Here is a 55,451-nt window from a genome sequence, read left to right as displayed (position 1 = left end):
CACGCGACGCCGGCCGCGACGACGGGCGGTCGGGCGCAGGCGCTGGCAAGAGCGATGCCCAGGCCCGTATCGAGTGGCCCGAGGCCCGCGATCAACTCGACTATCTTCGCCGCCTGGCCCAGCAGCTCCAGCGCAGCGAGGCCAAGGTCGGCGCCGTGCCTATTGGCGCCATCGGCCTGATGGCTAGCGATGTGCATGACAAGCTGCTCCTCTTGCAGGCCTTGCATGAGAGCTTTGCCGACAAGGTGTTCTTCACCACCGATATGGACGCGCGTTTTCTGCATCCGCGCACCCAGACCTTCACCCGCAATCTGCTGGTCGCTTCCAGCCTGCCCTTGGAGTTCCCGCGCCTGCCTTCAGCGCACTGTCAGGCGGTGGCGAATCGGGTCGGCTTGCCTGCGCCCGATCTGGCCGCCGGCAACCCGCCCTGGCGTGATGTCTACCAATCCTCGGCTTACCTGGCAGCGCGGCATGCCGGCTGCCGAAGCAAGGCTTGCCGGGCGGTCGAAGACTGCGCGGCCGAGGAAGCGCTGGATCGCCCTTCGCTCTATGAGGTGGGCCGAAGCGCTGCCGTTGCCCTGAGCGGTTACGCCTTCGAGCGCCGGCCGGCGAGCAAGCCCTATGCCGTGCGCTTGGTGGCGGTGGCCCTGCCGGTGCTGATGCTGCTGGGCTTGCTGGTCTGGCCCGGCACGCCGGTGCTGCGCTGCATCAAGCGACGTTGGGCGGAGGCTGCGCAGGATCCGGCTGGGGGCGTGCTTGCGCCCAGCATTTCCCTGCCCGAGCTGGGCTTTGTGTCGCTCTACGCCTGGCTGTTCTTCTTCACTTTGGTCAGCTTGAGCGAGATGCTCTGGCCCGGCCGCCTGAGTTTCGCGCCCGGCATGCTGGGCTTGAGCCTGGGAAGTACCTTGCTGTTGCTGCTGTCACTGGCGCCCGAGCATCGTTTCGGGTTCCGCACCGGGCTGGCGATGGCACCGGGCGCACACCGGGTTCTTCGGGGTCTGTGCTGGTTGAGCCTGCTGCTGCTGTGGGGGCTGATGCTGCGCCAAGCCGCCCCCACGCCTTGCCAGAACTGCGAGCCCTTGGCCTGGCTGGAGGGCATCAGCGCCTGGCCCTCGCACCTGATCCATTTGCTGGCCTTGCTGGCCATCGTCGACACCCTGGATGCCACCTGGTCGCGCAGCGTGCATGGCATGGCCGAGGAAAGCGCTTGGTTGCGCCTGCCCGAGCAAGCGCCCAAGCGCGCCGGGGTGGCGGCGCGTGAAGGCGGGCTGCGTTTCATGCGCCGGATCTGGTCGCGGCATCTGAGCGTGGCAGGCTGGCATGCGCCGGCCGGCGGCAGCGTGGACTTCCGCATCCTCTGGCATCAGTACGGCCGGCGCGGCAGCCGCGTGCCGCGGGCCTTGCGCATCCTGCTGGGCTTTGTGCTGACCCTGGCTGTGGTGCTGGGCCTGTTTTTTGGTTTCAGCGATGGGGCCGGTCCGGCTGTGCCGGTGCGCGGCGACGACCACCGGGCACTGATCCGCTTCACGCTCGATGCCATCCTGGTGCTGTTGCCGCTGCTGGTGGTGGCGGTCGGTGATGCGACCATGCTGGCTTGCCGCTTCATCCGCCTGCTCACCGCGGCTCGCACGGTCTACCCCGGCTCCACGTTGGCGTATTTCGCGGCCAGCCTGGGCAGCGCGCATGAGCAGCTGTGGCTGCGCCCCATCGCCGCCGACCCCGCGCTGCGTGCCGACGCGCCGCTCTCGCTGCGCCGCCACAGCCTGCTCGATGACTGGATCGATGTGCAGGTCGTGGTGCGCCGCAGTGCCCGCATCGGTCCTTTGGTGATGGGGCCTTTTGTGGTGCTGACCTTGTTGATCGTTGGGCGCAGCCGCTTGTTCGACAACTGGTCCTTGACCCTGCCCGTGGCCATGGCCGCGAGCGCCTATCTGCTGGGGCTGCTGGCTCTGGCGGTCTTGCTCAAGCAGGCGGCCGAACAGGCGCGCAGCCGGGCGCTGCGCCGCATGGAGGCCGATCTGCGCTGGCTGATGGGCGGCGATGAGGATCAACGCAAGCTGATCGAGCCCTTCAAACGCTTGATGAGTTCGGTGCAAGAGGAGCGCGGCGGCGCCCTGGCGCCGATCTTTGAGCAACCCCTGGTCAAGGCCTTGCTCGTGCCCCTGGGAGGCGCCGGCGGGGCGCAGCTGTTTGAGTATTTCCTGCTGGCACGCTGACCCATAATCGCCGCTGCCACTGCAGCAACGACAACAACAGCGGGCCCAGCATGCACATAGCCATCCTCACCGGCGGCGGCGATTGCCCCGGTCTCAATGCCGTGATCCGGGCCGTCAGCCTGGCCCTGATCCAGCAGTGTGGCGCGCGCGTCAGCGGCGTCGAGCGCGGCTTTCTTGGCCTGATCGAGCAGCGCCTGCGGCCCCTGGCCTTGGCCGATGTGCAAGACATCCTGGCGCAAGGCGGCACCATTCTCGGTACGCACAATCGCTGCGACCCTTTCCATCACTTCGCCGAGGGTGGCGCCGATGTCTCGGCGCGCGTGCTGGACTTCGTTCGGACCCAGGGCATCGATGCCCTGGTTGCCATTGGCGGCGATGGCACCATGGCGATTGCCGAGCAATTCAGCCGTTTGGGCCTGCCGGTGGTGGGCGTGCCCAAGACCATCGACAACGACCTGTTCCTGACCGAGCGCAGTTTCGGTTTCGACAGCGCCGTGGCGGTGGTGTCAGAAGCACTGGACCGGCTGGAGACGACAGCGCGCAGCCACGGCCGGGTCATGATTGCCGAGACCATGGGGCGCAATGCTGGCTGGATTGCGCTGGAAGGCGGTCTGGCGGGCGGGGCCGACGCCATCCTGCTGCCCGAGCTGCCTTACCGGCTGGAGGCGGTGATCGAGCATTGCAGGCGCCGCACGGCCGGTGGCGGCCATGCCTTGATCTGCGTGGCCGAAGGGGCGCACGCCCAGGCGCAAAGCCAGGTGGTGCGGGCACTGTTGAGCGATAGCCCTGACCCGGTGCGCCTGGGCGGCATCGGTGCGGTGCTGGCGCAGCAACTGCAGCAGGCCTTGGGGGAAGACGGCGAGGTCGAAGTTCGCTCCACCTTGCTGGGCCATGTGCAGCGTGGCGGCACACCCACGGCTTTTGATCGCGTGCTGGCCACGCAGTTCGGATGGGCTGCGGCCCAGCTGGTGCGCGAGCGGCGCTTTGGCCGCATGGTGGCCTTGCAGGGGGCCGAGTTCACCAGCGTGCCCCTGACCGATGTGGCGGGGCGCAACCGGCTGGTGCCGCTGGATCACCCCTTGCTGCAAGCGGCTCAAGGCCTGGGGCTCTGTCTCGGTCAGTGAAGCGGCGGAGCTGCTTTCAGCGGCGCCGGTTCAAAAGGTGCTCGCATTCGGGTACATCGCAGTTGTCGCAGGCCCAGCGCCATTCGGGCAAGGCGTCCTGGCGTGCTTGCAGGCGGCTGAACAAGCCCGTGGCCGGTAAGGGGGGAGCCCGCTTGGCCAGCAGCAAGGGTGTGATGGCATTGAGCGCGGCGTCCAAACGCCGTTCGCCGCTGCCGGCCACCACCGACCAGCCCAGGCCGGCGCTCATCAAGGCACGACGCACGGCGGCGTCCACCGGCGCGCGCACATGGGCACCGTCGCGCTGCAGGCCATCGGCCACCCAAGGCAGGTCTAGCGCGGTCAGCAGGGTCAGGGCGCAGCGGCGATGAAAGGCCAGGCCAGCGTCGAGCAAGGATCGGTCGGCAAACAGCAGCTCGCTGTAGACGGCCGTCATCAAGGGCGTGGTGTCGCAGAGCACCAGATCGGCCGTCAGGGCCAGGGCCTCGCAGCGTGCGGCCTGAGCCTCGGCAATAGCGGCCTGTTCCTCGGGCCGCGGCGTGCGGCCGGCCGCTTCGCACCATTCACGCAAGACCTCGGGTGCGAGCGCACAGCGCAGGCCGGTGGCCGCGTTCAGCGCCGCTTGGAGGGCCTGAGCGAGGCTCGACTTGCCGGTGCTTTCCGCACCGACGATGGCGATCAGCAGGCCGGGCACAGTCTGCTGAGTTTCAGGCCAGAGCCTGGCGCGAAGCCGGCGACGTGCCTTGTTGCAGCTGCTGCGCCCAGGCGCGCCAGCCGGCCACCGACATGGGGATGAAGACGGCGTACAGCAGCACCGTCAACCAGTAGCCTTTGTAAGCAAACAAGGCCACGCTGACGCCATTGACCAGCACCCACACGCCCCAGTTCTCCTGGTACTTGCGTGCCAGCAGCCATTGGCCCAGCAAGCTGGCGACGGTGGGGAAGGCGTCCCAGTAGGGCAGCTGGGAGTCGGTCTGGTGCTGGAGAAACAGGCCCAGCAGCGGCCAAGCCAGCAAGGTGGCGAGCACCGACAGGGCCAGGCCTGGTCGGCTCAGCCGCTGTACACGCAAGGCCTGGCCGTCCTCCCCCTTGCCGCGCAGCCACTGCCACCAGCCCCAGAGCGACACGCTGACGAAGACCAACTGCAGGCTGGCTTCGCCGTAGAGCTTGCCGCTCCAGAACAGCAAGAAATACAGCAGGGAGCTGATGATGGCCAAGGGCCAGGCCAGGGCGTGGACGCGCATATTGCAGACCACCATCCACAGGGCCAGCACAAAGGCGATCAACTCGGTCCAGCTGATGGGGCTGCCCAGCAGCTCGAAAGCAGGGGCGAACAGGGGTTGCAGCAGGTGCAGCAAGGCGTCCATGCGGAACGGCGTCTCCTCGAATGGGGTGTGTGGCGGCGCCGCAGCGTGTGAGCGCGTCGGCTCAGCGGCGCACTTGCACGTAGATCTCGTCGGGCTTGATCATGCCCAGCTCGAAGCGCGCTTTTTCTTCGACCATCTCCAGGCCCTCACGCAGATCGCGCAGCTCGGCTTCGAGCTGGGCATTGCGGACGCGGGCCTGTTCATTGGCGGCCTGGACGCTCGCCAGCTCGGCGCGCAGTTGCACGCCGCGAGGCAGGCTGCCCTTGCCCATCCAAAGCTGGTACTGGATCAGCATGAGAAAGGCCGCGAGGATGACGCCGAGTGTTTTCACGCGCGCAGTTTAGCCGAGGCGCGAGAAGATGAAAAAACGCCGCGAGACCGGGCGGTCTGGCGGCGTTCGCGGCACACAGCCACTCGCTGCGGAGTGGCGGGCAGGATCACTTCAGGTTGTAGAAGGCAGCGCGACCGGGGTACACGGCCACATCACCCAGGTCTTCTTCGATGCGCAGCAGCTGGTTGTACTTGGCCATGCGGTCCGAGCGCGACAGCGAGCCGGTCTTGATTTGGCCGGCGTTCAAGCCGACGGCGATGTCAGAGATGGTCGAGTCTTCGGTTTCGCCCGAGCGGTGCGAGATCACGGCGGTGTAGCCGGCGCGCTTGGCCATCTCAATGGCGGCGAAGGTTTCGGTCAGAGTGCCGATCTGGTTGATCTTGATCAGGATCGAGTTGGCAATGCCCTTCTCGATGCCTTCTTTCAGGATCTTGGTGTTGGTGACGAAGAGGTCGTCGCCAACGATCTGCACATTCTTGCCCAGACGATCGGTCAGCAGCTTCCAGCCGTCCCAGTCGCCTTCGGCCATGCCGTCTTCGATCGAGATGATGGGGTACTTGTCGACCCAGGTCGCCAGCATATCGGTCCATTCCTGGGCCGTCAGCTGGATGCCACCTTCGCCTTCGAGCACGTACTTGCCGTCCTTGTAGAACTCGCTGGCGGCGCAGTCCAGGCCGATGGCGATCTGCTCGCCGGCGGTGTAGCCAGCCTTGTCGATCGCGTCCAGGATCAGCTGGATGGCGGCTTCATGGCTTTCCACGCTGGGCGCGAAACCACCTTCGTCACCCACGGCGGTGGAGATGCCCTTGTCGTGCAGGATCTTCTTCAGCGCGTGGAAGACCTCGGCGCCCCAGCGCAGGGCTTCACGGAAGCTCGGTGCGCCCACGGGGATGATCATCAGCTCTTGCAGATCGAGGCTGTTGTTGGCGTGCGCGCCGCCGTTGATGACGTTCATCATCGGCACGGGCAGCTGGTTGCCGTTCATGCCGCCGAAGTAACGGTACAGGGGCAGACCCGACTCTTCGGCCGCAGCGCGGGCCACGGCCATGGACACGGCCAGCATGGCGTTGGCGCCCAGGCGGCTCTTGTTCTCGGTGCCGTCCAGGTCGATCAGGGTGCGGTCCAGGAAGGCTTGCTCGGAGGCATCCAGGCCCAGCACGGCCTCGGAGATTTCGGTGTTGATGTGTTCGACGGCTTTGAGCACGCCCTTGCCCAGATAACGGCTCTTGTCACCGTCACGCAGTTCGATCGCTTCGCGCGAGCCGGTCGAGGCGCCCGAGGGCACGGCGGCACGGCCCATCACGCCGGATTCCAGCAAGACATCGCATTCGACGGTCGGGTTGCCGCGGCTGTCCAGAATTTCGCGGCCGACGATATCAACAATGGCACTCATTCAAGCTCTCCAAAAGGTCAAAAATTCGGGTTCGGCGCGCATCTTGCCAGCTGGCAGTTACCGGCGCTGAACAATCTTGCACAGGGTCCGCCCGTCAAGGCGGGCGATCCAATTCAGGCCGAGAAGTCGTTCTCGAGCAAAGGCTGGCTCTTGACCACGCGGTCCAAGGCCACCAGCTGTTCGAGCAGGGCGCGCATGCGCTGCAGCGGCACGGCATTGGGGCCGTCGGACCAGGCCTCGGCCGGGCGCGGGTGGGTTTCCATGAAAAGGCCCGCCACGCCTGCGGCCACGCCGGCGCGGGCCAGCACCGGCACCATCTCGCGGGCGCCGCCGCTGCTGGTGCCTTGGCCACCGGGCTTCTGCACCGAGTGGGTCACATCGAACACCACCGGCGCGCCGGTCTTGCGCATCTCGGCCAGGCTGCTCATGTCGGCCACCAGATTGTTGTAGCCGAAGCTCACGCCGCGCTCACAGGCCAGGAAGCGGTCTTCCGACAGGCCGGCTTCGCGTGCCGCGTCGCGGGCCTTGTCGATGACATTCTTCATGTCCCAAGGGGCCAGGAATTGGCCCTTCTTGATATTGACCGGCTTGCCCGACTTGGCGACTGCACGGATGAAATCCGTTTGGCGGCAGAGGAAGGCCGGAGTCTGCAGCACGTCCACGACGCTGGCGACTTCCGCCACCTGGGCCTCATCGTGCACGTCCGTGATGATGGGTAGCTGCAGCTGGCGGCGCACTTCATCGAGGATCTTCAGGCCAGCATCGATACCGACGCCGCGCTTGGTCGAGCCCGAGGAGCGGTTGGCCTTGTCGAAGGAACCTTTGTAAATCAGCGGAATGCCCAGAGCCGTGCAGGCTTCCTTGAGTTGCCCCGCCACTTCGAGAGACATTTCCAGGCCCTCGATCGAGCAGGTACCGGCGATCAGGAAGAAAGGTCGGTCAATGCCGACCTCAAAACCGCAAAGCTTCATGGGCAGGTTTCCTTCAGGCCTGTTTGTGGTTCAGTGCCGCCTTGATGAAGGCGATGAACAGCGGGTGGCCGTCCCAGGGGGTGGACTTGAATTCGGGGTGGAATTGCACGCCGACATACCAGGGGTGCACCTCGCGCGGCAGCTCCACCATCTCGGTCAGCTTCTCACGCTGGGTGATGGCCGAGATCACCAGGCCAGCCTTTTGCAGCTTGTCCAGGTAATGGGTGTTGGCTTCGAAGCGATGGCGGTGACGTTCGCTGACCACGGGGCCGTAGATGTCAAAGGCCAAGGTGCCGGGCGCCACGTCTGAGCTTTGAGCGCCCAGGCGCATGGTGCCGCCGAGGTCGCTCTTTTCGTCGCGCTTCTGGATCGAACCGTCGGCGTCCTGCCATTCGTCGATCAGGGCGATCACGGGGTGCGGGGTTTCGGGTTCGAACTCGGTCGAGTTGGCGCCGCTGAGGCCGGCCATATTGCGGGCGTACTCGATGGTAGCAACCTGCATGCCCAGGCAGATGCCTAGATATGGCACCTTGTGTTCACGGGCGTACTGGGCCGCCAGGATCTTGCCTTCCACGCCGCGCTTGCCGAAGCCGCCGGGCACCAAGATGGCGTCGAACTGCTTCAGCTGCGAGATGTTCTCGGCGCTGAGCATTTCTGAGTCCACGTACTCGATGTTGACGCGCGAGTGGTTGTGGATGCCAGCGTGGCGCAGGGCCTCGTTCAGCGACTTGTAGGAATCGCTCAAGTCGGTGTACTTGCCGCACATGGCAATGGTCACGTCCTTGGCGGGGTTCTCGACCTCGCTGACCAGGGTGTCCCAACGCTTCAGGTCAGCCGACTTGGTGTTCAGTTGCAGCTTGGTGCAGATCAGCTGGTCCAGGCCCTGCTCGTGCAGCATGCGCGGCACTTTGTAGATGGTGTTGACGTCCCACATGGAGATCACACCGTACTCGGGCACATTGGTGAAGAGCGAGATCTTTTCGCGCTCGTCATCGGGGATGCGGCGGTCGGCGCGGCACAGCAGGGCATCCGGTTGAATGCCGATCTCGCGCAGCTTCTGCACCGTGTGCTGGGTCGGCTTGGTCTTCAGTTCGCCAGCCGCAGCAATCCAAGGCACATAGGTCAGGTGCACGAAGGCGACATTGTTCGGGCCGGCCTTCAAGCTCATCTGGCGCGCCGCTTCGAGGAAGGGCAGGGATTCAATGTCGCCGACCGTGCCGCCGATTTCCACAATCGCCACATCAACCGCATCTGGGGTGCCGGCACCGGCGCCGCGACGGACGAAGTCCTGGATCTCGTTGGTGATGTGCGGAATCACCTGCACCGTCTTGCCGAGGTAGTCACCGCGGCGTTCCTTCTCCAGCACGGACATGTAGATCTGTCCGGTGGTGAAGTTGTTGGCGCGCTTCATGCGCGTGGTGATGAAGCGCTCGTAGTGACCCAGATCCAAGTCCGTTTCGGCGCCGTCTTCGGTCACAAAGACTTCGCCATGCTGGAACGGGGACATCGTGCCCGGATCAACATTGATGTACGGATCCAGTTTGATGAGGGTGACCTTGAGGCCGCGCGATTCGAGGATGGCAGCCAGTGAGGCTGATGCGATGCCCTTGCCGAGTGAGGACACCACACCGCCTGTGACGTAGACGTACTTGGTCATGTCGTGCAGCGTTCTCGTGAAAAACGCTGTGGTGGTAAAGCGCGATTATAGCGAGGCCCGGCGAGTCGCTCGAGCGCGGGCCTGCGATTCAGGCTTGGCCTGGCGTGGCAGGCTGCATGGAATCCAGCAGTTGAAGCACCTGGGCGGCGGTGTCGTCGGGCCGCTCGAAGGGGAACAGATGGCTGCCTTCCAGCCAGCGAAAATGCTGGCGGGCCAAGGCCTTGCTGGCTGCCACGCCGCCCTGGCGCATTTCATCCGACTGGGTGCCTGCAATGATGCCGATCGGGCAGCGCGGAGCTTGTTTGCGCAGCAGGCTTCCCAAATGATGGGGCAGGGTGTTGTAAATGCGGGTCTCGATCTCGCGGTGGAAACGCAGACGGGTCAGGCCCTCACGGTCCTCGAAGCCGCCGTCGATATAGTCCTTTAGCACGCGTGGGTCCCAGCGGGCGAACTTGTGCTTGGACGAGAAGTGCTCTTGCACCGCCGCCCGGTTGGGCCACTCGTGGCGGCGCTGGCGGGCCACCTTGCCCGGCGACACCCGCTGGATCAGCCCGGTCGCCTTGGCCATGTGCACGCTGTGGGCGCGCCAGCCGCTGATCACCGGCGAGTCCAACATCACCAGGCTCTGCACCAAGTCCGGCCGTTTGCAGGCCACCATCAAGCTCATCAGGCCCCCCAAGGAATGGCCGACCAGGCTGACCGGCCCGCTGGGTTTGACCTCGTCGGTGATGAAGGCGATCAACTCGTCGCGCAGATGCGGCCAGTTGCTGCTGACCGGATAGGCCGGGTTGTGGCCGATCTGGGGCAGGGCGTGCACGGTCCAGCCGGCGCGGCGCCAGGCCTCGAAGTGCAGGCGGTAGCAGGCGGCACCGAAGCCGTTGGCGTGGGAGAAGACGAGGGTGCGGTTCATTCCTGTGGGCGTTTGGCTTGCGTGGCTACTCGGTCTGGCTCAGCTTCTTGAGCCGGTAGACCAGGTCCAGCGCTTCGCGCGGTGTCAGCGTGTCGGGGTCCACATCATTGATGGCCAGGCTCAAAGCGCTTGTCGCTTGCGAGACAGGCAGTGGCTCGGGCGCGGCCGGCGGCGGCGCGAACAGATCGATCTGGGCCTGGCCTTCTCCGGCCTTGGCCTCCAAGGCTTCCAGCGTGGCGCGTGCCTGGCGCACCAAGGAGGCCGGCATGCCGGCCAGACGCGCCACCTGCACGCCATAGCTGCGGCTGGCCGGGCCGGGCTGGATCTCGTGCAGGAAGACGATGCTGTCGCCGCTTTCGACCGCGCCGACATGGCAGTTGATCGCTTGCGGGTGCTTGCTCGGGAACTCGGTCAGCTCGAAATAATGGGTGGCGAACAGCGTGAAGGCGCGGCTCTTGTCGTGCAGATGGCTGGCGATGGCGCCGGCCAGGGCCAGGCCATCGAAGGTAGAGGTGCCGCGGCCGATCTCGTCCATCAACACCAGAGACTGTTCTGTGGCGCTGTGCAGAATCGCCGCGCCCTCGGTCATCTCCAGCATGAAGGTGGACTGGGCATTGGCCAGGTCGTCGGCCGCGCCGATGCGGGTGTGGATGGCATCCATGGGCCCCAGCCGGCAGGCGCTGGCCGGCACATAACTGCCGATCGCGGCCAGCAGGCTGATCAGGGCCACCTGGCGCATGAAGGTGCTCTTACCGCCCATATTCGGGCCGGTGATGATGGCCATGCGGGTGCGCGCATCGAGCCGGCAGTCATTGGCCATGAACTCGCCCGCGCCGGTCTCGCGCAGCCGCGATTCCACCACCGGATGACGGCCCTGGATGATGTCGATGCAGGGTTGGTTGACGAACTCGGGGCGGCACCAGTTCAGGGTCGAGGCTCGCTCGGCCAGGGCGGCCAGGGCATCGAGGCTGGCCAGGGCCCGGCCCAGGGCGGACAGCGGCTTCAGCTCTTCGACCAACTGGTCCAGCACCAGCTCGTAGAGCAGCTTTTCTCGGGTCAGCGAACGTTCTTGGGCCGACAGCGCCTTGTCTTCGAAGGTCTTGAGCTCGGGCGTGATGTAGCGCTCGGCGTTCTTCAAGGTTTGGCGACGCTGGTAGTCCAACGGCACCTTGTCGACCTGGCCTTGCGTCACCTCGATGTAGAAGCCGTGCACCTTGTTGTACTGCACACGCAGATTCGGAATGCCGGTGCGGGCGCGCTCACGAGTTTCCAGGTCGAGCAGGAAGGCATCGCAGTTGTTCTGGATGGCGCGCAACTCGTCGAGCTCGGCATCGAAGCCGCCGGCGATCACGCCGCCATCGCGCACCAGCACGGCGGGTTCTTCGGCGATGGCACGGCTCAGCAGCTCCTCAATATGGGGCGAGGCCAAGAGGCCTTGCGCCAGCTGGTCCAGCAAGGCGCTGCCCCCGGCCGGCACGGTTTGCTGAAGCTCGGGCAGGATGCGCAAGGTGGCGCGCAAGCCGGTCAGCTCTCGCGGCCGCACCTGGCGCAGGGCCACGCGGGCGGCGATGCGCTCGACATCGGAGACATGGCGCAGGGCATCCCGCAGCTTGCCGAATGCGGGCTCAGGACTGGCTTGCAGAAGGGCGGCGATGGCCTCGTGCCGACCCAGAGCTTCGGCGCGCTCGCGCTTGGGGTGCAGCAACCAGTGGCGCAGGGCGCGGCTGCCCATGCCGCTGCGGCAGCTGTCCAGCAGCGAGAGCAGGGTGGGGCTGGTTTCGCCGCGCAGGGTCAGGGTCAGTTCCAGATTTCGCTGGGTGGCCGGTGGCAGGTCCAGCAAGTCGCCGCTGCGCTGCACGCTGAGCGCACGTACATGGGCCAGGGCCCGGCCCTGGGTGTGCTCGGCATAGCTGAGCAGGGCGGCCGCGGCCGCTTGCGCCGCTGTCATCTGCTGGGCGTTGTAGCCGGCCAGGCTGGCCACGCCGAGTTGCTCGCAGAGCTTGCGCGCACCCAAGGCGGTGTCGAACTGCCAGCTCGGGCGGTTGGTGATGGGCGCTCGGGCGGCCAGCACCGCGGCGGGCTGGCGTTCCCGGTCCACCAGCACCTCGGCAGGGCTCAGGCGAGCCAGCCAGGACGGCAGCTCACGCTCCGTGCACTCGGCCAAGCCCAGCTGGCCCTGGGTGATGGACAACCAGGCCAGGCCATGGGTCTTGCCCTGTTGCACCACGGAGAGCAGCACCGAATCCTGCTTGTCGGCCAGCAACTCGCTGTCGGTGACCGTACCCGGCGTGACCACGCGCACCACCTTGCGCTCGACCGGACCTTTGGAGGTGGCTACATCACCGACCTGCTCGGCAATCGCCACCGCCTCGCCCAGCTTGATCAGCTTGGCCAGGTAGCTCTCTAGCGCATTGACCGGCACGCCGGCCATCACCACCGGCTCGCCGGCGCTCTGGCCGCGGGTGGTCAGTGTGATGTCGAGCAGCTGGTTGCACTTGCGCGCGTCGTCGAAAAAGACCTCGTAAAAGTCGCCCATGCGGAAAAACACCAGCTCCTCGGGGTGCTCGTGCTTGATGCGCAGGTACTGCGCCATCACCGGCGTGTGGGCAGAAAAATCCGGGGCGTGGCTCATGGTCGTGATGCGGGCGGCAGTGATGCGGGCGTCAGAAATGAACAAAGCCCTCGGACGGAGGGCTTTGTCGGTCAGGGGTGCTGAGACAGCTCAGCGCGCAGTTTAAGCGCCTTCGCCGCCCAACTCGTCCTTGCGGATGCGCACAGCGGCGCGCTTCTTCGGCGCGGCCGCAGCCAGAGCAGCAGCAGGCGAGAGCTCTTCGCCGGCGTCTGCGGCTGGCTTGGCTTCGCTGCCAGCCTCTTCGGCTGCGATCACACGGGTGTAGGGTGCGAGGATCTGCACCAGCTGGCCGTAGATCTTGGGGCTGCCGGCCACCACTTCGCGCTGGTGCAGGAAGTCGGACTCACCGGTGAAGTTGCCGATCAGGCCACCGGCTTCGGTGATGATCAGCGAACCAGCGGCCACATCCCAGGGCTGCAGGCCGGTCTCAAAGAAGGCGTCGTAGTAGCCAGCAGCGACATAGCAGAGGTCCAGCGCGGCCGCGCCCGGGCGGCGCAGGCCGGCGCATTCGACCATCACCGCTTCGAACATCTTCATATAGCGCTTGAAGTTGTCGCCGCGGCGGAAGGGGAAGCCGGTGCCGATCAGAGCGTCGCTCAAGCGGGTGCGCTTGGACACGCGCAGGCGGCGGTCGTTCAGGAAAGCGCCGCGGCCCTTGGTGGCGTAGAACAGGTCGTTGCGGGTCGGATCGTAGACGACGGCCTGCTGCACCACGCCGCGATGTGCCAGCGCGATCGACACGCAGTACATGGGCAGGCCGTGGATGAAGTTGGTGGTGCCGTCCAGGGGATCGATGATCCAGACGAATTCGGAATGCTTGGCACCGTGCTCACGGCCGGACTCTTCGGCGAGGATGCCGTGGTCGGGGTAGGCCTGGAGCAGGGTTTCGATGATGATCTTTTCCGCCGCTTGGTCCACCTCGGTCACGAAGTCATTGGGCGACTTGGTGTTGATCTTCAGGATATCGAGGTCCATCGAAGCGCGGTTGATGATGGCGCCTGCTGCACGTGCAGCCTTGATGGCGACATTGAGCATGGGATGGAGTGAAGCTTGCTGCGTCATGCGTGAAACCTTGCCTGAAGAAGGAGTGAGGTGGACTGGCGAAGAAAAAGAGCGGTTCCTGAAAGCGCAGCGGCACCGCTGGAGGGCTGCTGGCCTAGGATAATCCCGCATTTTAACCGAGGCGGGCGGTTTGCCTAGTGTTTCCTCGGTTTACTCTTGATTGACCGAAGCGGCCCGCGTTGATATGACACGTTTTGTCCTGATCCAGACCAGCCACCCCGGCAATGTCGGTGCCACGGCGCGAGCCATGAAGGTGATGGGTTTTTCCGAGCTGGTCTTGGTGCGGCCTCGCTTTGCCGATGTACTGAGCCAGGAGGACACCGTGGCCATGGCCAGCGGCGCGGCCGACATCCTGGCGCGGGCCCGCATCGTCGACAGCCTGGACGAGGCTCTGGACGGCGTGACCTTCGCCTGCGCCACCGCCATGACGCCGCGCGACTTCGGGCCGCCGGTGCGCGAGCCCCGTTCCTTGTTTGCCGAGCTGGCAGCCTCCGAACACAAGCTGGGCCTGGTCTTCGGTTCCGAGCGATACGGCATGAGCAACGAGGACGTTTACCGCTGCCATGCGGTGCTGTCGATCCCGACCCACCCCGACTACGGCTCGCTGAACTTGGCACAGGCGGTGCAATTGCTGGCCTACGACTGGCGCCAGGCCTTGGGTGGCTTTGCGGTGGCCGCTCGCACGCCGGACCCGAATTTGGCCGATGCCCGGGCGGTCCAAGGCTTGCTGACGCATCTGCAGGCTTCGCTGGAGCAGATCGGCTTTCTCGACCCGGCAGCGCCGCGCAAGCTGATGCCACGCCTGAACCAGCTGTTCAACCGCGCGCAGCTGACGGCGGAGGAGGTGCACATCCTGCGCGGCATTGCCCGCGCCATGGTGGAGCCGCCGCGTGCCAAGGGCTGAGTACGTCCATTCGAAGTCGCCGCTAAACTGGCCGACCCTTGTTTCTTTCGAGTCACAGCCCTTCATGTTTCAGCGCCTACGCGAAGACATCGCCTGCATTCTTGAGCGCGATCCCGCCGCCCGTTCGACTTGGGAGGTGCTGACCTGTTACCCGGGCCTGCATGCCTTGTGGATGCACCGCCGTGCCAACTGGTGCTGGCGCCACGGCCTGCGCTGGACCGGGCGCTTCATCTCGCATCTGGGGCGATTCTTGACCGGCATCGAAATCCATCCAGGCGCCACCATTGCCCGGCGTGTCTTCATCGACCACGGCATGGGCATCGTCATCGGCGAGATGGCCGAGATTGGCGAAGGCTGCACCATCTATCAAGGTGTGACTCTGGGCGGGACCTCTCTGGTCAAGGGCGCCAAACGCCATCCGACCCTGGAGGCCGGTGTCATCGTCGGTGCCCATGCCTGCGTGCTGGGTGGGTTCACCGTCGGGGCCGGTGCGCGCATCGGTTCGGGCGCGGTGGTCACACGTCCGGTGCCGGCCAATGCCACAGCGGTCGGCAACCCGGCTCGCATCATTGAGGCACAGGCCGATGTCAAGCGTGAGGAGCAAGCCGCCAAGATGGGTTTCTCTGCCTATGGCATCAGCCAGGGTGATGACCCGGTGACCCAGGCCATGCGCGGCTTGATCGACAACGCGGCCAGTCACGATCATCAGATCGCGTTGCTGTGGCAGGCGGTCTGCAAGCTCTCGGCGGCGTCCAAAACCCAGGTGGGGGACTGCGTGCCGGCCGATGCCCAGCAATGCGAGGCCTTCGATGCGGCCTCGCTCAATCAGCTGGTGAAGTGAGGCCTCAGGCTCGCGTTCGTACGGCGGTCTTGGGCCGGAATCCCTTGCAGATCTCGTCGCGGGTTTCCAGATAAGGCCCGCCGATCAAGTCCAGGCAATAGGGCACGGCGGCAAAGATGCCAGGCACGAGGGCACGGCCTTCGGCATCCTTCAAGCCTTCCAATGTCTCGGCAATCGCCTTGGGCTGGCCCGGCAAATTGATGATCAGGGCGCGGCCCCGAATCACCGCGACCTGGCGCGAGAGAATGGCCGTGGGCACAAAGCGCAGCGAGATCTGGCGCATCTGTTCGCCGAAACCGGGCATTTCCTTGTCGGCCACATCCAGCGTCGCTTCCGGCGTGACATCGCGCAGCGCCGGGCCGGTGCCGCCGGTCGTCAGCACCAGCTCGCAGCGCGCCTCGTCCACCAGCTCACGCAGGGTCTGGGCAATCAGCGGGCGCTCATCGGGGATCAGGCGTGCGACGAACTCGATCGGGTTGTGCAGCGCCGCGCTCAGCCAGCTTTGCAGTGCCGGCAAGCCCTTGTCTTCATACACACCGCTGGAGGCGCGGTCGCTGATCGAGACGATGCCGATGCGAACTGGCTCAGGCGTGGGTGGCAGCGGCAGAGGAAGGGGCAAGCCTACGCTCATTCCTCCTCGTCCTCCGCAGCCTCGCCTTCAGCGGCCGGGTTGACGCGCAGGCGCTCGGTCTTGATGAACTGGAAGAGGTCGCGGAAGGCGCGACCGCTGCGCTGCTCGGGCGCGGCTGCGGCGTCCTTGCGGGCCGCCCGCACCAGGCTGCGCAGCTGCTGCACGTCAATGCCTGCATGCTCGGCGATGAAGCTCTGCAGTGCCGCGTCGTCGGCCAACAGGCGCTCGCGCCAGGCTTCGCTCTCGTGCAGGGCCAGGCTGTCCTTGGCATGGCCGAGCTTGTAAGCTGCCACCGCCTCGCGCAGCGGCGCCGGGTCGACCCGGCGCATCAGCTTGCCGATGTACTGCATCTGCCGGCGCCGCCCTTCGTGGGCCGTGATTTTCTTGGCCATGCGCAGGGCGTCCAGCAGGATCTCGGGCAGGTTCAGCGGCTCCAGGCGGCTGGCGGGCAAGGTCATCAAGTCTTCACCCAGGCCTTGCAGATCATGGCTCTCACGCTTCAGCTGGCTTTTGCTGGGGCGGTCGAAGTCGTCGTCGTCTTCGGGCAGATCTTCTTGTGTTCTCATGGTCGTTCTTGGGCGGAAAGAGTTGGGGCAAGGCCTGTCGGGAGATGCCGGGCAGCAAGGCGCTGCGACTCGTATGATTGTCCCCCAGTTCTGAACCCCCGGTTTGAGCGCCCCCTTGTCAGTTGCATGGGCTCGCGAGGGCCGGGCTCCATCTCTTGTTTTAATGCGATCCATGACCCAATCTGCACCGTACTCTTCCGCCCCTGCCCAAGCCGCCCTGAGCTCCAGCAGCGGCTTCGCATACCGGGTCGACCAGTTCGAGCAGCTGATCGAAGACGTGCTTGCGGAAGCCAAACGCCTGGGTGCCAGCGATGCCGGTGCCGAGGTCTCGGAAGGCTGCGGCCTTTCGGTCTCCACCCGCATGGGGCAGTTGGAGAACGTGGAGCGCAATCGCGACAAGTCGCTCGGCATTTCGGTGTATCTGGGGCAGCGCCGCGGCAATGCCAGCACCTCGGATTTCTCGCCCAAGGCCCTGCAGGACACGGTGCGAGCCGCCTTCGACATTGCCCGCTTCACAGCCGAGGATCCGGTGGCCGGTCTGCCTGACGCGCAAGACCTGTCGCTCGATGCCGGTCAGCGGCCGGATCTGGATCTGTTCCACCCCTGGGCCATTGACGCGCAGGCCGCAGCGGCCATCGCCCTGCGTTGCGAGGACGCGGCGTTTGCGACCGACAAGCGCATCGCCAACAGCGAGGGCGCGGCCGTGTCCGCCCAGCAGTCGCATTTCTTCATGGGCAACAGCCGTGGTTTCCGCGGCGGCTATGCCAGCTCGCGCCATTCGATCTCGGTGGCGCCAATTGCCGGCCGTGGCGCGCAGATGCAGCGTGATGCCTGGTACAGCTCCATGCGCGATGCCCAGGACCTGGCCTCGCCCGAGGCGATTGGTCGTTATGCGGCCGAGCGTGCCTTGTCGCGCTTGAAGGCCCGCAAGGTCGGTACCGCTGAGGTTCCGGTGCTGTTTGAAAGCACGGTGGCGGCCGGTCTGCTTGGCGCTCTAGTTCAGGCCGTCAGCGGCGGTGCGCTCTACCGCCGCGCCAGCTTTTTGCTCGACAGCCTCGGCCAGAGTGTGCTGGCTTCGCACATCGACATCAGCGAGGACCCGCATCAGGTCAAGGGCAAAGGCAGCTCGCCCTTTGATGACGAAGGCGTGGCGACGCGCGCGCGCTCGGTGGTGGAGGCTGGTGTGCTGCAGGGCTACTTCTTGTCGACCTATTCGGCCCGCAAGCTCGGCATGCGAACCACAGGCCATGCCGGCGGTTCGCACAATCTGCTGATGAGCAGCCGTCTGACAGCGCCTGGCGATGATCTTCGCACCATGTTACGCCGGCTCGGTACGGGCCTGTTCGTGACCGAGTTGATGGGGCAGGGCGTGAACTCGGTCACCGGCGACTATTCGCGCGGCGCCAGCGGCTATTGGGTCGAGAACGGTGAGCTGGCCTTCCCAGTCCATGAAGTGACGATTGCCGGCAACCTCAAGACCATGTTTCAGGACATCATCGGCATTGGCACCGACCGCTACACCATGGGTGGCAAGACCCTGGGTTCGGTGCTGATTTCGCGCATGAAACTGGCCGGTAGCTGAGCTTGGCCGTACCTGCTTTGCGCTGGGGTTAGCCCCCGGTTTCCGGCTGTGTCTGCACCCTAGAATGGGTCGGCATTTCACAGTGCTGAGAGCACAACAGGAGACATCAATGCAGCGTCGTTCCTTCGTTCGGCAGGCAGGTTTGGCCGGTGTTCTGGCGGCGGGTGTGGCACCCGCCGTCGTGCATGCCCAGGCTCAAATCCGCTGGCGCCTGGCCTCTAGTTTCCCAAAGCCGCTGGACACCATCTTCGGTGCGGCCGACACTTTCGCCAAGAAGGTCAGCGAGATGACCGGGGGCAAGTTTCAGGTGTCCGTGCATGCCGCCGGCGAACTGATGCCGGCATTTGGTGTGGTCGACGGGGTGCAGAACGGCACCGTCGAGATGGCGCACACGGCGCCCTATTACTTTTTCGGCAAGGACGAGACCTTCGCGCTCGGCTGCGCCATACCCTTCGGGTTGAACAGCCGGCAGATGACCGCTTGGATGGTGGAAGGCAATGGCCTGAAGCTGATGCGTGAGTTCTACCGCAACTACAACATCATCAATTTCATGGGTGGCAACACCGGTGCTCAGATGGGTGGTTGGTATCGCAAGGAGATCAAGTCGACCGCCGACATCAAGGGTCTGAAAATGCGCATCGGCGGTTTTGCCGGCCGCGTGCTGGAGCGCATGGGCGGCGTGCCTCAGAACATCCCGGGCGGGGAAATCTATTCGGCGCTCGAGAAGGGCACCATCGACGCGGCCGAATGGGTCGGTCCCTACGATGACCAGAAGCTGAGCTTCAACAAGGTTGCGCCGAACTACTACTACCCCGGTTGGTGGGAAGGCGGCCCGCAGCTCGATTTCTATATCAACACCAAGGCTTTTGATTCTCTGACGCCCGAGTACAAGGCCATCGTCGAGGCGGCTGCTGCCATTGCACACATCGACATGCAGGCACGCTACGACGCCAAGAATCCGGTGGCACTGAAGCAGCTGGTGGGCTCGGGAACCAAGCTGCTCAAGTTTCCCAAGGAGGTGCTCGATTCGGCCTTCAAGGAATCTATGGGCATCTACGCGGAACTGTCGGCCAAGAATTCCAATTGGAAGAAGGTCTATGAAGACTATTCCAATTTCCGGCGTGATCAGAACCTCTGGTTCCGCTTTGCCGAGGCTGGATTTGACGATTTCATGCAGTCTCAACGGCTCTGATTCAAGCGGGCGTCGGCGCGGCTTGATGCGACGCGCCTGAGTCGAATCGCTAACGAAAGCCCCGACTTGCTTTTGAAGCAAGTCGGGGCTTTGTTTTGTTGAAGGCCCTTGCGGTAGCCCTTGCAGCCCAGCGTTACTTCTTGCCGGATGCGTCTTGCTGCAAGCTTCGTTTGACGGCGTCCATCGGGTCCTCGCCACTTTCGATCGAGGCTGCTGCTGACGATGCGGCTGACGCCGCCGCGGACGCTGCCTCAGGTGCGAACAAGCGTGCTGCCTCATCTGCATTGGTGTCGGGCTTGGCATCGTTGGCATCGCTGGCTCGGCCCAGGTCTTGCAGCATTTCGGTGGCCTGGTTCATGTCAATGGTCTTTTCTTTGTCCAGGAAGGCGGTCACCGTCTGCGGGAAAAAGATCACCACGGCCACCAGGACCAGCTGCATCAATACCCAGGGAATGGCGCCGAGATAGATGTCTCGGGAAGCGACCGGCCGCGGGATGGAGCCGCTCTTGAACAGGCTGTCCGAGATGCCGCGCAAGTAGAACAAGGCGAAGCCAAAGGGTGGATGCATGAAGCTGGTCTGCATGTTCACGCACAGCATGACGCCGAACCAGATCAGATCGATCCCCATCTTCTCGGCCACCGGTGCCAGCAAGGGCAGGATGATGAAGGCAATCTCGAAGAAATCGAGGAAGAAGGCCAGGATGAAGATGAAGATGTTGACGGCAATAAGGAAGCCCAGTTGACCTCCAGGCAAGCCGGACAACATGTGCTCGATCCAGACGCCGCCCTCAACGCCTTGAAAGACCAGGGAGAAGGTTCGCGAGCCGATCAGGATGAACACCACCATGGCGGTGATGCGCATGGTGCCGGCCATGGCTTCGCGCACCAAGGGCCAACTCAGTCGGCCGTGCAAGGCCGCCAGAATGAAGGCGCCCACGGCACCCATGGCACCCGCCTCTGTGGGCGTACAGACGGCGGTGTTGATGCCGGGCAAGCCGCCCATGCTGCCCAGCACGGCAAAGATCAGGATGGCCGAGGGAATGATGCCGCGCAGGCACTTGACCCACAGTGCCATCCCTTGCAGGGTGCGTGCGGACTTGGGGACGCCGGGCACATGGTCCGGCTTCACTCGGCTCAGCACAAAGGTGTAGAGCGCGAAGATCAGCACCTGCAGAATCGCCGGTCCCCAGGCGCCCTTGTACATGTCACCGACGGACTTGCCCAGTTGGTCGGCCAGCACCACCAGGACCAAGGAGGGTGGCACCAGCTGAGTGATGGTGCCTGAGGCCGAAAGCACGCCGGTGGCATAGCGCATGTTGTAGCCGTAGCGCATCATGACCGGCAGGGAAATCATGGCCATGGCAATCACTTGGCCTGCCACCGTGCCTGTGATGGCGCCGAGGATGAAGCCGACGATGATGACCGAATAGCCCAGCCCCCCGCGGATGGGGCCGAAGAGCTGACCCATGGAGTCCAGCATGTCCTCGGCCAAGCCGCATTTCTCCAGCAGCGAGCCCATCATGGTGAAGAAGGGGATGGCCAACAGCAGGTCGTTGGACAGGATGCCGAACACATTCTGCGGCAATGCGGCCATGAAGGCGGGCGGGAACCAGCCCTGAGAGACGGCAAAGAAACCGCAGGCCAGGCCCAAGGCCGCCAGGGAAAATGCGACCGGAAAGCCGATCAGCATGACCGCGATCAGGCCCGCGAACATCAGCGGCGGGAAACTCTCCATGGCCATCATTGCAGCGGTCTTTCGTAGTGGATGTCCATGTCGTAGCCATGCCCCAGCCAGGCAATGCGCTTGATCAGTTCTGCAAGGCCTTGCAGCCAGACCAGGGCGAAGCCCAGGGGCAGCATGAGCATGGCGGGCCAGCGAATCAGGCCGCCTGAGTTGTTGGATACCTCGCCGCTGCTCAGCAGCTTCCAGATATAGGGCAGGGCGCCCAGGCTGGCCATGCTGTCTTCCGGGCGCATGCCGGTGCTGAGCTTGACCATGAAAAGGTCCCAGGACAGCAGGCAGAGGTAGGCGATCACAGGCAGCAAGAAGACCAGCAGGCCACCGAGGTCAAGCCAGACCTTGCCGCGCCCCGACAAGCGACTGTAGAACAGGTCAACCCGGACATGCTCGTTGACCTTGAGGACCTGGGCTGCGCCCAGCATGACGCAGGCAGCAAACAGGTACCACTGGATCTCCAAAAACGAGTTGGAGCTGTAGTCGAAGGTGTAGCGCACCACAGCGTTGCTGGCACTGACCAGGCAGGACAAAAAGACGGCCCACTGGGCAATGGTGCCGAAGCGGGCCGTCAGGGCGTCGATGGCGCCGGCGAGCGCAAGCAGTGCTTTCATGTCCGAGGTCCTGGTCGCAGGGCTGACCGAGTCGGTCAGCCGGGTTCACTAGCCCGGCACTGTAGCGACTCTGTCCCTGCCTTCGCCGCATTCTTGGGTGGCTTCAGGGAAAGCACCGAGCCATTTGCAGGGCTTAGAGCAGGGACGCGGCGTTGAACAAGCGGGTCGAACGTGCGCCGGAACGGCAGAACGCCAGGATGGGCTTGGGCAGTTGGTCCAGCAGTTGCCGAAACTGTGCGATCTCTTCCGGCGACTGGTAGCTGCCGTTGACCGGCAGGTGCTGATAAGCCAGGCCTGCGGCCTGAGCGGCGGCCGCCATGTCGGCACTGCTGGGTTGATCGGGGCCGCCTTCGAAATCCGGGCGGTTGTTGATCACGCTGCGAAAGCCGGCTGCTGCTGCCTGCGCCATGGCTTCAGGCAGCAGCTGCGGTGCCACGCAAAAGTCGGCACTGATGGTTTGCACGGGCAGACTCATGACAGCTCCTATCAGGGATTCAATGCGCGTTTGACGGCGCTTGAAACCAGGCCCATATCAGCCTTGCCGGCCAGCTGGGCCTTGACGGCGGCCATCACCCGGCCCATATCGCCGGGTCCGGCGGCGCCCAGTTCGCTGACGATGGCCGAGACGGCGGCTTGCACGTCTTCGGCCGACATGCGCTGCGGCAGATACGGTTCCAGGATCTGCAGCTCCAGTTGCTCCTTCTCAGCCAGATCGGGGCGGCCGCCGGCGTTGAACTGGCTGATGGAGTCCTTGCGTTGCTTGATCAGCTTGTCGACGATGGCGACGACGCCGACGTCATCGACCACCACACGTTCGTCCACCTCTTTTTGCTTGATGGCGGCGAGCAGGCCACGGATGGTGGTCAGGCGCTCACTGTCCTTGGCGCGCATGGCGGCTTTCATGTCGTCGGTGATGCGGTCTTTCAAGCTCATGGCAAATCCTGGCTGATTTGGGGTGAAGGAATTGAGTGGCAGCGAGGGCGCGGTACTTGCCTGGCTTGGCGCTTGGAGCGCCCTCGCAAAATCAAAAAAAACCCGCTACAGCGTCCTGTGCGGGTTTTTTCGGCCGAGCGGCTGTTCTGGAAGAACTGCCGTGGCGATCAGGCGATCAGTACAGCTTCTTCGGCAGCTGCATGCTGCGAACGCGCTTGTAATGACGCTTGACGGCAGCTGCCTTCTTGCGCTTACGTTCAGCCGTGGGCTTCTCGTAGAACTCGCGGGCGCGCAGATCAGTCAGCAAGCCCAATTTTTCGATAGTGCGCTTGAAACGGCGCAGGGCCACATCAAACGGCTCGTTCTCTTTGACGCGAATCGTGGTCATGAAAAGGTAGTTCCTTCAATATGCGCTCGGTGTTCGCCAAGTACTTCGTCCAAGACATTTGGAACTCAGTGTCTGAAACGGCTTATCCGGATTCCGCTTCAGAAAGCGTTGCGAATCGACGCGCAGGGTTTGCCAGCAAAGACGAAGATTATAGCCTGATTTTCAAGCTGTGGAATCATCCCTGTTCAAAGAACGTGCGCAAGCGACGGCACTGGACCAAGCCCATTGGAAGTTGTAGCCGCCCAGCCATCCGGTGACGTCCACCACCTCGCCGATAAAGTGCAGCCCGGGCACGCGTTTGCTCTCCATATTCTGCGAGTTGAGCTCACGGGTATCGACGCCGCCGCGCATCACCTCGGCCTTGCGCCAGCCTTCGCTGCCATTCGGGCTGAGCTGCCAGCCTTGCAACTGCTGCGCTAGGGTCTGCAGGTCCCGGTCCTTGCATTCGGGCATGGGGCGTTGCGCCGGCAAAGCCAGGCGTTCCAGCCAGGCCAGGGCCAAGCGCTGTGGAAACAGGCTGGAGAGTTCGTTACCCAGCTGACGCTTGGATTCGTTCTTAGCGGCCTGCAGCAGCGCCAGCAGCTTGTGCTCGGGTGCCAGATCGATTTGCAGGGGCTGACCTTCGACCCAAAAGCTGGAAATCTGAAGAATGGCGGGCCCGCTCAGGCCACGGTGGGTGAACAGCAGGTCCTCGAGGAAACGAGCTTTGTTCTTGCCCTGCCCAGTGCTGACCGCGACTGGCAGGGACAGGCCGGCCAGTGCGGAAAATGGCGCCCAGACTTGCTCGTCAAAGGTCAATGGCACCAGCGCGGCACGCGGCTCGACGATGGCGTGACCCAGTCGTTTGGCCAGGCGCAGGCCCCAGTCGGTGGCGCCGATCTTCGGGATGGGCAGGCCACCGGTGGCGACCACCACCGAGCGCGCGGTGACGGTGCCTCTCGAGGTATGCAGTTCAAACCGCGCATTGGATTCAGGGATGTTCTTGAGCTGCAGGTCCTGCACGCTGCAAGGCTGCCAGTGGGTGACGCCGCCGACGGCGCATTCCTTCAGCAGCATCTGGATGATCTGATCGCTGGATTCATCGCAGAACAGTTGCCCCTTGTGCTTCTCGTGAAAGGCGATGCCGTGTTTTTGCACCAGCGCGATGAAGTCCTGACTGCTGTAGCGGGCCAGGGCCGAGCGACAAAAAGCCGGGTTGTCCGACAGGAAGTTACCCGGCCCGACATCACGGTTGGTGAAGTTGCAGCGACCGCCGCCCGAAATGCGAATCTTCTCGGCCACCTTCTCGGCGTGATCGATGAGCAGCACGCGCAGGCCGGCTTGACCGGCCTGGCCGGCGCAGAACAGCCCGGCTGCGCCGGCACCGATGATGATCAGATCGAAATGCATGAAATGAAATGGAAGGGAGAGGATGGCCCGCACGGTGCTGTGCGCGCAGGCATTGTCCCGCAGTCATTCGTCGCTGCCCTTGAGAAGCCGCCGGCGCGTGTCGATATGGAGTTGAAGTGCGCCAAACGTGAAGAATTTCCCGTCTCCGGCCTCGGCCAGCTCGCCATGACTTCGCTACCATGCAGCTTGTTGCCAAGTTAGGGGGAAGGCCCCTGCCGAGCCGCGACTCGCTTGATTCGCTGACTCGAAGCCATCTACAGTGCCTGAACGTTTGCGCAAAAGCCCGAGGACGGAGCCAGGCTTTGCGTGGAGACCCCGAATGATTGAGAACGCATGAACAATTCAGCCGCTCAGAAAGACGCGCCGCCGGCAGCTCCGGGTAGCTTGAGCCATTGGCTGGCGGGGCATGCCGATCTGGCGAGCGAGATGGGCGGCACCTTGCTTGGCTTGGTGGAGCCGCTCAGTTTGCTTGCAGCGATCAAGTCGTTGGCCACCGGTCGCTATGTATTTGCCAGCGCCGGGCTTGATCGTCTGTTTGAGCGCAGCGAAAGCTCGGTGGTCGGCAGCGTCGACAACGACTTGATGCGTGCCGAGGAAGTGGTGGCCATGCGCCGTGTTGAGCAGGCCGTGATGGCCCAGCGCACCATCACCGTCAGCGAGCATCGTCTGGAGCTGGGTGGGCGACGTCGCGAGTTCACCGTCACGCGTGCAGCGCTGGGTAGCGAGTTTGTCTTGTCCGTGTGGCAGGAGCGAACCGAGGAGCGGCATCGCGAGAGCCATTTGCAGCGCGCCTTGCAGCAGCTGGAGCAGCAGCAAAAAGCGCTGGAACAGATCCGCCGCGAGCTGCAGCAGGGCAGTGGACGTGATGAGGTCTCCGGCCTGTATCTGCAGGCGCAGTTCGACGATCAGCTTCTGCGCGAGATCGATCTGTCCACGCGCGAGCACCGTGAGTTCGCCTTGGTCATCATTGCTCTCGATCCGGCGCCAGCTGCCGTGCAGGCCCAGGGCGAAGAGGCCAATCAACGCCTGCTCGAAGGCATGGGTCGTATGCTGCGCGCCAACACGCGCGCCATGGATGCCGCATGCCGGGTTGGGCATAGCCGCTTTGCCGTGCTGCTTTCAGGCGTGGGTCTTGCCACTGCACATGCCCGGATGGAGCAGCTGCGCCGCCAATGCATGGCTCAGATCATCGTGCTCAATGGGCAGGACATGGGTCTTTCCTTGTCCATGGGGGTGAGCAGCTTCCCGCACACAGCATCCAAGCATGAAGAACTCTGGTCGGCCAGCGAGGCCGCTGTGCATGAGGCTCAGCGTCGTGGCGGCAATCAGGTGGTGCTGGCTTCGATTCCTTTCGGAGGCTGAGTCGGTCTAAGCCTGCCGCTGTAGCGCTCAGCCCAGCAGCTCAATGATCAGAGCCCATTCCTCGGCGCTGACCGGCGTGATGGAGAGTCGGCTTCCTGCCTGCAGCAAGCGCATACCGGCCAGGTCCGGTTGCATCCGCAACTCGGCCAGGCTTAACAGCCGGGTCTTGCGCTCGAAGCGCACGTCGACGTTCAGCCAGCGCGCGGCCTCTGGTTTGGATTTGGCGTCAAAGTAGGGGCTGCTCGGATCAAACTGCGTGGCGTCCGGGTACGCCAGGCTGGCCACCCGGGCCAAGCCGGCGATGCCAATCTGTTCGGGCTTGGGGCAGGACGAGTGGTAGAACAGCACGCCGTCCCCGGGCGCCATGTCGTCACGCATGAAATTGCGCGCCTGGTAGTTGCGCACGCCGACCCAGGGCAAAGTTTGGTCTTGCGCGCGCGCAAGGTCATCGATCGAGCATTCCGAGGGCTCGGACTTCATCAACCAATGCTTCATGGTCTGCGGTGTCTCGACAGGGGCGGCAATGAAAATCGGCCCGCAAGGGGCCGATTGGAAGAAAGAGGTGTCCACCGCGAGCCGTGAGCCGCATTCCTGAACCCAGGGGATTCAGGTGGGCAAGGTCAGCCAAACTTCGGGTTCATCTGACGCGAGACGATCACACCAGTCGGGCGATGTTCCAAGCCCAAGCTCTAAGAGCATCGGTTCAAGGAAATATAGAACTCACGCGAATGCGATGGACGATGTCATTCTACGGCGACCGAGGCCTGCCGAGGATGAAATCAGAGCAATTGCCCGTCGTGACCCAGGGCTTCATCGAGGCGGCGGATCAGGCCGTCGAGGTCAGGAAGCTCAGCGCCGATGGCACCGGAGGCCTTGCCGCGAACCCCGGGCACAGGCTTGTCTTCTGCCAGTTGGTAAGCCAGGTTTAGTGCTGCCAGCACGGCGATGCGCTCACGCGCCTTGACGCGGCCGGCGTCACGAATGGCGCTCATTTCTTTGTCGACCTGGCTGACGGCCTTGCTCAGCGCCGCTTCGCCACCTTCAGGGCAGCCCAGCAGATAACTCTGCCCCATGATGGTCACTTCCATCTGCTTCATGGATGATTCTTTCCGGATTCACTTTCGACGGGCAGGCGTTCCAGCAAGGCATCGATGCGCGCGCGAGCGGCATTCAGGCGCGAGCGCTGGCTGTCACGCTCTTGGCTCAGCGCTTGAACTTGCTCCTGAAGCAGCGCATTGGTGCGCTTCAACTCTTCATGGCGCAAGAGCAATCTCTCGACGCGGTCGATCAAGTCGTTGAGGCTTGGCATGGTTTCCCGTGGCTCCCTAGGGCTTTTTCGGAACAGTTCCTACTTTGGCAAGCCGGGATTGTAGGCGGCGGCCTTCGTCGCAGAACGAAGCCACGCTGCAGCTTTCACACAGCGGCGCCCGCGCCTTGCAGACATAGCGGCCATGCAAGATCAACCAATGGTGTGCATCGACCAGAAACTCGGCTGGAATTCGCTTGAGCAGGCCGAGCTCGACGGCCAATGGCGTCTTGCCTGGCGCCAAACCGGTGCGGTTGCCGAGACGGAATAGATGGGTGTCTACCGCCATGGTCGGCTCGCCAAAGGCGACGTTGAGCACCACATTGGCGGTCTTGCGCCCGACACCGGGCAGGGCCTCCAGCGCCTCGCGGGTGCGTGGAACCTGGCCACCATGTTGCTCGACCAGGATCTGGCAGGTGGCGATCAGGTGCCGCGCCTTGCTGCGATAGAGGCCGATGGTGCGGATGTACTCGCTCAGGCCTTCTTCGCCCAGCGACAAGATCTTCTGTGGCGTGTTGGCGACCGGGAACAAGCGCCGAGTGGCCTTGTTGACGCCGACATCGGTGGCCTGGGCCGAGAGCAGCACGGCCGCCAGCAGCTCGAACACGCTGCTGTACTCCAGCTCGGTCTGCGGGCTGGGGTTGGCAGCGCGCAGGGTGGTGAAAAAGCCGTGGATCTGTTGCGCGTTCATGGGCGCGATTGTGCATGGGCCGTTGAGGCCTGAATCAAGCTTCGCGCTGCGCTCGTGCCCGTGCCAAGGCCGCCTGGATCACGGCCCGCTTGCGCTCCAGATCGTCCGGAGCCGTCAGCTTGGACGCGGCAGCCAGGTCAGCCAGCTTGGCTTCAGCCTTGGCTTGCAAGCGGGCGGCGTTGTCGCGCAGCTCACGCTCGACCTTGAACTGGTGAAAGCCATATCGCGCGCGCGCCGCTTCGGCCTGCAAGGGGCTCCATGCCTGCCAGCCGGTTTGTTCGCCACTGACCGGGCTCATGGAGATGCAGTCCACCGGGCAGGCCGGCACGCAGAGCTCGCAGCCCGTGCATTGCTCGGTCACGATCAGGTGCATTTGCTTGGGTGCGCCGACGATGCAGTCGACCGGGCAGGCCTTGATGCACAGGGTGCAGCCGATGCACCAAGCTTCGTCGATGACAGCCAGCGCTCGTGGCCCTTCCTGGCCATGGTCTGCGCTCAGGGGCAGGACTGATCGGCCCGTCAGCGCAGCCAGACGGGCCACGCCTTCGCTACCACCGGGCGGGCATTGATTGATGTCGGCCTCGCCGCTGGCCACGGCTTGTGCGTAGGCGCGGCAGTCCACATAGCCGCAGCGAGTGCACTGCGTCTGCGGCAAGGCGGCATCGATTCGATCTGCCAGCGTCAGGCCGACGACCGGCATGGCTTCAGTCGAGCGCTTCAAGTCTTGGCGCGGCCTTTGCGTGCCTTGCTGACGGTTGCCTGAGCTTCGGCCTCGGCAGCGGTTTCGCCGTGGTCGTATTTGGCAATGAAGTCGCGCACTTCCGGGTAGACCTTCTCACGCCAGCGGCGGCCGGAGAAGATGCCGTAATGCCCGGCGCCGACGGCGTCGTAGTGGTACTGATGCTCAGGCGCGATGCCGGAGCACAGCGCATGGGCGGCACGGGTCTGGCCGGCTCCAGAGATGTCGTCCAACTCGCCTTCCACGGTCAACAAGGCTGTGCCTTGGATGTCCTGTGGGCGAACCAGCTGACCTTTGACGTTCCAGCTTCCGTTGACCAGCGCAAAGTCCTGGAACACGGTCTTGATGGTGTCCAAGTAATACTCTGCTGGCATGTCCAGGACGGCGTTGTACTCGTCGTAGAACTGGCGGTGCGAATCAGCGCCGTCGTCGTCGCCACGCACCAGGTCGAGGAAGTAGTCGTAGTGCGAGCTCAGGTGGCGGTCCGGGTTCATGGCCACGAAACCGGTGTGCTGCAAGAAGCCGGGGTAGACCGCGCGGCCAGCACCGGGGAAATTGGTCGGCACGCGGTAGATCACATTCGACTCGAACCAGTTGAAGCTGCGGTTCATGGCCAGGTTGTTGACCGCAGTCGGACTCTTGCGAGCGTCGATGGGGCCGCCCATCATGGTCATGCTGCGCGGTGTGGTCTCGCCAAGGCTTGCCATCAAGGAGATCGCAGCCAGCACCGGCACTGTGGGCTGGCAGACCGAGATCACATGGCAGTCCGGGCCCAAGTGACGGATGAACTCCTGCACATAGGCGATGTAGTCGTCGAGGTGGAAGGGGCCGACTTCCAGCGGCACCATGCGGGCGTCCGTCCAGTCCGTGATGTAGACCTTGTGGTCCTTGAGCAGTTGCTTGACGGTGTCGCGCAGCAGGGTGCTGTGGTGACCCGACAAAGGCGCCACGACCAGCACCGTCGGCTGGTCCTTCATCTTGCTCAGCACCGCCAGATCATCGGTGTAGCGCTTGAAGCGCAAGAGGCGGCAAAAGGGCTTGTTGATGGGCACCAGTTCCTGCACGGCCACTTCCACGCCGTCCACTTCGACTCCGCGGATGCCGAATTCCGGCTTTTCGTAGTCCTTGGCCAAACGATGCATCAGGTCCAGCCCGGCCGAGACGCGTTGGGCCATAGGGGCATGGGAAAACGGCGACAGCGGATGGCTGTAGAGCTTGGCAGAGGCTGCCGCGAACTCCGAAAACGGGCTCATCAGGGCGCGTTGGGTTTCAAAAAGCTGGTACAGCATGGGTAGGCCTCGGGGTCATGGCGCGCCGAACCGCGGAGAGGGCGGTGCTGCGCTGGGTTGCTGAAGCTCGATCTTGCCTGAAATCAATGGTGCGGTGCAGCATTTTACTCCGCGCGGCACAGTGGCATGGTCGGCTATTAGCGGTGAAAAGCGTGACAGCTCGCAGCGAACAAACCCGAAATTGTGCGCAGAACGCCCCAAATCGGGGCGTTCTATGAGTGGCTCACGCGACTCCGGGCCTCAGCCTCGCAGCACCGCCGACATGGCTGCAGCCACTGCCGGCAAGTTCTTCTCGTTCAACGCGGCCACGCAGATGCGGCCTGAATCCACGCCGTAGATGCCGAACTCCGTGCGCAGGCGCTGCATTTGCGCGGCACTCAGACCCGAGTAGCTGAACATGCCTTTTTGGCGGGTGACGAAGCTCAGGTCCTGCTTGACGCCAGCGGCCTGCAAGGCGCTGACCAGGGCCGAGCGCATGGCGCGAATGCGCAGGCGCATGCCGGCCAGTTCTTCTTCCCACAGGGCGCGCAGGGCCGGGCTGGACAGTACGGTGGCCACCACCTGGGCGCCATGCGTCGGCGGGTTGGAGTAGTTGGTGCGGATGACGATCTTGAGCTGGCTCAGTACGCGGCCGGCTTCTTCGCTCGACGCGCACACCACGCTCAGCGCACCGACACGCTCGCCGTAGAGAGAGAAGCTCTTGGAGAAGCTCGTCGAAACAAAGAAGTCCAGGCCGGCGGCCAGGAACTGCTGGATGACGGCGCCATCTTCAGCAATGCCTTCGCCAAAGCCCTGGTAGGCCATGTCGAGGAAGGCGATCAGGCCGCGGGCTTTCACGGCCTCGACCACCTGGCTCCACTGGGCCGGTGTCAGGTCGTAGCCAGTTGGGTTGTGGCAGCAGGCGTGCAGCACGAAGACTGTGCCGGCTGCGGCGGCATTCAAAGCAGCCAGCATGCCCTCAAAGTTGACGCCCAGATTGGCGGCGTCGAAGTAGGGGTAGGTGTCGACCTGGAAGCCCGCATTGGTGAACAGGGCGCGGTGGTTTTCCCAGGAGGGGTCGGAGATCAGCACGCGGGCGCCGGGGTTCAGGCGCTTGAGAAAGTCGGCGCCGATCTTCAGGCCGCCGGTGCCGCCGATGGCTTGCACGGTGGCCACGCGCTTGTCGGCCAGAACGGCGCTGTCCGCGCCGAAGACCAAGCCTTGCACGGCCTTGTCGTAGGCGGCGATGCCGTCAATAGGCAGGTAGCCGCGGGCCTTGGGATCGGCCAGCATGGCGCGCTCGGCCTCGGCCACGCATTTCAGCAGGGGGAGCTTGCCGTTTTCGTCAAAGTAGACGCCAACTCCCAGATTCACCTTGGCCGGGTTCGGATCGGCATTGAATTGTTCGTTGAGGCCCAGGATGGGGTCGCGGGGGGCCATTTCGACGGCGGCAAACAAGGACATGGAAAGCTTCCTGACAGGACGGTGGCATGAACAACAAAGTGCAATCGCTGGGGCTTGCGGCGCTGCGGCTCGGCCTGCGCTACCCTTGCGGGTTGCCCAGCCTTGCGATTTTAGGTGGGCCCTTCGCTTCTCTCCTTGTTACTGACCCGGCTCCAGCACATGCAAGATTCAGATCGCCTCATTGACAAAACTGCCGAAGGTGCTGAGGTGCCCAAGGGTGAGTTCGTGTCTTTCGAAGGCTCGCCGTTCCAGCTGTTCCAGCCATTTCCACCAGCTGGAGACCAGCCGACGGCGATTGCGCAGCTGATTGAAGGCATCAATGACGGCTTGAGCTACCAGACCCTGCTGGGCGTGACCGGCTCGGGCAAGACCTTCACCATGGCCAATGTGATCGCCCGCCTGGGTCGCCCGGCCATCATCTTTGCGCCCAACAAGACGCTGGCGGCCCAGCTATACAGCGAGTTCCGCGATTTCTTTCCCAACAATGCGGTCGAGTATTTCGTCAGCTACTACGACTACTACCAGCCCGAGGCCTATGTGCCGCAGCGCGACCTGTTCATCGAGAAGGACAGCGCCATCAACGAGCACATCGAGCAGTTGCGCCTCTCCGCCACCAAGAGCCTGATGGAGCGGCGTGATGTGATCATCGTGGCCTCTGTTTCGGCCATCTACGGCATCGGCAACCCGAGCGACTACCACCAGATGGTGATGACGCTGCGCAATGGCGACAAGATGGGGCAGCGTGATGTCATTGCCCAGCTGATTCGCATGCAGTACACCCGCAATGAGGTGGAGTTCAGCCGTGGTGCTTTCCGCGTGCGTGGCGACACCATCGATGTCTTTCCTGCCGAGCATTCGGAATTGGCCCTGCGCATCGAGCTCTTCGATGACGAGGTCGAGACTTTGCAGCTCTTCGACCCGTTGACCGGCAAGATCCGTCAGAAGATCGCTCGCTTCACCGTCTATCCGAGCAGCCATTACGTCACGCCGCGCGAAAAGGTGCTGGGCGCCATGGAGACCATCAAGGAGGAGCTGCGCGAGCGCCTGGGTTTCTTTGTCAAGGAAGGCAAGCTGGTCGAGGCCCAGCGCCTGGAGCAGCGCACCCGCTTCGACCTGGAAATGTTGCAGGAGGTGGGGCACTGCAAGGGCATCGAGAATTACACCCGGCACCTGTCCGGCGCCGCGCCAGGCGAGCCGCCGCCGACCTTGGTGGACTATCTGCCCAGCGATGCGCTGATGTTCCTGGACGAAAGCCATGTGCTGATCGGCCAGTTCGGCGGCATGTACAACGGCGACCGCGCGCGCAAGACCACGCTGGTGGAGTATGGCTTCCGCCTGCCCTCGGCCCTGGACAACCGCCCACTCAAGTTCGACGAGTTCGAGCGCAAGATGCGCCAGGCTGTTTTTGTGTCCGCAACGCCGGCGGCCTACGAACAGCAGAATGCCGGGCAGGTGGTGGAGCAGGTGGTGCGACCCACCGGCTTGGTCGACCCCCTGGTCGAGGTGCGCCCGGCCACCCATCAGGTGGACGATGTGCTGCAGGAAATTCGCCTCCGAGTGGAGGTCAATGACCGCGTTTTGATCACCACCCTGACCAAGCGCATGGCCGAACAGCTGACCGATTATTTGAGCGACAACGGCGTCAAGGTGCGCTACCTGCACTCCGATGTGGACACGGTCGAGCGGGTCGAGATCTTGCGCGACCTGCGCTTGGGTGCATTCGATGTGCTGGTCGGCATCAACTTGCTTCGTGAAGGTCTGGACATTCCCGAGGTCTCGCTGGTGGCGATTCTGGATGCGGACAAGGAGGGCTTTTTGCGCTCGGAGCGCAGCCTCATCCAGACCATCGGCCGTGCTGCCCGCAACCTCAACGGCAAGGCCATTCTGTACGCCGACCGCGTCACCGAGTCCATGCGCAAGGCCATGGGGGAGACCGAGCGCCGCCGCAGCAAGCAGCTGGCTTTCAATGAGGCGAATGGCATCACGCCGCGCAGCATCAACAAGCGCATCAAGGACTTGATCGACGGCGTCTACTCCGAAAAGAGTGGCCGGGACGATCAGAAGCTCCTGCAGGTGGCCGAGGTGGAGCAGATGTCCGAGAAGGACCTCAGCAAGCGCATGGCCTTGCTGGAGAAGCAGATGCTGGAGCATGCCCGCAATCTGGAGTTCGAGAAGGCAGCCCGCGTACGGGATCAGTTGGCCCAGCTGCGCGAGCAAGCCTTTGGCGCGGTGGTGCACGACAATATCGCTTAGCCGCGGCGCTCAGCGCAGCTCTGCCGCCTGGGCTCAAGGCCCTGCCGAATCTCTGGTTTTGGGGTCGCCCGGCAAGACTCTCAGTAATTGAGTAAAATAGTCGGAATTGGTCAAGGGTAAACCCGTCAAGCGGGTCGGCCCTGGCCCCGGTGCTTCACAGGGCTTCGCTCTTGGCGCCTGGTTCTGCGGACTCAAAGGAGAGTGATATGCGTCTCACCACCAAAGGTCGGTTTGCCGTCACAGCGATGATTGACTTGGCGCTGCGTGAAAACGGCGGCCCGGTCGCGCTGGCTGCCATCAGCCAGCGGCAACAGATTTCGCTGTCCTATCTGGAGCAGTTGTTCGGCAAGCTGCGTCGCCATGAGCTGGTGGAAAGCACACGCGGCCCGGGCGGCGGGTATTCCTTGGGCCGCAAATCCAGCGAAATAACCGTGGCCGACATCATCGTGGCCGTCGACGAGCCCATCGATGCCACCGGCTGCGGCGGTAAGGAAAACTGCATGGGCGAGGACACCGGGCGCTGCATCACCCACGAGCTCTGGACCAGTCTCAACGCCAAGATGATCGAGTACCTCGATTCGGTGTCCCTGCGCAAGCTGGTGGAAGACCAGCTGTCCAAGGGCGTCACCATTGAAGAGTCGCCGATGAAGCGCGCCATTTCATCGACGCCGGTGGTCAAACCCATTCGCATCACCGCCCCGAATTCGGTCTTCGCCCTCGGCAACGCCTTTACCAAATAAGACTGCCAGCCCAGTCGCCAGCACAGAACAAAAAGCCAATCTCGAACATGGACATGACCCCGCATTTCCCCATCTATCTCGACTACGGTGCTACCACGCCGGTGGACCCACGTGTGGTCAGCGCCATGGTGCCGTGGCTCAGTGAGCATTTCGGCAACCCGGCGTCGCGCAGCCATGCCTGGGGCTGGGAGGCGGAAGCGATCGTCGAGAAGTCGCGCGAACAGGTCGCGGCTCTGATCGGCGCCGACCCGCGCGAGATCGTCTGGACCTCGGGTGCCACCGAGTCCATCAACCTCGCCATCAAGGGCGCAGCCCAGTTCTACAAGACCCGCGGCAAGCACATCATCACGCTCAAGACCGAGCACAAGGCGGTGCTGGACACCTGTCGTGAGTTGGAGCGCCAGGGCTTTGAGGTCACTTACCTCGAGGTGCAGGCCGATGGCCTGCTGGATCTGGAGGCGTTCAAGGCGGCCATCCGCCCGGACACCATCCTGGCCTCGGTGCTGTATGTCAGCAATGAGATCGGAGTGATTCAGGACATCCCTGCCATTGGCGCGATCTGCCGCGAACGCGGCATCATCTTTCACGTTGATGCCGCCCAGGCTACCGGCAAGATCGCCATCAATTTGGCCGAGCTGCCGGTGGATCTGATGAGCCTGGCTTCGCACAAGACCTATGGCCCCAAGGGCATCGGCGCCTTGTATGTGCGCCGCAAGCCGCGTGTGCGCCTTGAAGCGCAGATGCACGGTGGCGGCCAGGAGCGCGGTATGCGCTCGGGTACCTTGGCCACGCACCAGATCGTCGGCATGGGTGAGGCGTTTCGCATCGCCAAGGAAGAAATGGCGTCTGAGGGCGAGCGCATCCGCATGTTGCATCAGCGTCTGCTGAATGGCCTCAAGGACATCGAACAGGTCTTCGTCAATGGCGACCTGGAGCGCCGCGTGCCGCACAACTTGAACATGTCCTTCAACTATGTGGAGGGCGAGTCCCTGATCATGGGTGTCAAGGGCTTGGCGCTTTCATCTGGATCGGCCTGCACTTCGGCCAGCCTGGAGCCGAGCTATGTCTTGCGCGCCCTGGGTCGCAGCGACGAGCTTGCGCATTCTTCTCTGCGCATGACCATCGGCCGCTTCACCACCGTGGAAGAAATCGATTACGCGATCGCCACCCTCAAGGATCGTGTGGCCAAGTTGCGCGAGCTCTCGCCGCTGTGGGATATGTACAAGGACGGCATCGACCTCAGCACCATCCAGTGGGCAGCCCACTGAAAGACCACAGCCCGCCGCGGACCTGAATCTGTGGCGAGCCGGCTCTACGACCAATTTGTCGCAGGGCAGCCAATAGCTAGGAGAAAAAATCATGGCATACAGCGAAAAAGTCGTTGATCACTACGAAAACCCGCGCAATGTCGGCGCCTTCGAAAAGGGCGACGAGTCGGTCGGCACCGGCATGGTTGGTGCGCCGGCATGCGGCGATGTGATGAAGCTGCAGATCAAAGTCAACCCGGCCACTGGACTGATCGAAGACGCGAAGTTCAAGACCTATGGCTGCGGCTCGGCCATCGCCTCAAGCTCGCTCGTGACTGAATGGGTCAAGGGCAAGAGCCTGGATCAGGCCCTGGCCATCAAGAACACCCAGATCGCCGAAGAGTTGGCCCTGCCGCCGGTCAAGATCCACTGCTCCATCCTGGCCGAGGACGCCATCAAGGCGGCCGTGGACGACTACCGCGCCAAGCACACGCAGTAAGGACGGCGCCATGTCAGTGACCGTGACCGAAGCCGCCGCACGCCATGTGACGCGCTACATCAGCAAGCGCGGCCGCGGCGTCGGCGTGCGCCTGGGCGTCAAGACCACCGGCTGCTCCGGCCTGGCCTACAAGCTGGAGTACGCCGACGAGGTGGCCCCCGAGGACGTGATCTTCGAAGGCCATGGCATCAAGATCCTGATCGATCCCAAGAGCCTGCCTTATCTGGACGGCACCGAGCTGGACTTTGTCCGCGAGGGCCTGAACGAGGGCTTCAAGTTCCGCAACCCGCGCGAGAAAGACCGCTGCGGCTGCGGCGAGTCCTTCCGCGTGTAATACAGTGCTGCGCCGCGCGAGCGGTGCAGGCCAGGAGGGCGCGGCGTCGGTCCGCGCTTTTTTCATGGCCGAAGCCGAGTGGCGGCAGCCCTGCGCCCGCCCCAAGATTCGAAAAGCCCGAGACCTGTTCCATGAAACTCGATGACGACGACTTCAGCCTGTTCGGCCTGCCGCAGCGGCAGACCCAGGATCGCGCCGCCATCGATGCCAGCTGGAAGGCCTTGCAGGCCCAAGTGCACCCCGACCGTTTTGCGGCCCAGGGCGCTGCGGCGCAGCGCCTGAGCGCGCAGTGGGCGATGCGGGTCAATGAAGCGCACCAGCGCTTGCGTGATCCGCTCAAGCGCGCAGCCTATCTGTGCGAGCTGCGTGGTGTGCCCTTGCAGATCCACGATAACACCCGCATGCCCACGGCGTTCCTGATGGAACAGATGGCCTGGCGCGAGGCCCTGGACGAGGCGAAAGGCCTGGCCGAAGTGGAGGCACTGGATGCCGAGGTGGCCACGCGCGAGCGCGAGCTGCTGACTGAAGTGCAAGGCCTGCTCGAGGCGGCCGACGATGTGATGGCCTCCACGGCAGCTGCCGCCCAGCAGGTGAGAGCGCTGATGTTCATTCACCGATTCCGTTCCGATCTCGATCGACGCCTGGAAGCCCTAGGACAATAAGACATGGCTTTGCTGCAAATTTCCGAACCGGGCCAATCGCCCAATCCGCATGAGCGTCGCATCGCGGTGGGTATTGACCTGGGCACCACCCACTCTCTGGTGGCCGCTGTGCGCCACGGTGTGGCCGAATGCCTGCCCGATGAGCAGGGGCAGGTGATCCTGCCCTCGGCTGTGCGCTACCTGGAAGAAGGGCGCCGTCAGATCGGGGCCGCTGCACTGGCCGCGCAGGCCGAGGACCCGGTTAACACCATTGTTTCGGTCAAGCGTTTCATGGGCCGCGGCCTGGCCGATGTGGCCGAGCGCAGCCAACTGCCCTATGACTTCGAAGACACGCCGGGCATGCTGTCCCTGCGCACCCGCGATGGCCTGAAGTCGCCGGTAGAGATCTCGGCCGAGATCCTGGCCACCTTGCGCTTCCGTGCCGAAGACAGCTTTGCCGATGATGTGTTCGGTGCGGTAATCACCGTGCCTGCTTACTTCGACGACGCGCAGCGCCAGGCCACCAAGGACGCGGCCCAGCTGGCCGGCCTGAATGTGCTGCGCCTGATCAACGAGCCCACGGCCGCGGCCATTGCCTACGGCCTCGATAACGCCAGCGAAGGGCTCTACGCCGTCTACGACCTCGGCGGCGGCACCTTTGACATCTCAGTGCTGCGCCTGAGTCGCGGCGTCTTCGAGGTGGTGGCGACAGGTGGCGATGCTGCGCTGGGCGGTGATGATTTCGACCGAGTCCTCGCGGATTGGGCGTTAGCGCAAAGTGGCCTGCAGCTGAGCTCGGCCCATGACAAGCGTGCGGTCCTGGTGGCAGCGCGTGCGGCCAAAGAGCAGCTTTCCAGCGCGGACAGCGCCGTGTTGCAGGCGCAGCTGGATGCAGGCGCGCTCGAACTCCGCGTGTCTCGCAGCCAGTTCGAAACCCTGGCCCAGCCGCTGCTGGCTCGCACGCTGAGCGCCGTCAAGCGCGTGCTGCGCGATGCCAAGGTGCGGGCCGACGAGGTGCAGGGCACGGTCATGGTGGGTGGCTCCACCCGCATGCCTTGCGTGCGCGAGGTGGTGAGTGCCTTGTTCGGCCGCGAGGTGCTGACCAATCTGAACCCCGATGAGGTGGTGGCCCAGGGCGCCGCCATCCAGGCCAATCAGCTGGCGGGCAATGCGGCCGATGGTGACATCCTCTTGCTGGACGTGATTCCGCTCTCGCTGGGCCTGGAAACCATGGGCGGCCTGGTCGAGCGCATCATCGAGCGCAACGCCACCATCCCCGTCGCCCAGGCGCAGGACTTCACCACCTTCAAAGACGGCCAGACCGCTATGGCCCTGCATGTGCTGCAGGGCGAGCGCGAGCTGGTCAGTGAATGCCGTTCGCTGGCGCGCTTCGAGCTGCGCGGCATTCCGCCCATGGTGGCCGGCGCTGCGCGCATCCGCGTGACCTTCCAGGTCGATGCCGATGGCCTGCTCAGCGTGGCAGCCAAGGAATTGGGCTCGGGCGTTGAAGCCACCATCCAGGTCAAGCCCAGCTACGGCCTCAGCGATGACCAGATCGCCGGCATGCTCAAGGATGGCTTTGCCAGCGCTGAATCCGATATGACGGCGCGCAAGCTGCGCGAGGCGCGTGTCGAGGCCGAGCGCATGCGACTGGCCACGCTGTCCGCCCAGGCGGCGGATGGAGATCTATTGTCAGAGGCCGAGCAGGTTGATATCGCCAGCTTGCTGCAAGCGATGGCGCATGCGGCCGATGGCGAGGATGCTGATGCCATCACCACCGCCGTTGAAGCCCTGGCCAAGGGCACCGAAGCCTTTGCCGCCGCGCGCATGAATCGCGGCATTCACAAGGCCTTGACCGGCCGCAGCGTCGACCAGATCTGAGCCGGCGCGCCGCGCCAGGAGAGCCCCATGCCCGTCATCAAGATTCTTCCCCACGCCGAGTATTGCCCAGAGGGGACGACCGTCAACGCGCCGGCCGGCACCTCGATCTGCGAGGCGCTGCTGGACAACCAGATCGCCATCGAGCACGCCTGTGACATGGTCTGCGCCTGCACCACCTGCCATGTGATCGTGCGCGAAGGCATGGCCTCGCTGTCCGAGATGGAGGAGGGCGAGGAGGACATGCTGGACCGCGCCTGGGGTCTGGAGCCTGATTCACGCCTGAGCTGCCAGGCCATCCTGGGCCAGAAGGACGTCACCATCGAGATCCCCAAGTACTCGATCAACCACGCCAAAGAAGGCCACTGAGTTCCGCCATGCTGGTTCTGGGATTCGAATCGTCCTGCGACGAAACCGGCGTGGCGCTGGTCGAGGTGCCGGCTGCTGGCGCGCCCCAGCTGCGCGCCCAGGCCCTGCACAGCCAGATCAGCATGCACCAGGCCTACGGCGGCGTGGTGCCGGAGCTGGCTTCGCGCGATCACATCCGACGCGTATTGCCGCTGACGCGTGAGGTACTGTCGCAAGCCCATGTGGCTTTGAGCGATATCGATGTCATCGCCTACACCCAGGGCCCGGGCCTAGCAGGCGCCTTGTTGGTGGGCGCTGGTGTGGCCGTGGCCATGGCGGCAGCGCTGGACAAGCCGACGGTAGGTGTTCATCACCTCGAAGGGCATTTGCTCTCACCGTTTCTGTCGGTCGATCCGCCGGAGTTTCCCTTCGTGGCTTTGCTCGTGTCCGGCGGGCACACCCAGCTGATGCGGGTGGATGATGTCGGCCAGTATCAGATGCTGGGCGAAACCATCGACGACGCCGCCGGCGAAGCCTTTGACAAGAGTGCCAAGCTGCTGGGTCTGCCCTATCCGGGCGGCCCGCATCTGGCCCGGCTGGCCGAGCAGGGCAACCCGGCGGCATTTGATCTGCCCCGGCCCATGCTCAAGAGCGGCAAGCCCGATTTCAGCTTTGCTGGCCTGAAAACGGCGGTGCTGACCCAGGTGAAGCGCCTGGGCGATGGACCGACCGAGCAGCAAAAAGCCGATCTGGCCGCCAGCACGCAGGCGGCCATCGTCGAGCTGCTGCTGCGAAAATCCTTGCTTGCCTTGAAAGAGACCGGGCTCAAGCGCCTGGTGGTGGCCGGCGGCGTCGGCGCCAACCGGCATCTGCGTGAGCAGCTCAATGCGGCCTGCGCCAAGCGTCAGATCCGTGTGCATTACCCGGAGCTGAGCCTGTGCACTGACAACGGCGCCATGATCGCCATGGCCGCCGCGATGCGTCTGCAGCGTGGCTTGGCCACGCTGCGGCCTGGCGCCGGTTTTGAGGTCAGGCCGCGCTGGACCCTGGGCGCGGCCTGAGGCAAGCGACGCTCAACTGACGTTCAGTTGGCTCGCGCCGCTCGGCTGGCGCTTGACCAGGGTCAGTGTCAGCACGCCGTGCTCCAATTTGGCGCTGGAGTCTCCCTGATTCACTTCTTGGGGCAAGGTCAGATTGCGCGAGAAGCGTGTCGCGGCCCGCTCGCGGTGCAGCACACGGCTGCCTTCGCTTGCTTCTGGGGCTGCAGCCTGTTCGGCATCGATCGTGATGCGGCGACCGTCGATGGTGATCTTGACCGCTTCCTTGCTGACGCCGGGCAGGTCCAGTTGCAGGCGGTACTCCCGGTCGGTTTCGCTGACATCAAGCGCCGGGCTGTGCAGCGAAATGGCTTTGCTGTCGGCTTGGAGCAGGCTTTCCAGGCGGCGTTCGATCTGGCGCTCCAGCTGGCGCGAGAACTCGTGGCTGTGGCGGGTCATGGGAAGCACGAACATGGCAATCTCCTGTTGATGTGAGCCGATGGTGGTCTTGGGAGGCTAGCGGTTGCTGGCCCCGTGCTGTCTGAAATTGGCCTGCTTGCCGCGCCTTCAAGAGCTGTCAAAAATATGCTTGTCCGCCACTTGGCAGAAGCGCAAACGCCTCCATTTGCGGCCGCCGCCCATGTGGAACCGTGGCGGGCGCATCGTCATCCGCCTTGTTTGCGCTATACTCAGCAGGTTTTTCGCCTTCGACTGTGGTCGGGTGGTGGAGAGCAAAGGCACGGCTCGGGTCGGTTTCACCCGTGACCGCAAGTTAAAACCATGGAAACCGTCTGAGTATCTGCAAAGCAATCTTTGCGGGCCGGCGGCTTCCGACAATCAGGAACGCAACATGTCCGTCGCAGATATCAACAAAGCAGAAATCGTTCAATCGAACGCCCGCAGCGCCAACGACACCGGCTCGCCGGAAGTCCAGGTCGCTCTGCTGACAGCCCGTATCAACGCGCTGACCCCTCACTTCAAGGCCAATATGAAGGACCACCACGGTCGTCGCGGCCTGCTGAAGATGGTCAACACTCGCAAGAGCCTGTTGGCCTATCTGAAGGCCAAGGACGCAACGCGTTACACCGCGCTGATCCAGAAGCTGGGCCTGCGCAAGTAATTTGCCGCTGAGATCAAGGAGCCTGTCTGGGTTGTTCGTCCAGTACAGGCTCTTTGTCTTTTGGCTTCGCATGGAGTTGAGCTGAAGTGGCGCTGCTGTGTCATTCCAAGGCCTCTGTGGGCGGTGTCGCTCGATCAGATTCCCTGGAATGGCATCCCGCCAAACCCAGTCTCACTCTCGGTCTTGAGGCGGCACCGCAAGCCGCTTCGACACAGCCTGCAGGCCTGGGTGCCGGCGGGCAAAGAGGAGAGACACAATGAGCTTGTTCAATAAAGTCACCAAGACCTTCCAGTGGGGCAACCACTCCGTCGTGATGGAAACCGGCGAAATCGCTCGCCAGTCCAGCGGCGCTGTCGTCGTGAACATCGAAGGCACCGTGGTGCTGGCCACTGTGGTGGCCAAGACCGAAGCCAAGGCCGGCCAGGACTTCTTCCCGCTGACCGTCGACTACCTGGAAAAGACCTATGCCGCCGGCAAGATCCCGGGCAGCTTTTTCAAGCGTGAAGGCCGCCCGAGCGAGCTGGAAACACTGACCAGCCGCTTGATCGACCGCCCGATCCGCCCGCTGTTCCCTGAAGGCTTCTACAACGAAGTCCAGGTCGTCGTGCATGTGTTGTCGTTGAATCCTGAAGTCCAGGCCGACATCGCTGCCCTGATCGCTTCCAGCGCTGCGCTGGCTGTGTCCGGCATCCCGTTCAATGGCCCCATCGGCGCTGCGCGCGTGGGTTATGTCAACGGTGAGTACATCCTCAACCCCGGCAAGACCGAGCTGATCAACAGCAAGATGGACCTGGTCGTTGCCGGTACGCAAGCTGCTGTGCTGATGGTTGAGTCCGAGGCCGATGGCCTGAGCGAAGAGATCATGCTGGGCGCCGTGGTGTTCGGTCATGAGCAGGGCAATATCGCCATCGCCGCCATCGACGAACTGGTGCGCGACGCCGGCAAGCCGAGCTGGAACTGGGTGGCCCCGGCCAAGAATGAGCCCCTGATCGCCAAGGTCGGCGCTCTGGCCGACGAGGCCCTGGCTGCTGCTTACCAGATCCGCAACAAGCAAGCCCGTACGCAAGCCTGCCGCGCCGTCACCGCCAACGTGATGGCTGGCCTGAAGGCCGATGGCGTCGAATTCGACAAGGTCGAAGTCGAAAGCTTGCTGTTCGAGATCGAAGCCCGCATCGTGCGCGGCCAGATCCTGGCCGGTGAGCCGCGTATCGATGGTCGCGACACCCGCACCGTGCGCCCGATCGAGATCAGCAACAGCATCCTGCCGCGCACCCACGGTTCGGCCCTGTTCACCCGCGGTGAAACGCAGGCTCTGGTCGTCGCTACGCTTGGTACTGACCGTGACGCTCAGCGCATCGACGCCCTGGCCGGCGAGTTCGAAGACCGCTTCATGCTGCACTACAACATGCCTCCGTTCGCCACCGGCGAAACTGGCCGCGTGGGCAGCCCGAAGCGCCGCGAAATCGGCCACGGCCGCCTTGCCAAGCGCGCTCTGATCGCCGCTTTGCCGAGCAAGGAAGACTTCCCCTACACCATGCGTGTGGTGTCGGAAATCACGGAAAGCAATGGCTCCTCGTCGATGGCTTCGGTCTGCGGCGGCTGCCTGGCGCTGATGGATGCAGGCGTGCCGATGAAGGCCCACGTGGCCGGCATCGCCATGGGCCTGATCAAGGACGGCAACCGTTTCGCCGTGCTGACCGACATCCTGGGTGACGAAGATCATCTGGGTGATATGGACTTCAAGGTGGCCGGTACCACCGGTGGCATCACTGCTCTGCAGATGGACATCAAGATCCAGGGCATCACCAAGGAGATCATGCAGGTCGCTCTGGCGCAAGCCAAGGAAGCTCGCTTGCACATCCTGGGCAAGATGGTTGAAGCCATGGGCACGGCCAACACCGAGGTGTCGCAGTTCGCGCCGCGTCTGTACACCATGAAGATCAACCCGGAGAAGATCCGTGACGTGATCGGCAAGGGCGGCGCCACCATCCGCGCGCTGACCGAAGAGACCGGCACCACCATCGACATCGGCGAAGACGGCACCATCACCATCGCCTCGACCGACGCTGAGAAGGCCGAATACGCCAAGAAACGCATCGCCGAGATCACCGCCGAAGTCGAAATCGGCAAGGTCTACGAAGGCCCGATCACCAAGATCCTGGACTTCGGTGCCCTGGTGAACCTGCTGCCTGGCAAGGACGGCCTGCTGCATATCAGCCAGATCGCCCACCAGCGCGTCGAGAAAGTGACCGACTTCCTCAAGGAAGGTCAGATCGTCAAGGTCAAGGTCATGGAAACCGACGAGAAGGGTCGTATCAAGCTGTCCATGAAAGCGCTGATCGACCGGGACGCAGCTCCGGTGCAAGCACCGGCTGACGCTGAGTAAATCCAGCCCATGAAGGCGATCGCCATCACCCGCCCCGGCGGACCTGAGGTGTTGCAGATGGTCGAGCGACCCGATCCCGTTTCCGGGATTGGGGAGTGCTTGATTGCGGTGGAGGCCTATGGCATCAACCGCCCCGATGTTTTGCAGCGCAAGGGCGCTTATCCGGCTCCGGCGGGTGCCAGCGATTTGCCCGGGTTGGAAGTGGCGGGGCGCATCGTCGCCGGTGATGCTGACGCTTTGGCGGCGGCGGGGCTGGGCGTGGGCGATGCAGTTTGCGCCCTGGTGGCCGGTGGTGGCTATGCCGAGCTTTGTGTGGCGCCGATTGGTCAATGCCTGCCGGTGCCGACTGGCTGGACCATGGCCGAGGCGGCCAGCTTGCCGGAGACTTGCTTCACGGTCTGGTCGAATGTGTTCGGCCGTGCGGCGCTTCAGCCCGGTGAAAGCCTGCTGATCCATGGCGGCAGCAGTGGCATCGGCGTGACGGCGATCCAGATGGCCAACGCCCTGGGTTCGCGCGTGCTGGTGACGGTGGGTTCGGCCGCCAAGGCGGAAGCTTGCTTGAAGTTGGGGGCTGAGGTGGCCATCAACTACCGTGAGCAGGACTTCGTCGCGGAAGTGAAGCGAAGCACTGACGGGCGTGGCGTCAATGTGATCTTGGACATGGTCGCTGGCTCCTATGTGGAGCGCGGTGTTCAGTGTTTGGCTGACGATGGGCGCATGGTCATCATCGCGGTGCAGGGTGGTGTCGACGCGCGTTTTGATGCGGGTGCGGTCTTGCGGCGGCGGCTGACGGTCAGTGGCTCGACCTTGCGGCCGCGGTCCTTGACCTTCAAGGCTGGCGTGGCACAGGCGCTGCGCGAGCGGGTCTGGCCTTTGCTGGCCTCTCGCGCGATCGTGCCGGTGATTTATCGTGAGCTGCCGGCCAGTGAGGCTGCGCAGGCTCATGCGCTGATGGAGTCGGGCGAGCACATTGGCAAGATTGTCTTGAGCTGGTGATTGGCCCCGCAGCCCTTCGGGTGGTGAGTTTGGAGAACAAGATGCGCAAGAAACTGGTCGTTGGCAATTGGAAGATGCATGGCAGCCGAGCTGCAAATGCGGCCCTTTTGTCGGGCCTGAAAGAGCAGGGGCCTTGGTCCGCCGAGGTGGCTGTCTGTGTGCCGTTCCCCTATCTGGCGGAAACGGCGCTGGCCTTGACTGGCCAAGCTGTGGTTCTGGGTGCGCAGGATTGCTCGGCTTTTGAGCAGGGTGCGTACACCGGAGAGGTTTCATCGGCCATGTTGGCCGATCTGGGTTGCCGTTATGTCATCGTCGGTCACTCGGAGCGGCGCGCCTATCACCACGAGAGCGATCAGCTGGTGGCGGACAAAGCCAAGGCAGCACTTGCGCACGGTGTGACACCGATTGTCTGTGTCGGCGAGACTTTGGCGGAGCGTGAGGCGGGGCAAACCGAGGCCGTGGTCAAGCGTCAGTTGGCCGCGGTGATCCACACCTTGACGCATTGCATTGGCGAGATCGTGCTGGCTTATGAGCCGGTCTGGGCCATCGGTACCGGCCTCACGGCCAGCCCCGAGCAGGCGCAGTCTGTCCACGCGGTGCTGCGCACGCAGCTTCATGCGGCCACGCAGAAGTCTGATGCCATGCGCATTCTCTATGGCGGCAGTGTCAAGCCGGACAATGCGGCCCAGCTGTTTGCGCAGGCGGACATTGACGGCGGCTTGATCGGTGGGGCTGCCTTGAAGGCGGCGGACTTCGCGGTCATCTGCCGCGCTGCGAACTGAACCGAATGTGAGTGGTCTCCGCTATGGGTAGCGGAAGCCTTGAAAAAGAACGATTGATTGGAGAGTTAGAAATGCAGGTCATGATGAATTTGGTTTTGGTGGTCCAGCTGCTGAGCGCGCTGGCCATGATTGGTTTGGTCTTGGTGCAGCAGGGCAAGGGCGCCGATATGGGTGCTTCCTTTGGCAGCGGCGCCTCGGGCAGTCTGTTTGGCGCCACAGGTAGCGCCAATTTCCTGTCGCGTAGCACGGCCGTTTGCGCCACCTTGTTCTTTGCCTGCACCTTGGCCCTGGCCTATTTGTCCAACCACCGCGCGGGCGCGGCTGGTGCGGAAACCGTTCTGGATCGCGCCGCTCCCGCTGCTGTTGCGGCTTCGGGTGCTGCGGCCATTCCCGGTGCTGCACCTGTGATCGCGCCGGCGACACCTGCGGCCTCGAACTGAAGCCCTTGGCCCGTCCTGGGTCGACTCAGCGTTGACCTTGGGCGGGCAAGTGTCAGAAATTCCGAAAATCCTTGCGAGCTTGTCAAAAAGCTCAAAATTTTCGGTATAGAATTCAAGGCTGTCTGGGAAGCAATCCCTCTCACTGACAAGTTCAGTGCCAGGCAGAATGAGTAAGTGAGTATCAGCCGTCGTGGTGAAATTGGTAGACACGCTATCTTGAGGGGGTAGTGGCGAAAGCTGTGCGAGTTCGAGTCTCGCCGACGGCACCAAATGTTCGGTTAATATCCAAAGGTTGGAGCCTGCGGAATATTGGTCGTAGCGCCTCTGTTGCAAGGGTGTGTGCAAACAAAGTTTGTCGCATTTTTGCGGGGGACATGGCGGGCGCAGTCCGTGAGCGATACATTCGCTGGCGGCGCGCCCGTTGCTTTTGTCAAATCACTGCATAAAACTCGGCCGGGGCCTGGAGGCGTACGGCGGTTTTTCAAAGAGCGTCACCTATGAACTTGGATCAGTACCTCCCCGTCATCCTCTTCATCCTGGTCGGCGCAGGCGTCGGTGTGGCGCCCCAAGTGCTCGGCTTTCTGCTCGGGCCGAATCGGCCGGATCAGGCCAAAAACTCCCCCTATGAATGTGGCTTCGAGGCCTTTGAAGACGCGCGCATGAAATTCGATGTGCGCTATTACCTCGTGGCCATTCTGTTTATCTTGTTCGACCTGGAAATTGCCTTCCTGTTTCCCTGGGCGGTATCGCTCCGCGAGATTGGTGCGGCGGGTTTCTGGTCGATGATGATTTTCCTGGGCATTCTGGTCGTGGGTTTTGCCTACGAATGGAAAAAGGGCGCCCTGGACTGGGAGTGATTGTTTGCCCCTCGTTCAGCGCTGTGCGCTGGTCGGTTCCCCGAGGGGGACGCCAATCCCTGATTGGCATGACGGGCCTGCTTGGCAGAAATGCTGGGTCAGGGCCCGGCGCTCGGCCCGCAAGGGCCTGAACGAATGAAAGCTTGCAATGGGTATTGAAGGCGTTTTGAAAGAAGGCTTTGTCACCACTTCGGTCGACACGCTGATCAACTGGTCCAAGACCGGTTCCCTCTGGCCCATGACCTTCGGTCTGGCCTGCTGTGCGGTGGAAATGATGCACGCGGGCGCGGCCCGTTATGACATCGACCGCTTCGGCATGTTGTTCCGCCCCAGCCCGCGCCAGAGCGATCTGATGATCGTGGCCGGCACGTTGTGCAACAAGATGGCGCCGGCTCTGCGCAAGGTGTACGACCAGATGGCCGAGCCGCGCTGGGTGCTCTCCATGGGTTCCTGTGCCAATGGCGGCGGTTACTACCACTACAGTTATTCCGTCGTGCGCGGTTGCGATCGCATTGTGCCGGTCGATGTCTATGTGCCCGGTTGTCCGCCGACGGCCGAGGCCTTGCTGTACGGCATCCTGCAATTGCAGGCCAAGATTCGCCGTGAAAACACGATCGCGCGCTGAAGGATCAAGCACCGATGAGCAAACTTGACACCCTCAAGACCGCGCTGGAGGCCGCGCTCGGCGAGCGTATCCAGAGTCTGAAGACCGAATTTGGTGAAGTCACCCTGCAAGTGCGGGTGGCCGACTACCTCAGCGTCGCCAAGACCCTCCGTGATCACTCCGAACTGCGCTTCGAGCAGCTGATTGACCTCTGCGGTCTCGACTACAGCAGCTACAAGGACGGTGCCTACGACGGCCCGCGTTATGCCGTGGCTTCGCACCTGCTGTCGGTCAATAAGAACTGGCGTCTGCGTCTCAAGGTGTTCTGCCCTGATGACGATTTGCCTTGTGTTGCCGCCGTCACGCCGATCTGGAATTCGGCCAACTGGTTTGAGCGTGAGGCCTTCGATCTTTACGGCATCATTTTTGATGGCCATGAAGACCTGCGCCGCATCCTGACTGACTACGGTTTTATCGGTCATCCGATGCGCAAGGACTTCCCGATCTCGGGCCATGTGGAAATGCGTTACGACGCCGAGCAAAAGCGCGTGGTCTACCAGCCGGTGACCATCGAGCCGCGTGAAATCACGCCGCGCATCATTCGCGAAGACAATTACGGTGGACTTTGATTCATGGCTGAAATCAAGAACTACACCCTGAATTTCGGTCCTCAGCATCCCGCCGCCCACGGCGTGTTGCGCCTGGTGCTAGAGTTGGATGGCGAAGTCATCCAGCGCGCCGATCCGCACATCGGTCTGCTGCACCGCGCGACCGAAAAGCTGGCCGAGAGCAAGACCTACATCCAGTCGCTGCCGTACATGGATCGTCTGGACTATGTTTCCATGATGGCCAATGAGCAGGCCTACTGCTTGGCGATCGAGAAGATGCTCGGCATTGAAGTGCCGGAGCGCGCGCAGTACATCCGCGTCATGTTTGCCGAAATCACCCGCCTGCTGAACCACCTGATGTGGCTGGGTGCGCACGGGCTGGACTGCGGCGCGATGAACGTGCTGATCTACGCCTTCCGCGAGCGTGAAGACCTGTTTGACATGTACGAAGCGGTGTCGGGCGCGCGCATGCATGCGGCCTACTTCCGCCCGGGCGGTGTCTACCGTGATCTGCCGGACACCATGCCGCAGTACCGCGTGTCCAAGATCAAGAACGCCAAGACCCTGGCCAAGATGAATGAGAATCGCAGCGGCTCGCTGTTGGACTTTATCGAGGACTTCTGCAATCGCTTCCCCAAGAACGTCGACGACTACGAAACTCTGTTGACCGACAACCGGATCTGGAAGCAACGGACGGTTGGCATCGGTGTGGTGACGCCCGAGCGCGCGCTGAACATGGGCTTCACGGGCCCGATGCTGCGTGGTTGCGGCATCCCCTGGGATCTGCGCAAGACCCAGCCCTACGATGCCTACGCCAAGCTGGACTTCGACATCCCGGTCGGCACCAACGGCGACACCTACGACCGTTACGTCGTTCGCGTCGAGGAAATGCGCCAGTCCAACCGCATCATTCAGCAATGCGTGAAATGGTTGCGTGCCAACCCGGGCCCGGTCATCACTGACAACCACAAGGTGGCGCCGCCTTCGCGCGTGGACATGAAGTCGAATATGGAGGAGTTGATCCACCATTTCAAACTGTTCACCGAAGGCTTCCATGTGCCCGAAGGCGAGGCCTACGCGGCCGTCGAGCACCCCAAGGGCGAGTTCGGCATCTACATCGTCAGCGATGGTGCCAACAAGCCTTACCGTTTGAAGATCCGCGCCCCGGGCTTCGCCCACTTGGCTGCGCTGGACGAGATGGCCCGCGGCCACATGCTGGCCGATGCGGTGGCCATCATCGGCACGATGGACATCGTGTTCGGTGAAATCGATCGTTGAGTGATGAGCAGAACGATGACAACGAACAACGAATCCTATGTGCTGAGCGAGGCCACTGCGGCCCGCTTTGCACGTGAAGTGGCCAAGTACCCGGCGGACCAGAAGCAGTCGGCTGTGATGGCCTGTCTGTCCATCGTGCAAGACGAGATCGGTTACGTCTCACGCGCCAGCGAAGACGCGATCGCCGCCTACCTGGGCATGCCGGCGATCGCCGTCTACGAAGTGACGACCTTCTACAACATGTACAACCAGCGCAAGCTGGGTCAGTTCAAGTTGAACGTCTGCACCAATCTGCCTTGCCAGCTGCGCGACGGCCAGAAGGCGCTCAAGCACCTGTGCGAGAAGCTTGGCGTGGAAGAGGGTGGCACCACGGCCGATGGCCTGTTCACCGTTCAGAAGAGCGAGTGCCTGGGCGCCTGTGCCGATTCGCCGGTCATGCTGGTCAACGACCGTCAGATGTGCAGCTTCATGAGCCACCAGCGCCTTGATGAGCTGGTCGACGTGCTCAAGGCCCACGCCGCGGCCGAAGCCGCTGCGGCCAAGAACTGAGGAACGGGAAGAAGCATGCTGGATCTATCCAAGTTTCAGAGTCAGGGCGTCGAGACCTGTTTCCACGACCGCCACATCGGCGCTCAGATCTATGACGGTCTGGACGGCAAGAACTGGAGCCTGAAGGACTACGTCGCACGTGGTGGTTATGCCGCGCTGCGCAAGATCCTGAAAGGCGAGGGCGCTCCTGAAGGCACGCCGCTGACCCAAGATCAAGTCATTGCCGAGGTCAAGGCTTCTGGCCTGCGCGGTCGTGGCGGCGCTGGTTTTCCTACTGGCCTGAAGTGGAGCTTCATGCCGCGCCAGTTCCCGGGCGCCAAGTACCTGGTCTGCAATTCGGACGAGGGTGAGCCGGGTACATGCAAGGATCGTGACATCCTGATGTTCAACCCGCACATCGTGATCGAAGGCATGGCCATCGCCGCCTTCGCCATGGGCATCAAGACCGGCTACAACTACATCCACGGCGAGATCTTCGAGGTCTACGAGCGCTTCGAAGCGGCCCTGGAAGAAGCCCGCGCGGCCGGTTTCCTGGGTGACAACATCCTGGGCTCCGACTTCAGCTTCCAGCTGCATGCATTCCACGGTTTCGGCGCCTACATCTGCGGCGAAGAAACTGCGCTGCTCGAATCGCTGGAAGGCAAGAAGGGCCAGCCGCGTTTCAAGCCGCCGTTCCCGGCCAGCTTCGGCCTTTACGGCCGCCCGACCACCATCAACAACACCGAGACCTTTGCGGCCGTCCCCTGGATCATCCGCAACGGCGGCCAGCCCTATCTGGAAATCGGCAAGCCCAATAACGGCGGCACCAAGATCTTCTCGGTTTCGGGTGATGTGGAGCGCCCGGGCAATTACGAGATCCCGTTGGGCACGCCGTTCTCCAAGCTGCTGGAACTGGCCGGTGGCGTTCGCCAAGGTCGCACGCTCAAGGCCGTGATTCCTGGTGGCTCGTCCTCGCCGGTGCTGACCGCCGAGGTCATGATGAACTGCACCATGGACTATGACTCCATCGCCAAGGCCGGCTCCATGCTGGGCTCGGGCGCCGTCATCGTCATGGACGACAGCCGTTGCATGGTCAAGAGTCTGCTGCGTTTGTCTTACTTCTATGCCCACGAGTCTTGCGGCCAGTGCACGCCTTGCCGCGAAGGCACGGGCTGGATGCACCGCGTGGTCGAGCGCATCGCCAACGGCCAGGGCAAGCCCGAAGACATCGACCTGCTGAACTCGGTGGCCGACAACATCCAGGGCCGCACCATCTGCGCGCTCGGCGATGCAGCGGCCATGCCAGTGCGCGCCATGATCAAGAATTTCAAAAACGAGTTCGTTCATCTGATCGAACACAAAACGGCTCTGGTGCCGGCCTCGGTCTGAGGCAGGACAGGACACGACATGATTGAAATCGAACTCGACGGCCAGAAGGTAGAGGTCTTGGAAGGCAGCATGGTCATGCATGCTGCCGAAAAGGCCGGCACCTACATCCCGCATTTCTGCTATCACAAGAAGCTCTCCATCGCCGCCAACTGCCGCATGTGCTTGGTGGATGTGGAGAAGGCGCCCAAGCCCATGCCCGCCTGCGCCACGCCGGTGACCCAGGGCATGATCGTCCGCACCAAGAGCGACAAGGCCCTGAAGGCCCAACAGGGCGTGATGGAGTTCCTGCTGATCAACCACCCGCTCGATTGCCCGATCTGCGATCAGGGCGGCGAGTGCCAGTTGCAAGATCTGGCTGTCGGCTACGGTTCCGGCAAATCGCGCTACACGGAAGAAAAGCGCGTCGTCTTCCAGAAGAACGTCGGCCCGCTGATTTCCATGCAGGAAATGAGCCGCTGCATCCATTGCACCCGCTGCGTGCGCTTCGGCCAGGAAATCGCTGGCGTGATGGAACTGGGCATGGCGCACCGCGGCGAGCATGCCGAGATCCAGACCTTTGTCGGCCGCTCGGTGGACTCGGAACTGTCGGGCAATATGATCGACATCTGCCCGGTCGGCGCCCTGACCAGCAAGCCCTTCCGCTACAGCGCCCGCACCTGGGAGCTGTCGCGCCGCAAGAGTGTCAGCCCGCATGATTCGACCGGTGCCAACCTGATCATCCAGGTCAAGAACAACCAGGTGATGCGCGTTGTTCCCTTGGAGAACGAAGCCGTCAACGAATGCTGGATTGCCGACCGTGACCGCTTCTCCTACGAGGCTCTGAATAGCGATCAGCGCATCAGCCAGCCCATGATCAAGCAAGGCGGTGCCTGGAAGACCGTCGACTGGACCACGGCACTCGAGTACGTGGCCAACGGCCTCAAGCTGGTCAAGGCCGAACATGGCCCGGCGGCCATCGGTGCCCTGGGTTCGGCTCACAGTACGGTGGAAGAGCTGCACTTGCTGGCCAAGCTGATCCGCGGTCTGGGCAGCGAGAACATCGACCACCGTCTCCGCCACGCTGATTTCAGCAACACGGCCGAGGCCGGCAAGGCGCATTGGCTTGGTGGCTCGATTGCCGCCATGAGCGAGCTGGACCGTGCCCTGGTTGTGGGCAGCTTCCTGCGCAAGGACCACCCTTTGTTCGCGCAGCGTCTGCGTCAGGCCGCCCGTCATGGCGCCCAAATCCATGTGATCCACGGCAGCGAAGATGACTGGCTGCTGCCGGTCGCTGGCCGAATCACGGTGGCGCCGAGCGCTTGGTTGCAGTCGCTGGCCGCGGTTGCTCAAGCCGTCGCGCAAGCCAAGGGCGTCAGCGCCCCGGTCAACGCAGAAGCCGACGCCGCAGCGACAGCCATCGCCGAGTCCTTGCTGAGCGGCGAGCGCAAGGCCATCCTGTTGGGCAATGCCGCTGCGCAGCATCCGCAAGCCGCGGCTCTGCTGAGCCTGGCCAACTGGATCGGTGCTCAAGTGGGTGCTCAAGTCGGCTACCTGACCGAAGCTGCGAACACCGTGGGTGCGCAGTTGGTTGGCGCTGTGCCGCAAGGCAACGGTCTGAATGCCGCCCAGATGCTGGGTGCACAGGCCGCTGCTGCTCCTTTGAAGGCGGTCCTGCTGCTGAACAACGATCCGGTGCTCGACAGCGCCAATGCCGCTGCCGCGGCGAAGAGCCTGGCAGCCGCCGACATGGTGGTGGTGCTGAGCCCCTTCAAGACCGGCATCGAATACGCGGACGTGATCTTGCCGACCTCGCCCTTCACCGAGACCTCGGGCTCTTTCGTCAATGCAGAAGGCCGCCTGCAGAGCTTCGTCGGTGTGGCCAAGGCTTTGGGCGAAACCCGCCCGGGCTGGAAGATCCTGCGCGTCTTGGGCAATCTGCTGGCTCTGGATGGCTTCGGTCAGGAGAGTTCCGAGCAGGTGCGCAACGAAGCCCTGGGTGTGGACGCTGACCTGAGCAGCCGCCTGAGCAATGCCGGCAATGCGGCGGTGCAGCTGCAAGCCAGCGCCGGTGGCCTGGAGCGCTTGGCCGAAGTGCCGATCTATGCCACCGACGCCCTGGTTCGCAATTCGACTTCGCTGCAGCTGACCACCGACGCACGTCAGGCCGCGGTGGCTCGCTTGCCGCAGGCCCTGTGGGATCAGCTTGGTCTGGGCGAGGGCGCTTCGGTGCGCATCAGCCAGGACGGATCCGGGACCGTGCAACTGCCGGCCCAGCTCGACGCCAAGCTTCCTGCGAATCTGGTGCGTGTGCCCGTCGGGCTCCCGGAAACTGCGGCCCTGGGCGCGGCCTTCGGTTCGCTGAACGTGTCCAAGGTGTGAGGCGAGAACAGCAATGATTGACACCCTCTACCAAACTGGCGCCAGCCTGCTGGGCGGTGCCTGGCCCGTGGTCTGGAATCTGATCAAGATCATCGTGCTGGTCGCTCCGCTGATGATTTGCGTGGCTTACCTGACCTTGTGGGAACGCAAGGCCATCGGCTGGACTCAGATCCGTCCGGGTCCGAACCGTGTCGGCCCTTACGGTCTGCTGACCCCCATCGCCGATGCGGTCAAGCTGATCTTCAAGGAAATCATCGTCCCGACGGCGGCCAACAAGGGTCTGTTCTTCCTGGGCCCGATCATGACCATCATGCCGGCCTTGGCGGCCTGGGTGGTGATCCCCTTCGGCCCCGATGTGGCGCTTGCCAATATCAATGCCGGCCTGCTGTTCCTGATGGCCATCACCTCGCTCGAGGTTTACGGCGTGATCATTGCCGGCTGGGCTTCGAACTCCAAGTACGCCTTCCTGGGTGCACTGCGTGCTTCGGCTCAGATGGTCAGTTATGAGATCCCCATGGGCTTTGCCCTGGTGATCGTGCTGATGGTGACCGGCAGCCTGAATATGAGCGAGATCGTGCTCAGCCAGGGCCGTGGTCAGTTCGCCGATATGGGTCTGAGCTTGCTGTCCTGGAACTGGCTGCCTCTGCTGCCCATCTTCGGCGTTTACTTCATCTCCGGCCTGGCCGAAACCAACCGCCACCCCTTTGACGTGGTGGAAGGCGAGTCGGAGATCGTGGCCGGCCATATGGTCGAGTACTCGGGCATGTCCTTCGCCATGTTCTTCCTGGCCGAGTACGCCAATATGTGGCTGGTCTCGATCCTGACGGTGATCTTGTTCCTCGGTGGCTGGCTTGCGCCAGTGGCTGCGCTGGACTTCATCCCGGGTTGGATCTGGCTGGGTCTGAAGACCTTCTGCGTCGTCACCATGTTCCTCTGGGTTCGTGCCAGCTTCCCGCGCTTCCGTTATGACCAGATCATGCGTCTGGGCTGGAAGATCTTCATTCCTGTGACCCTGGTCTGGTTGGTCGTCGTCGGCCTCTGGATCCAGTCGCCGTACAACATCTGGAAGTGAGCTGAGGTCCTCCCATGTCTGCAGTGAACTTCGTCAAGAGCTTCATGCTCATCGAGCTGTTCAAGGGCTTGGCCCTGACCGGCCGCCATTTCCTCTCACGCACGATCACCGTGCAGTTTCCGGAAGAGAAAACTCCGCTGTCGCCGCGCTTCCGCGGCTTGCATGCCCTGCGCCGATATGAAAACGGCGAAGAGCGCTGCATTGCTTGCAAGCTGTGCGAAGCCGTTTGCCCGGCGATGGCCATCACCATCGAGTCTGATGTGCGCGATGACGGCTCCCGCCGAACCACGCGTTATGACATCGACCTGACCAAGTGCATCTTCTGCGGCTTCTGCGAAGAGAGCTGCCCGGTCGACTCGATCGTGGAGACCAGCATTTTCGAGTACCACGGCGAAAAGCGCGGCGACCTCTACTTCACCAAGGACATGCTCCTGGCTGTGGGTGATCGCTATGAACCCGAGATCGCAGCCCAGAAGGAGGCCGACGCAAAGTACCGTTGACCCCTCGTCCGAGAGTACTCGGCCGGTCCCCCTGGGGGACGCAGATGAACGGCGGTCGTAACCGCCGCATCATCTGCCCGATTCGTCCTGAACTTGCTTCAAGGCGGCCCGGCGGACGACTCAGGTTAGAGAGTTACGTATTGCTGGAACGCTATGGAAATCACCACTGCTCTGTTCTACATCTTTTCGGCCGTGCTGCTGGGAGCCTCGTTCCGTGTGATCACGGCGCGCAGCACCGTGCACTCGGCCCTGTTCCTGATCCTGGCTTTCTTCAATGCTTCGTGCATCTGG

The 55,451-nt window shown here is 63.3% G+C and carries 56 protein-coding genes, 1 tRNA gene and 1 other RNA gene (2 of these 58 cut by a window edge); 32 read left to right on the top strand and 26 right to left on the bottom strand.

Going from position 1 to position 55,451, the window contains the following annotated elements; all coding sequences use genetic code 11:
- Both LNV23_RS13915 and LNV23_RS13910 read left to right on the top strand, forming a co-directional pair.
- Window positions 1-2,216, top strand: the 3' portion of a protein-coding gene (locus LNV23_RS13915; RefSeq protein WP_263563505.1) for a hypothetical protein. Its footprint begins 1,345 nt before the window's first position; the window shows 2,216 of its 3,561 coding nt (coding positions 1,346-3,561); its start codon lies off the left edge, out of view; the stop codon is at window positions 2,214-2,216.
- 50 nt (window positions 2,217-2,266) lie between these two features.
- The gene (locus LNV23_RS13910) at window positions 2,267-3,340 is read left to right on the top strand and encodes a 6-phosphofructokinase (protein ID WP_263563504.1); all 1,074 of its coding nucleotides are present in this window, start codon (window positions 2,267-2,269) and stop codon (window positions 3,338-3,340) included.
- Window positions 3,341-3,356: 16 nt separating this feature from the next.
- On the opposite strand, the gene LNV23_RS13905 is transcribed toward LNV23_RS13910, so the two are convergent.
- The 9 genes from LNV23_RS13905 to LNV23_RS13865 all read right to left on the bottom strand — a co-directional run bounded on the left by LNV23_RS13905 (window position 3,357) and on the right by LNV23_RS13865 (window position 13,660).
- Complete coding sequence (locus LNV23_RS13905) at window positions 3,357-4,031, bottom strand: AAA family ATPase (protein ID WP_263563503.1); 675 nt, start codon at window positions 4,029-4,031, stop codon at window positions 3,357-3,359.
- Between the two features lie 13 nt (window positions 4,032-4,044).
- On the bottom strand, window positions 4,045-4,704 hold the full coding sequence (pnuC, locus tag LNV23_RS13900; RefSeq protein WP_263563502.1) for a nicotinamide riboside transporter PnuC: 660 nt from the start codon (window positions 4,702-4,704) through the stop codon (window positions 4,045-4,047).
- Between the two features lie 61 nt (window positions 4,705-4,765).
- The gene (locus LNV23_RS13895) at window positions 4,766-5,035 is read right to left on the bottom strand and encodes a septum formation initiator family protein (RefSeq protein ID WP_263563501.1); all 270 of its coding nucleotides are present in this window, start codon (window positions 5,033-5,035) and stop codon (window positions 4,766-4,768) included.
- A gap of 106 nt (window positions 5,036-5,141) precedes the next feature.
- Window positions 5,142-6,428: a phosphopyruvate hydratase gene (gene eno / locus LNV23_RS13890; protein WP_263517349.1), complete on the bottom strand. Its 1,287-nt coding sequence runs from the start codon at window positions 6,426-6,428 to the stop codon at window positions 5,142-5,144.
- A gap of 113 nt (window positions 6,429-6,541) precedes the next feature.
- On the bottom strand, window positions 6,542-7,399 hold the full coding sequence (kdsA, locus tag LNV23_RS13885) for a 3-deoxy-8-phosphooctulonate synthase (RefSeq protein WP_263563500.1): 858 nt from the start codon (window positions 7,397-7,399) through the stop codon (window positions 6,542-6,544).
- Between the two features lie 13 nt (window positions 7,400-7,412).
- A complete protein-coding gene (gene pyrG, locus LNV23_RS13880) occupies window positions 7,413-9,056 on the bottom strand; it encodes a CTP synthase (RefSeq protein WP_263563499.1) in 1,644 nt (547 codons plus the stop codon).
- A gap of 88 nt (window positions 9,057-9,144) precedes the next feature.
- Entirely contained in the window at window positions 9,145-9,966 is an 822-nt protein-coding gene (locus tag LNV23_RS13875) for an alpha/beta fold hydrolase (protein ID WP_263563498.1), read from the bottom strand.
- Between the two features lie 25 nt (window positions 9,967-9,991).
- Window positions 9,992-12,598: a DNA mismatch repair protein MutS gene (gene mutS, locus LNV23_RS13870; protein ID WP_263563497.1), complete on the bottom strand. Its 2,607-nt coding sequence runs from the start codon at window positions 12,596-12,598 to the stop codon at window positions 9,992-9,994.
- Window positions 12,599-12,700: 102 nt separating this feature from the next.
- Entirely contained in the window at window positions 12,701-13,660 is a 960-nt protein-coding gene (locus LNV23_RS13865) for an inositol monophosphatase family protein (protein WP_263517344.1), read from the bottom strand.
- Window positions 13,661-13,844: 184 nt separating this feature from the next.
- Between LNV23_RS13865 and LNV23_RS13860 the strand changes: the two genes are divergently transcribed.
- The gene (locus LNV23_RS13860; RefSeq protein ID WP_263563496.1) at window positions 13,845-14,564 is read left to right on the top strand and encodes an RNA methyltransferase; all 720 of its coding nucleotides are present in this window, start codon (window positions 13,845-13,847) and stop codon (window positions 14,562-14,564) included.
- Between the two features lie 64 nt (window positions 14,565-14,628).
- Complete coding sequence (gene cysE / locus LNV23_RS13855) at window positions 14,629-15,405, top strand: serine O-acetyltransferase (RefSeq protein WP_411910580.1); 777 nt, start codon at window positions 14,629-14,631, stop codon at window positions 15,403-15,405.
- Between the two features lie 4 nt (window positions 15,406-15,409).
- On the opposite strand, the gene mog is transcribed toward cysE, so the two are convergent.
- A complete protein-coding gene (mog, locus tag LNV23_RS13850; RefSeq protein WP_263563494.1) occupies window positions 15,410-16,036 on the bottom strand; it encodes a molybdopterin adenylyltransferase in 627 nt (208 codons plus the stop codon).
- The gene (gene yjgA / locus LNV23_RS13845; protein ID WP_263563493.1) at window positions 16,033-16,602 is read right to left on the bottom strand and encodes a ribosome biogenesis factor YjgA; all 570 of its coding nucleotides are present in this window, start codon (window positions 16,600-16,602) and stop codon (window positions 16,033-16,035) included. Before yjgA ends, mog begins: the two co-directional genes overlap by 4 nt.
- Before the next feature lie 172 nt (window positions 16,603-16,774).
- Between yjgA and pmbA the strand changes: the two genes are divergently transcribed.
- The gene (pmbA, locus tag LNV23_RS13840) at window positions 16,775-18,184 is read left to right on the top strand and encodes a metalloprotease PmbA (protein WP_263563492.1); all 1,410 of its coding nucleotides are present in this window, start codon (window positions 16,775-16,777) and stop codon (window positions 18,182-18,184) included.
- 109 nt (window positions 18,185-18,293) lie between these two features.
- A complete protein-coding gene (locus LNV23_RS13835; protein WP_263517339.1) occupies window positions 18,294-19,376 on the top strand; it encodes a TRAP transporter substrate-binding protein in 1,083 nt (360 codons plus the stop codon).
- Between the two features lie 133 nt (window positions 19,377-19,509).
- Here LNV23_RS13835 and LNV23_RS13830 read toward each other — a convergent pair whose 3' ends face one another.
- The 6 genes from LNV23_RS13830 to LNV23_RS13805 all read right to left on the bottom strand — a co-directional run bounded on the left by LNV23_RS13830 (window position 19,510) and on the right by LNV23_RS13805 (window position 24,435).
- Window positions 19,510-21,117 carry a TRAP transporter large permease gene (locus LNV23_RS13830; protein WP_263563548.1) on the bottom strand — a complete coding sequence of 536 codons (1,608 nt, stop codon included), beginning with the start codon at window positions 21,115-21,117 and terminating at the stop codon, window positions 19,510-19,512.
- On the bottom strand, window positions 21,117-21,725 hold the full coding sequence (locus tag LNV23_RS13825) for a TRAP transporter small permease subunit (RefSeq protein ID WP_263563491.1): 609 nt from the start codon (window positions 21,723-21,725) through the stop codon (window positions 21,117-21,119). The genes LNV23_RS13830 and LNV23_RS13825 overlap by 1 nt, the downstream gene beginning before the upstream one ends.
- A 133-nt stretch (window positions 21,726-21,858) precedes the next feature.
- Window positions 21,859-22,200, bottom strand: coding sequence for a protein tyrosine phosphatase family protein (locus LNV23_RS13820; RefSeq protein ID WP_263563490.1), 342 nt, complete (start codon window positions 22,198-22,200; stop codon window positions 21,859-21,861).
- Between the two features lie 11 nt (window positions 22,201-22,211).
- Window positions 22,212-22,658 (bottom strand): GatB/YqeY domain-containing protein, encoded by a 447-nt coding sequence (locus LNV23_RS13815; RefSeq protein WP_263563489.1) that lies wholly within the window; start codon window positions 22,656-22,658, stop codon window positions 22,212-22,214.
- Between the two features lie 175 nt (window positions 22,659-22,833).
- On the bottom strand, window positions 22,834-23,046 hold the full coding sequence (gene rpsU / locus LNV23_RS13810; RefSeq protein WP_007833691.1) for a 30S ribosomal protein S21: 213 nt from the start codon (window positions 23,044-23,046) through the stop codon (window positions 22,834-22,836).
- Between the two features lie 162 nt (window positions 23,047-23,208).
- Complete coding sequence (locus LNV23_RS13805) at window positions 23,209-24,435, bottom strand: BaiN/RdsA family NAD(P)/FAD-dependent oxidoreductase (protein WP_263563488.1); 1,227 nt, start codon at window positions 24,433-24,435, stop codon at window positions 23,209-23,211.
- 333 nt (window positions 24,436-24,768) lie between these two features.
- On the opposite strand from LNV23_RS13805, the gene LNV23_RS13800 reads away from it, so the two are divergent.
- Window positions 24,769-25,797, top strand: coding sequence for a GGDEF domain-containing protein (locus LNV23_RS13800; protein ID WP_263563487.1), 1,029 nt, complete (start codon window positions 24,769-24,771; stop codon window positions 25,795-25,797).
- A gap of 27 nt (window positions 25,798-25,824) precedes the next feature.
- Here the strand turns inward: LNV23_RS13800 and LNV23_RS13795 are convergent, their stop codons facing one another.
- The 8 genes from LNV23_RS13795 to LNV23_RS13765 all read right to left on the bottom strand — a co-directional run bounded on the left by LNV23_RS13795 (window position 25,825) and on the right by LNV23_RS13765 (window position 31,265).
- Window positions 25,825-26,292 (bottom strand): EVE domain-containing protein, encoded by a 468-nt coding sequence (locus LNV23_RS13795; RefSeq protein ID WP_263563486.1) that lies wholly within the window; start codon window positions 26,290-26,292, stop codon window positions 25,825-25,827.
- 66 nt (window positions 26,293-26,358) lie between these two features.
- Window positions 26,359-26,538, bottom strand: a non-coding RNA gene (gene ssrS / locus LNV23_RS24150) — 6S RNA.
- A gap of 38 nt (window positions 26,539-26,576) precedes the next feature.
- Window positions 26,577-26,894, bottom strand: a complete 318-nt coding sequence (locus tag LNV23_RS13790; protein WP_263517332.1) for a cell division protein ZapA — start codon at window positions 26,892-26,894, stop codon at window positions 26,577-26,579.
- Entirely contained in the window at window positions 26,891-27,106 is a 216-nt protein-coding gene (locus tag LNV23_RS13785; RefSeq protein ID WP_263517331.1) for a cell division protein ZapB, read from the bottom strand. The genes LNV23_RS13790 and LNV23_RS13785 overlap by 4 nt, the downstream gene beginning before the upstream one ends.
- 16 nt (window positions 27,107-27,122) lie before the next feature.
- Entirely contained in the window at window positions 27,123-27,794 is a 672-nt protein-coding gene (gene nth / locus LNV23_RS13780) for an endonuclease III (protein WP_263517330.1), read from the bottom strand.
- 34 nt (window positions 27,795-27,828) lie between these two features.
- Window positions 27,829-28,494 carry an electron transport complex subunit RsxB gene (gene rsxB, locus LNV23_RS13775; RefSeq protein ID WP_263563547.1) on the bottom strand — a complete coding sequence of 222 codons (666 nt, stop codon included), beginning with the start codon at window positions 28,492-28,494 and terminating at the stop codon, window positions 27,829-27,831.
- 17 nt (window positions 28,495-28,511) lie between these two features.
- Entirely contained in the window at window positions 28,512-29,822 is a 1,311-nt protein-coding gene (locus LNV23_RS13770) for a polyhydroxyalkanoate depolymerase (protein WP_263517329.1), read from the bottom strand.
- Window positions 29,823-30,062: 240 nt separating this feature from the next.
- Window positions 30,063-31,265 carry an amino acid aminotransferase gene (locus tag LNV23_RS13765; protein WP_263563485.1) on the bottom strand — a complete coding sequence of 401 codons (1,203 nt, stop codon included), beginning with the start codon at window positions 31,263-31,265 and terminating at the stop codon, window positions 30,063-30,065.
- Between the two features lie 159 nt (window positions 31,266-31,424).
- Here LNV23_RS13765 and uvrB point away from each other — a divergent pair, with 159 nt between their 5' ends.
- The 9 genes from uvrB (at window position 31,425) to tsaD (ending at window position 40,266) form a co-directional block, all read left to right on the top strand.
- Window positions 31,425-33,518, top strand: coding sequence for an excinuclease ABC subunit UvrB (gene uvrB / locus LNV23_RS13760; protein ID WP_263563484.1), 2,094 nt, complete (start codon window positions 31,425-31,427; stop codon window positions 33,516-33,518).
- A gap of 206 nt (window positions 33,519-33,724) precedes the next feature.
- Window positions 33,725-34,258 (top strand): Fe-S cluster assembly transcription factor, encoded by a 534-nt coding sequence (locus LNV23_RS13755; protein ID WP_263517326.1) that lies wholly within the window; start codon window positions 33,725-33,727, stop codon window positions 34,256-34,258.
- Between the two features lie 47 nt (window positions 34,259-34,305).
- The gene (locus LNV23_RS13750; protein ID WP_263563483.1) at window positions 34,306-35,526 is read left to right on the top strand and encodes an IscS subfamily cysteine desulfurase; all 1,221 of its coding nucleotides are present in this window, start codon (window positions 34,306-34,308) and stop codon (window positions 35,524-35,526) included.
- Window positions 35,527-35,617: 91 nt separating this feature from the next.
- The gene (gene iscU, locus LNV23_RS13745; protein WP_102770308.1) at window positions 35,618-36,004 is read left to right on the top strand and encodes a Fe-S cluster assembly scaffold IscU; all 387 of its coding nucleotides are present in this window, start codon (window positions 35,618-35,620) and stop codon (window positions 36,002-36,004) included.
- 10 nt (window positions 36,005-36,014) lie between these two features.
- Entirely contained in the window at window positions 36,015-36,338 is a 324-nt protein-coding gene (iscA, locus tag LNV23_RS13740; protein ID WP_102770309.1) for an iron-sulfur cluster assembly protein IscA, read from the top strand.
- A 131-nt stretch (window positions 36,339-36,469) separates the two neighbouring features.
- A complete protein-coding gene (gene hscB, locus LNV23_RS13735) occupies window positions 36,470-37,000 on the top strand; it encodes a Fe-S protein assembly co-chaperone HscB (protein WP_263563482.1) in 531 nt (176 codons plus the stop codon).
- Between the two features lie 3 nt (window positions 37,001-37,003).
- Entirely contained in the window at window positions 37,004-38,860 is a 1,857-nt protein-coding gene (gene hscA, locus LNV23_RS13730; RefSeq protein ID WP_263563481.1) for a Fe-S protein assembly chaperone HscA, read from the top strand.
- Between the two features lie 27 nt (window positions 38,861-38,887).
- Window positions 38,888-39,226 carry an ISC system 2Fe-2S type ferredoxin gene (gene fdx, locus LNV23_RS13725; protein WP_263563480.1) on the top strand — a complete coding sequence of 113 codons (339 nt, stop codon included), beginning with the start codon at window positions 38,888-38,890 and terminating at the stop codon, window positions 39,224-39,226.
- Between the two features lie 8 nt (window positions 39,227-39,234).
- Window positions 39,235-40,266: a tRNA (adenosine(37)-N6)-threonylcarbamoyltransferase complex transferase subunit TsaD gene (tsaD, locus tag LNV23_RS13720; protein ID WP_263563479.1), complete on the top strand. Its 1,032-nt coding sequence runs from the start codon at window positions 39,235-39,237 to the stop codon at window positions 40,264-40,266.
- 12 nt (window positions 40,267-40,278) lie between these two features.
- On the opposite strand, the gene LNV23_RS13715 is transcribed toward tsaD, so the two are convergent.
- The gene (locus LNV23_RS13715; protein WP_263563478.1) at window positions 40,279-40,716 is read right to left on the bottom strand and encodes an Hsp20/alpha crystallin family protein; all 438 of its coding nucleotides are present in this window, start codon (window positions 40,714-40,716) and stop codon (window positions 40,279-40,281) included.
- A gap of 376 nt (window positions 40,717-41,092) precedes the next feature.
- Between LNV23_RS13715 and rpsO the strand changes: the two genes are divergently transcribed.
- The 16 genes from rpsO to LNV23_RS13635 form a co-directional block, all read left to right on the top strand.
- Window positions 41,093-41,362: a 30S ribosomal protein S15 gene (rpsO, locus tag LNV23_RS13710; RefSeq protein WP_102770315.1), complete on the top strand. Its 270-nt coding sequence runs from the start codon at window positions 41,093-41,095 to the stop codon at window positions 41,360-41,362.
- Between the two features lie 256 nt (window positions 41,363-41,618).
- Window positions 41,619-43,748 (top strand): polyribonucleotide nucleotidyltransferase, encoded by a 2,130-nt coding sequence (pnp, locus tag LNV23_RS13705; protein WP_263517320.1) that lies wholly within the window; start codon window positions 41,619-41,621, stop codon window positions 43,746-43,748.
- 9 nt (window positions 43,749-43,757) lie between these two features.
- Entirely contained in the window at window positions 43,758-44,744 is a 987-nt protein-coding gene (locus LNV23_RS13700) for an NAD(P)H-quinone oxidoreductase (protein ID WP_263563477.1), read from the top strand.
- A 41-nt stretch (window positions 44,745-44,785) separates the two neighbouring features.
- Window positions 44,786-45,526, top strand: coding sequence for a triose-phosphate isomerase (gene tpiA, locus LNV23_RS13695; protein ID WP_263563476.1), 741 nt, complete (start codon window positions 44,786-44,788; stop codon window positions 45,524-45,526).
- Window positions 45,527-45,597: 71 nt separating this feature from the next.
- Complete coding sequence (gene secG / locus LNV23_RS13690; RefSeq protein ID WP_263517317.1) at window positions 45,598-45,966, top strand: preprotein translocase subunit SecG; 369 nt, start codon at window positions 45,598-45,600, stop codon at window positions 45,964-45,966.
- A 184-nt stretch (window positions 45,967-46,150) separates the two neighbouring features.
- A tRNA-Leu gene (locus LNV23_RS13685) sits at window positions 46,151-46,235 on the top strand.
- A 228-nt stretch (window positions 46,236-46,463) separates the two neighbouring features.
- Complete coding sequence (locus LNV23_RS13680) at window positions 46,464-46,823, top strand: NADH-quinone oxidoreductase subunit A (protein ID WP_102770319.1); 360 nt, start codon at window positions 46,464-46,466, stop codon at window positions 46,821-46,823.
- Between the two features lie 148 nt (window positions 46,824-46,971).
- Window positions 46,972-47,448, top strand: a complete 477-nt coding sequence (locus LNV23_RS13675) for a NuoB/complex I 20 kDa subunit family protein (protein ID WP_047484384.1) — start codon at window positions 46,972-46,974, stop codon at window positions 47,446-47,448.
- Between the two features lie 14 nt (window positions 47,449-47,462).
- On the top strand, window positions 47,463-48,056 hold the full coding sequence (locus LNV23_RS13670; RefSeq protein WP_263563475.1) for an NADH-quinone oxidoreductase subunit C: 594 nt from the start codon (window positions 47,463-47,465) through the stop codon (window positions 48,054-48,056).
- A 3-nt stretch (window positions 48,057-48,059) separates the two neighbouring features.
- Window positions 48,060-49,313 carry an NADH-quinone oxidoreductase subunit D gene (locus tag LNV23_RS13665; RefSeq protein ID WP_263563474.1) on the top strand — a complete coding sequence of 418 codons (1,254 nt, stop codon included), beginning with the start codon at window positions 48,060-48,062 and terminating at the stop codon, window positions 49,311-49,313.
- Between the two features lie 15 nt (window positions 49,314-49,328).
- Entirely contained in the window at window positions 49,329-49,862 is a 534-nt protein-coding gene (locus LNV23_RS13660) for an NADH-quinone oxidoreductase subunit NuoE family protein (RefSeq protein ID WP_263563473.1), read from the top strand.
- A gap of 15 nt (window positions 49,863-49,877) precedes the next feature.
- On the top strand, window positions 49,878-51,230 hold the full coding sequence (nuoF, locus tag LNV23_RS13655) for an NADH-quinone oxidoreductase subunit NuoF (protein ID WP_263563472.1): 1,353 nt from the start codon (window positions 49,878-49,880) through the stop codon (window positions 51,228-51,230).
- Window positions 51,231-51,248: 18 nt separating this feature from the next.
- Complete coding sequence (gene nuoG, locus LNV23_RS13650; RefSeq protein ID WP_263563471.1) at window positions 51,249-53,588, top strand: NADH-quinone oxidoreductase subunit NuoG; 2,340 nt, start codon at window positions 51,249-51,251, stop codon at window positions 53,586-53,588.
- 13 nt (window positions 53,589-53,601) lie between these two features.
- Window positions 53,602-54,660 (top strand): NADH-quinone oxidoreductase subunit NuoH, encoded by a 1,059-nt coding sequence (gene nuoH, locus LNV23_RS13645; protein WP_263517310.1) that lies wholly within the window; start codon window positions 53,602-53,604, stop codon window positions 54,658-54,660.
- A 14-nt stretch (window positions 54,661-54,674) separates the two neighbouring features.
- A complete protein-coding gene (gene nuoI, locus LNV23_RS13640; RefSeq protein WP_263517309.1) occupies window positions 54,675-55,160 on the top strand; it encodes an NADH-quinone oxidoreductase subunit NuoI in 486 nt (161 codons plus the stop codon).
- A gap of 153 nt (window positions 55,161-55,313) precedes the next feature.
- Window positions 55,314-55,451, top strand: the 5' portion of a protein-coding gene (locus tag LNV23_RS13635; RefSeq protein WP_263517308.1) for an NADH-quinone oxidoreductase subunit J. The gene runs 516 nt beyond the window's last position; only the first 138 of its 654 coding nucleotides appear in the window; it begins with the start codon at window positions 55,314-55,316; its stop codon lies off the right edge, out of view.

It is taken from the genome of Kinneretia sp. DJ1R-11, assembly GCF_025717595.1.
Lineage (GTDB): Bacteria > Pseudomonadota > Gammaproteobacteria > Burkholderiales > Burkholderiaceae_C > Paucibacter_A.
This window is presented reverse-complemented; position numbering and strand designations above follow the sequence as displayed.

Bases quoted from the DNA above. Each gene is read 5' to 3' on its own strand.
- LNV23_RS13910 (WP_263563504.1), top strand. From the start codon at position 2,267: ATGCACATAGCCATCCTCACCGGCGGCGGCGATTGCCCCGGTCTCAAT.
- pnuC (WP_263563502.1), bottom strand. From the start codon at position 4,704: ATGGACGCCTTGCTGCACCTGCTGCAACCCCTGTTCGCCCCTGCTTTC.
- eno (WP_263517349.1), bottom strand. From the start codon at position 6,428: ATGAGTGCCATTGTTGATATCGTCGGCCGCGAAATTCTGGACAGCCGC.
- kdsA (WP_263563500.1), bottom strand. From the start codon at position 7,399: ATGAAGCTTTGCGGTTTTGAGGTCGGCATTGACCGACCTTTCTTCCTG.
- pyrG (WP_263563499.1), bottom strand. From the start codon at position 9,056: ATGACCAAGTACGTCTACGTCACAGGCGGTGTGGTGTCCTCACTCGGC.
- LNV23_RS13875 (WP_263563498.1), bottom strand. From the start codon at position 9,966: ATGAACCGCACCCTCGTCTTCTCCCACGCCAACGGCTTCGGTGCCGCC.
- mutS (WP_263563497.1), bottom strand. From the start codon at position 12,598: ATGAGCCACGCCCCGGATTTTTCTGCCCACACGCCGGTGATGGCGCAG.
- LNV23_RS13865 (WP_263517344.1), bottom strand. From the start codon at position 13,660: ATGACGCAGCAAGCTTCACTCCATCCCATGCTCAATGTCGCCATCAAG.
- LNV23_RS13860 (WP_263563496.1), top strand. From the start codon at position 13,845: ATGACACGTTTTGTCCTGATCCAGACCAGCCACCCCGGCAATGTCGGT.
- cysE (WP_411910580.1), top strand. From the start codon at position 14,629: ATGTTTCAGCGCCTACGCGAAGACATCGCCTGCATTCTTGAGCGCGAT.
- mog (WP_263563494.1), bottom strand. From the start codon at position 16,036: ATGAGCGTAGGCTTGCCCCTTCCTCTGCCGCTGCCACCCACGCCTGAG.
- yjgA (WP_263563493.1), bottom strand. From the start codon at position 16,602: ATGAGAACACAAGAAGATCTGCCCGAAGACGACGACGACTTCGACCGC.
- pmbA (WP_263563492.1), top strand. From the start codon at position 16,775: ATGACCCAATCTGCACCGTACTCTTCCGCCCCTGCCCAAGCCGCCCTG.
- LNV23_RS13835 (WP_263517339.1), top strand. From the start codon at position 18,294: ATGCAGCGTCGTTCCTTCGTTCGGCAGGCAGGTTTGGCCGGTGTTCTG.
- LNV23_RS13830 (WP_263563548.1), bottom strand. From the start codon at position 21,117: ATGGCCATGGAGAGTTTCCCGCCGCTGATGTTCGCGGGCCTGATCGCG.
- LNV23_RS13825 (WP_263563491.1), bottom strand. From the start codon at position 21,725: ATGAAAGCACTGCTTGCGCTCGCCGGCGCCATCGACGCCCTGACGGCC.
- LNV23_RS13820 (WP_263563490.1), bottom strand. From the start codon at position 22,200: ATGAGTCTGCCCGTGCAAACCATCAGTGCCGACTTTTGCGTGGCACCG.
- LNV23_RS13815 (WP_263563489.1), bottom strand. From the start codon at position 22,658: ATGAGCTTGAAAGACCGCATCACCGACGACATGAAAGCCGCCATGCGC.
- rpsU (WP_007833691.1), bottom strand. From the start codon at position 23,046: ATGACCACGATTCGCGTCAAAGAGAACGAGCCGTTTGATGTGGCCCTG.
- LNV23_RS13805 (WP_263563488.1), bottom strand. From the start codon at position 24,435: ATGCATTTCGATCTGATCATCATCGGTGCCGGCGCAGCCGGGCTGTTC.
- LNV23_RS13800 (WP_263563487.1), top strand. From the start codon at position 24,769: ATGAACAATTCAGCCGCTCAGAAAGACGCGCCGCCGGCAGCTCCGGGT.
- LNV23_RS13795 (WP_263563486.1), bottom strand. From the start codon at position 26,292: ATGAAGCATTGGTTGATGAAGTCCGAGCCCTCGGAATGCTCGATCGAT.
- LNV23_RS13790 (WP_263517332.1), bottom strand. From the start codon at position 26,894: ATGAAGCAGATGGAAGTGACCATCATGGGGCAGAGTTATCTGCTGGGC.
- LNV23_RS13785 (WP_263517331.1), bottom strand. From the start codon at position 27,106: ATGCCAAGCCTCAACGACTTGATCGACCGCGTCGAGAGATTGCTCTTG.
- nth (WP_263517330.1), bottom strand. From the start codon at position 27,794: ATGAACGCGCAACAGATCCACGGCTTTTTCACCACCCTGCGCGCTGCC.
- rsxB (WP_263563547.1), bottom strand. From the start codon at position 28,494: ATGCCGGTCGTCGGCCTGACGCTGGCAGATCGAATCGATGCCGCCTTG.
- LNV23_RS13770 (WP_263517329.1), bottom strand. From the start codon at position 29,822: ATGCTGTACCAGCTTTTTGAAACCCAACGCGCCCTGATGAGCCCGTTT.
- LNV23_RS13765 (WP_263563485.1), bottom strand. From the start codon at position 31,265: ATGTCCTTGTTTGCCGCCGTCGAAATGGCCCCCCGCGACCCCATCCTG.
- uvrB (WP_263563484.1), top strand. From the start codon at position 31,425: ATGCAAGATTCAGATCGCCTCATTGACAAAACTGCCGAAGGTGCTGAG.
- LNV23_RS13755 (WP_263517326.1), top strand. From the start codon at position 33,725: ATGCGTCTCACCACCAAAGGTCGGTTTGCCGTCACAGCGATGATTGAC.
- LNV23_RS13750 (WP_263563483.1), top strand. From the start codon at position 34,306: ATGGACATGACCCCGCATTTCCCCATCTATCTCGACTACGGTGCTACC.
- iscU (WP_102770308.1), top strand. From the start codon at position 35,618: ATGGCATACAGCGAAAAAGTCGTTGATCACTACGAAAACCCGCGCAAT.
- iscA (WP_102770309.1), top strand. From the start codon at position 36,015: ATGTCAGTGACCGTGACCGAAGCCGCCGCACGCCATGTGACGCGCTAC.
- hscB (WP_263563482.1), top strand. From the start codon at position 36,470: ATGAAACTCGATGACGACGACTTCAGCCTGTTCGGCCTGCCGCAGCGG.
- hscA (WP_263563481.1), top strand. From the start codon at position 37,004: ATGGCTTTGCTGCAAATTTCCGAACCGGGCCAATCGCCCAATCCGCAT.
- fdx (WP_263563480.1), top strand. From the start codon at position 38,888: ATGCCCGTCATCAAGATTCTTCCCCACGCCGAGTATTGCCCAGAGGGG.
- tsaD (WP_263563479.1), top strand. From the start codon at position 39,235: ATGCTGGTTCTGGGATTCGAATCGTCCTGCGACGAAACCGGCGTGGCG.
- LNV23_RS13715 (WP_263563478.1), bottom strand. From the start codon at position 40,716: ATGTTCGTGCTTCCCATGACCCGCCACAGCCACGAGTTCTCGCGCCAG.
- rpsO (WP_102770315.1), top strand. From the start codon at position 41,093: ATGTCCGTCGCAGATATCAACAAAGCAGAAATCGTTCAATCGAACGCC.
- pnp (WP_263517320.1), top strand. From the start codon at position 41,619: ATGAGCTTGTTCAATAAAGTCACCAAGACCTTCCAGTGGGGCAACCAC.
- LNV23_RS13700 (WP_263563477.1), top strand. From the start codon at position 43,758: ATGAAGGCGATCGCCATCACCCGCCCCGGCGGACCTGAGGTGTTGCAG.
- tpiA (WP_263563476.1), top strand. From the start codon at position 44,786: ATGCGCAAGAAACTGGTCGTTGGCAATTGGAAGATGCATGGCAGCCGA.
- secG (WP_263517317.1), top strand. From the start codon at position 45,598: ATGCAGGTCATGATGAATTTGGTTTTGGTGGTCCAGCTGCTGAGCGCG.
- LNV23_RS13680 (WP_102770319.1), top strand. From the start codon at position 46,464: ATGAACTTGGATCAGTACCTCCCCGTCATCCTCTTCATCCTGGTCGGC.
- LNV23_RS13675 (WP_047484384.1), top strand. From the start codon at position 46,972: ATGGGTATTGAAGGCGTTTTGAAAGAAGGCTTTGTCACCACTTCGGTC.
- LNV23_RS13670 (WP_263563475.1), top strand. From the start codon at position 47,463: ATGAGCAAACTTGACACCCTCAAGACCGCGCTGGAGGCCGCGCTCGGC.
- LNV23_RS13665 (WP_263563474.1), top strand. From the start codon at position 48,060: ATGGCTGAAATCAAGAACTACACCCTGAATTTCGGTCCTCAGCATCCC.
- LNV23_RS13660 (WP_263563473.1), top strand. From the start codon at position 49,329: ATGACAACGAACAACGAATCCTATGTGCTGAGCGAGGCCACTGCGGCC.
- nuoF (WP_263563472.1), top strand. From the start codon at position 49,878: ATGCTGGATCTATCCAAGTTTCAGAGTCAGGGCGTCGAGACCTGTTTC.
- nuoG (WP_263563471.1), top strand. From the start codon at position 51,249: ATGATTGAAATCGAACTCGACGGCCAGAAGGTAGAGGTCTTGGAAGGC.
- nuoH (WP_263517310.1), top strand. From the start codon at position 53,602: ATGATTGACACCCTCTACCAAACTGGCGCCAGCCTGCTGGGCGGTGCC.
- nuoI (WP_263517309.1), top strand. From the start codon at position 54,675: ATGTCTGCAGTGAACTTCGTCAAGAGCTTCATGCTCATCGAGCTGTTC.